Origin of the sequence: Hymenobacter swuensis DY53, from assembly GCF_000576555.1 — a bacterium.
GTDB lineage: Bacteria > Bacteroidota > Bacteroidia > Cytophagales > Hymenobacteraceae > Hymenobacter > Hymenobacter swuensis.
In genome coordinates, this window is record NZ_CP007145.1 from 1892970 (window position 1) to 1950640 (window position 57671).

Consider the following 57671-nt stretch of genomic DNA (forward strand, 5'->3'; position numbering starts at 1 on the left):
CTAGAGGGGAATATATCATTAAAGCCACTAGCTCTAATGAGAGTAACAGTAAGCGGGTAATACTTGAATAAGCGCATGTAGTAGGTGTTACGCAAAAAAGAAGGGCCACCATACTAGCAGTATGGTGGCCCTTCTTTTTTGCGTAACACCTACTACATGAGAAAATTTGCATCTACATGCAGCCGGATTTCTTCGCGGATCTGCTCGGCCGTGAGCCATTCGGTGTTGTTGCTGGAGTTATAATGGAAGCCGGAATCCACGCGGCGGCCGTTGAAGTGGTGGATGAAGTCATCCACATCCCAGCGCGGGGTAAAAGGCAGAATTACGTAATACTTGTCCAGTTCCACCGTGCTTAGCGCGTCGGTTTCAGTAATCATTTCCTCGTGCAGCTTCTCGCCGGGCCGGATGCCCACAATTTCCTGACGGCAGTCGGGACCGATGGCTTTGGCTACTTCGGTAATCACGTAGCTCGGAATCTTAGGCACGAAGATTTCGCCGCCCCAACTGTGCTCCAGCGCGTACAGCACCAGGTCCACGCCCTGCTCCAGGGAAATGTGGAAGCGCGTCATGTCGGGGTGGGTGATAGGCAATATGCCGGTTTCGCGGCGCTGCAGGAAAAACGGCACCACTGAGCCCCGGGAGCCGATTACGTTGCCGTAGCGCACTACCGAGAAACGTAAATCACGCGAGCCTTTCATGTTGTTGGCGGCCACAAACAGCTTGTCGGAGCAAAGCTTGGTAGCGCCGTAGAGGTTAATAGGAGCAGCCGCCTTGTCGGTGCTGAGGGCTACTACATCCTTCACCCCGCAGTCAAGAGCCGCGTTAATCACATTTTCGGCCCCGAAGATGTTGGTCTTGATGCACTCCATCGGATTGTACTCGGCGGCGGGTACCTGCTTGAGAGCGGCGGCGTGTACAATAATATCAATTCCCTCGCAGGCCCGCTTCAATCGTTCTGCATCCCGCACATCGCCAATAAAATAGCGGATGGCTGGATATTTACTGTTAGGGAACTGCTGCGACATTTCAAACTGCTTCAACTCGTCGCGGGAGTAAACAACCAGGCGTTTTACCTGCGGAAACTGCTCAAATACCGTCTGAACGAACTTTTTGCCGAACGAACCGGTACCGCCGGTTACCAGGATGGATTTGTGATTGAGGTCGAGGGCCATTGAGGTAATAAAGGAGGGAGGTAATGAGGTGAAACGTCACCCGTGCCGGACCTCCACAGGTATGGAGGGCAAAAGTAGGCATTCCGGCCGGAGCTTCCGTAGTTTTGTCGTACTGACAGAAAGCAAGCTTCCTGTCCTGTTGAGCGAAGTTGAAGCATCTCTACCGCTTCGTTGCAGCAGTACCCCACCGAAGCGGTAGAGATGCTTCGACTTCGCTCAGCATGACGCCTCTTTCCGCCCCATCTTCTTCCGCTTTTCCCCAACCCATCAAAGTCATCATCTGGGATTTGGATGACACGTTCTGGCGGGGCACGCTCTCGGAAGGCGCGGTGGAGGCATTGGACGCCAACCTGCAGTTGGTGCGCGACACCGCGGCCCGGGGCATCGTGCATACCATCGTGAGCAAGAACGATTTCGCGCCGGCCGAAGCCAAATTGCAGGAGCTAGGTATCCGTGACCTGTTCGTGTTTCCACAGATCAGCTGGCAGCCCAAGGGGCCGATTATTAAGCAACTGCTGGAACAAATGCAGCTGCGCGCGCCCAATGCCCTATTCCTCGACGACAACCCCATCAACCGGGCTGAGGCGCAGTTTTACAACCCCGAGTTACAGGTAGCCGACCCGCAGGAACTGCCTCAACTGGCCCCACTGCTGCGCGCCAGCGGCAAACCCGACCCCACATTTTCGCGCCTGGAACAGTACAAGCTGCTGGAACGGCAGCAGCAGGCCCGCACCCAGTACGATGATAATCTGGAATTCCTGCGTGATGCCCAAGTGCGGGTCACGTTTCAGGAAGGCGAAGCCGTGCGGCCCGATCTTGACCGGTTGGAAGAACTTATCAACCGCTCGAACCAACTTAATTTCACCAAGCACCGCGTCACGAAGGCCGAGCTGGAAGTCGGCCTGCGCGACGAAACCCGCCGCTGGGGCACCGTGCGCGTGCAGGATCGGTTTGGCGACTATGGATTGGTAGGAGTTTACTGCCTGAACCGGGCAGAAAACCGTCTGGAGCAGCTGGTTTTCTCCTGTCGGATTCTGCACCTGGGGGTGGAGCAATTTACGTACGCCCACCTCGGCTTTCCCCGCCTGGAAGTGTCGGGTGAAGTGGCTACCGAACTGAATAGCACCGACAAACCCAGCTGGATAACCCTTCAGCCTGCATCCGTTACGCCGGAGCGGCCACCAGCCCTGGCTACCAACCAGCTGCGGGTGCTGCTAAAAGGTGGCTGCGACCTGGGTCAGCTCACACCTTTCCTGCAGGCCTTTGCGCTGGATGTCACGGAGGAATTCAACTTCAATAACGAGCACCAGATTCCGGTGCACCTGGAGCACACGTTGCTGCTACGGGCCGGCCGGGAGTGGCCTGCCGCCGAGCAGCAGCGCCTAGCCGCCGCGCTGCCCTTCCTGGGCCGCGAAGCCTTCGATACCAACCTCTGGGCCGGTGGGTACGACGTGCTGGTGTATAGCCCCCTCATGGATTACACCCAGGACGTGTACCGGGAGCGGACCACCGGGCTCCGTGTACCCTTCGGGGCATACCAGAACCTCATCGCCCAGGACCCCGCCGCCCAGGCCGCTCGCTACGCTAAACGCCGGTTTCGGGGTCTGGATGAGGATTTCCTGCGCCAGTTTGCCCGGGAGTTTGCGTACGAAGGCCAGTTGTCAGCGGCGGAGTTTCGGGAGAATCTGGTGTGGCTGCGGGCCCAGGTGCCGGCCCAGGTGCCCATTTTCTTCCTCAATGGAGCTGAAATAGAGGTGCCCGGTTCCGGCGAAATCGGCGCCCGACAGCGGCATCAACTGCTGAACCAGACCCTGTCGGAGTTTGTGTCCTCGGCTGAAAATTGCTTTGTGGTGAATGTGCGCGACTTCGTGCAGACGCCCGCCGACGTGACCAACAACCTGCGCCACTACCACCGCCAGCACTACCGCACCCTGGCCCAGCGCCTGGCCCAGGCCATCAGCCAGTGGCACGGCCAGCAACTGGCTCACTCTTCCCTTGCTGACCTGAAAGCCCGCGCCGTTAGCCTAATGCCAGGTAAGCTACGCGGCCTGTTTGGAAAGTAACGTCTGTCATTGCGAGGAGGTACGACGAAGTAATCCGTTCTTCACAAAGCGCAAAACGTCCATGCTATTCTAATCCTCACTAGCTGTGCTGGGGGCTGTACTGTAGAGACGCGACACTTCGCGTCTCGGTGCATGCTGATGCTGTTCAGGTGGCGTGGCCCTGGTCGTTTAACAACGAGACGCGAAGTGTCGCGTCTCTACAACCGTCCGAAGGCTCAAAAACAGGGTTTCGCGTTCTTAACAGGACGGATTGGTTCGTCGTGACCCCCCGCAATGACACGACTTTACTGTTTCAATAACCCGGCTAACTGCTCCGTCAGGCTGCGGCGGGAGTACCGTTCGGGATGGGCGCCGGGCAGGTCGAGGTTGGGGTTGATGCGCCACTGGGCGGCCAGGGCTTCCAGCTCTTCCAGCATTTGGGTGTAGGCGTCGTAGGGGAGGGCGCGGCCGGACCCGCAGGCCTGCAGCAACTCATCAGCATCGGAGCCGGCCGGGCCTACACATAAGATGGGCTTGCCAGCGGCCAGATACTCAAACACCTTGCCGGGCAGAATGCCCCGGTTGTTGGCCACGTCGGGAATGGCCATCAGCAGTACTGTGCTACGCAGCAGATACTCTACCGACTCATCGTGGGGCACAAATGGGATGAACTCCACCGTATCTGCCAAACCAGCCTCGCGGGCCTGGCGCTGAATGCCTTCGGAAACCTTGCCCACGAACCGCAGGCGCAGCGGTACATCGGGGTGACGCCGCTGGCACTCCGCGCAGGCTGCCAGCAGCAGCTCAATGTGGTAGGTTTCAGAAATGGTACCGGTGTGCGTAATGAGCAACTGATCCGAAGGTGATTGGCTGGGACTTTGGAAGTCGTCCTCGTCGTAGCCGTTGGGCAGCACGTGGATGCTGGCCGCCTCAATCTGCCTGGATTTGCCCAGGAACAGCCGCTTGGTGTGCGGACTGGTTACCAGCACGGCATCGGCCTGCTCCAGCACCTGCCGCTCATAGCGCGCATCCAGCCAGCGGGCCGGCGGCAGATGGTTCAGCTCCTTATAGTAATAGATGTCCGTCCACGGGTCGCGCATATCGGCCAGCCAGCGCAGGCCGTAGCGGCGTTGCAACTCCAGCCCAATGAGCTGGGTGGAATGGGGCGGGGAGGAGGTCAGTACAGCGTCAAACTGTTCGCCGGCGGCTATGAGCTGGGCCACGGCCTCCAGCACGTAGCGGTTCCAGCCCCGGCGGGCATCAGGAATGAACAGGTTACCGCGCACGAACTTGAACAGCTGCTGCGCCCGGCTCGTCTTGCTCTCCCCCACAAAGCCGCCGTAGGGCACCTGCTTACGGCCAGTGAGCTTTTTATAGCTGTCGAAGGGTTCAAACGTGTCGGTCCGAATCACGCGCACGCTGGCTGGCACATCGGCCGCCAGGGAATGGTCAAGCACTGGGTAGGCGGCCTGGGCGGGGTCTACGGTGATGACGGTGGGCTCGACGCCGAACTGCGGCAGGTGTTTCACAAATTTGAGGCTGCGCTGCACCCCGGCTCCGCCCGACGGCGGCCAGTAGTAGGTGATAACCAGCAAACGCAACGGGCGGGCAGCAGACTCGGGCACGGGTAGAAAAGGCATCAGTGAAGCCGCGAAGGTACACACCTGCGGCCTTTCGGGGTTTTCTGGTTACTTTTGGAGGCTGAACCCGGTTTCTTGTTTCCCGTCAGACTATGGAATCTGTTGTACCTTCTACTTCTGCGGCCACTGGTCCGGCACAGCAACCGGCCGTAAACAATTCGGCGGCGCTATTACCTCAACAGCTACAGCAGGCAACAGCTTTCCGGGCCGATATGGACCGGCGGCTGCGGGTGTTGGAGGAAATCGTACTGCCAAAGACAGCCTAACCGAAATCAGCGAAATCTGTACCATCTGCACCATCTGTGATTCATGTTCGATAACCTCAGTACCAAGCTCGACCGCGCCTTTAAAACCCTCAAGGGCCAGGGCTCCATCACCGAAATCAACGTAGCGGCCACCGTGAAGGAAATCCGCCGGGCCCTGGTGGACGCCGACGTGAACTACAAGGTTGCCAAGGAAGTAACCGACAAAATTAAGGAGGAGGCCATGGGTCGCGACGTGCTTATCAGCGTGTCGCCGGGCCAGTTGATGACTAAAATCGTCTACGATGAGCTCACCGAGCTCATGGGCGGCGAAAAGCAGGATATCGTTATCAAGGGGGAGCCGGCCGTGATTTTGCTGTCGGGTCTGCAGGGTTCGGGTAAAACCACCTTCGCCGGTAAGCTGGCCGCTTACCTCAAAAAGCAGAACCGCACGGTGTTGCTGGTGGCCTGCGACGTGTACCGCCCTGCTGCTATCGACCAGCTGAAGGTGCTGGGCGAGCAGGTAGGCGTGGAAGTGTACGCCGAGGTAGAGAACAAGAACCCGGTGGACATTTCGCGTAATGCCATCGAGTACGCCAAGAAAAACAACAAAAAAGTTGTCATCATCGACACCGCCGGCCGCCTGGCCGTGGATGAGCAGATGATGAACGAAATTGAGGCCGTGAAGCGGGCCATCAACCCGAGCGAAACGCTGTTCGTGGTAGATTCCATGACCGGTCAGGATGCCGTGAACACGGCCAAAACCTTCAACGACCGCCTGAACTTCGACGGCGTGGTGCTCACCAAGCTCGACGGTGACTCGCGCGGCGGTGCGGCCCTCAGCATTCGGGCCGTGGTGGAAAAACCCATCAAGTTCATCTCCACGGGTGAGAAGATGGAGGCCCTGGACATGTTCTACCCTGACCGGATGGCCCAGCGCATCCTGGGTATGGGTGACGTGATTTCCCTGGTTGAGCGCGCCCAGCAGCAGTTCGACGAGGAGGAAGCCAAACGCATTAACCAGAAAATTCGCAAAAACCAGTTCAACTTCGATGACTTCCTCTCGCAGCTGGAGCAGATCAAGAAGATGGGCAACCTGAAGGACCTGGTGGGTATGATTCCGGGCATGGGTAAAGCCATGAAGGACGTGGAAATCGACGACGACGCCTTCAAGCCGATTGAGGCCATCATCAAGAGCATGACGGCCAAGGAGCGCGCCCAGCCCGAGCTGCTGAACGGCTCCCGCCGTCGCCGCCTCGCCAAGGGTTCCGGTACTGATATTCAACAGGTCAACAACCTGATGAAGCAATTCGAGGACATGCGCAAAGTGATGCGCACAATGAACAAAATGAGCCAGACCAAAGGCGGTATGCAACAAATGGCCCGCATGATGGGCATGAAAGGCCCGCTTCGCTAACGCACCGATATAGCCGGATTGGTTGGATTACACGGATTCGGTATGGCCCTAAACGCCAACGCGCCCGGTAGCTGTAGCTACCGGGCGCGTTGGCGTTTAGGGCCAGTGTGCTACCGGTTACAACGTGCCGGTTGGATAGTGGCTGGCGTTGATGGCGGCGAATTGCTGATCTGAATACGGGGCGGTACGAACCTGGGCATCGGTGTGGAAAGAGCGGAACAGCGCGAAAACGTAGCGCATTCGTTGCTGAATTTGCGTCCAGTCATGGGCGGCAGTACCGGTGGCAGCCGGGGCAGGGGCTACCGAGGAGCCACCTACGGTTTGCAGTAACGCCAAGGCTGGCTTGGGAGTAGTTAAGGGTAAATCGCCCAATGCAGGAACATCCTGCGCTACTGCCAACCGCGTAGGGCCGATATCGAACTGGAGCAGCCGCTGCGTTACGCAGCGGCGAATGATGAGTGGCATAGCTCCCTGGATGTACGGTTCCAGCCGGACGTGCTCGTGCCACACGGCAAAGCAGTTGCCCAAGTAGGTGGCTTCCTGCTTCTGAGCAGCATCAGCCGTTTGGTAAGCCTGATAGTAGTGACTAAATGCCTGCCGGAGCAGGTTGTGGTCAGAGCTTGGGGCCGGTTGCAGCGTATGCAGAAAGGCCGCTACTTCTGCTAGGGCGGCAGGGGTATTGTGCTGAAGCAGCTCAACAAACCGCGCAGACTGCAGCCCGATATCCTCGAGCACCGTGCGGTTGCCAGTCAGAATCAGCCGGGCCGATACTTGGCGGCTCCGCCGGATGATGAACCAGCCGACGGTGGCCCCGCAAGCTGCGCCCAGCAGCGCGGCGGCAGGTTGCCATATTAGCGGAAAACTCAAGAGCCACCCGCACCCCAAGCCTACCAGGCTCCCGACAGTACTCCCTACTGCCGTTCCATCTCGCCGGGCTTGGTCCAGGTCTTCCTGCCGGATAGTGACACCGGCTTTGCGGGAGCCCCACACGGCCCAGGAGTGAAAGTTTGCCCCAGCGCCCGGACCTAGAGCCTGTTCCAGCGCCTGAGCTAGTAAGTAGTGGCAGCGCGTGATTTTCAGGTTCGCCAGCACCGGTTCAGGCTCCTTGAGAGCAGCCTGAATTTCCTGGGCCAAATAGCCGGTGGGAGTAGAAGAACTGAGAGCGGACATAAGCAGTGAGGAACAGATAGGCTCTCCAAGGTAGGAGGAACAGACTAGTGAAAGTAAATTCTGTGTACAAAAAAAGGCCACTGCTCCTGGAACAGTGGCCTTTTGGCTGTGGAAGGTGAAAGACCTTAGTTCTTCACCATCGGTAAGTTGATGTTCACTGATTGCCCGGTAACACGCACGATGTAGGAGCCCATTGGCAGCGTAGGCAGCAACGGGTGTTCCTGACCGCCGCCAAGCTGTGTCTGGTACACGCGGCGACCCGCCAAATCCAGGATATCTACCTGATACGTGCCGGAGGGCAGGGCCTGCAGGTCCAGTGTGAAGCGGCCCTGGTGGGGGTTGGGATACAGCGTAGCGCTACCCTGCACCCGCTCGAAGCGGACGGTGCGCACCATCGAGTACGTACCGGGGCCGTCCAGATCTACCTGGCGCAGGCGGTAGTACAGCACCTTGCTGGTACGGCGGCCGGCTCCGGCATCGAGGAAGCGGTAAGTCGAGGCGGCCGTAGTCGTGCCCTTGCCCTGTACTGTGCCCACTTTCTCGAAATCAACCCCGTTGAGGCTGCGCTCTACTTCAAACCGATCATTGTTCAGCTCCTGTGCCGTGGCCCAGGTCAGCACGGCATCCTGCCCAGCGGCTTTGGCCTCGAAGCTGGTAAGCGTAACGGGCAGAGGACGGCTGATAGTCACATCTTCGTTGGCGGAAGTGGAGGCCGAATAATTGCTGCCCCCGGCCGCGCCCAGGCTCCCGTCGGTGGTGCCGGCGTAGTTAGCGCCGGGCGTTACCGTGGCAACTGCCGTGGTGCGGAAAGGGTCGGCGTACGTTACCGTGGCGTTGGCCTGGTAAGCGAAGTTATCCTGGGCCGATGCTGCCAGCGTGGCCCGGAATGTGAGGGTAAGCGTGGCTCCGCCCGGAACGGTGAGGTTACCAAATTCGGCTTGGCTCACATTGTTGTTCGGCAGAGTGACTCCGGTTACCGAAGTGGTGGTGCCGCTAGCGTCACGCAGGGTGATAACCGGAGTGAAGCCACCATCATACCGAACAATGTTGTTGGCCAGCGCGGCCAGTACACTCACCCCGGTAGCTTGGCCACCCGTGTTGGAAACCGTAATGGTGAACGTAGCAGGCTGCACGCTGCTGCCCGCGCCGCCCGTTCGTTGCACGTTTGGAGTAGAGGTAGCCATGGCCACCGACAAAGAAGGCAGACACGGCCCGGATCCACCAATGATGGTAGAACCAGCATCGGTGACGTTGAGTACGGGCACCCCGTTGCCGCCACTAGTAGCCGCGAAGGCGGTGGTGCCGGTACCGGTGTTGCCCCGGGCTCCGCCAGTATTCACCTCAGTGCCCAGGTCACTGTTGCTGAAGATGAAGCCGCCGCTACCGCCGCCGCCGGGGCCGTAGTTGGTGGCGGAACCCGTAATGGCATTGCCCCCGATACCACCGGTGGCCGTGAGGGTCATGTTAGCCACACCGGTGGTGTTGGTGGCCAGTAGCACTACGGTGCCGCCCGCGCCGCCGCCGCCGCCGCCGTTGGTGTAGTTCGTGGTCAGGCCTGCAGTGGGCGCATTGCCGCCGTTGGCGCGCAACTCACCGGTACCGTTGAGGTAGCCCGTGCGCAGCATCACTACGCCGCCGCCGGTGCCGCCGCTGCTTTGGGTGCCGGCTTCTTCCGTAGAGCCGGCCCCACCGCCGCCGCCCAGAAACCACCGGCTCAGGCTTCCCCCGAAGCCGGCTCCACCGGCCGCCCGGATGGTCATGTCGGCCGAGCCGTTGTTGCGGCCGCCCAAGCCGCCGGCCGCGTCGTTGCTGCCGCCGCCGCCGCCGGCACCGCCTGCATTAGTGGTAGTAGCCAGCAGGTCGGCTGCACCGCCGCCGGCGTTGCCAGGTGCGCCTCGGCCTACGCTGCCGGTGCGGTAGCCTTCCACGCCCGTATCAACCACCGAGGTGCCGTTGAATACGTAGCGCGGAGTACCGGCACGGCCTTCGCCTTTCGAGCCGTGCGCTCCAGAAGTAGAGGTGCTGGCCAAGTTGCGGAAGTCCGCATCGGCGTAGCTGGCGTTACCGGTGTACTGGCGCGCGCCGCCGCCCCGGAATCCTTTACCACTCATATCTAACCGGCTGCCGGCGCCGGCAAACGTAGTTTGCCCGGCTACATCCAATACCAGCACGCCCCCGGCCTCGCCGTTCCAAGCCGTTCCTGTTACCGTGCCCGTCACCGTCAGCGACGAATACTGCGGCACCCGTACCACTTGGAAGCGCCGCTGCCCGGTGGGGTTGGAGGCATCGTTGTAGTCAACCCGCTGGTACACCCGGCCCAGGGCCTTGGCCAGCGTAAGCGTACCACCCGAAAGCGGTACCGAGTTTGTGGCAATGGCGTATTCGTAGTAACCGGCCGTAAACGTGTTACCGCCAATGTTACCGCTTGCGTTACCACCGGCCGTCCCGTTGCCGTACGTATCGGCGTTATCGGTGTTGAGGTCAGCGCCCTGAGTTTGCAGAATCATCACTAGGTCGCCGGCACTGATGGGCGTAGCACCGCCCACGGCCGCGCTCAGCGTCAGGCTGGTGGCATTGGCCGTGGTGGTAGCACTGCCCGGGAAATACGTGTTGGGTACGGAGCTGCTGGTCAAAGCTCCGGGGCCGTCTTTGCCGGGGGTTGCGCAGGCTGTAGCCGCATTCGTCACGCCTTCTATCACGGTCGTGATGCTGGCCGTGTTGTTGGTCGTAACCGGATCGGGAGTAGGAGAGCTTACGCCGGTAGTGGCCGTGATGGAGCCCGAAGCCGGCGCCGTAAACCGAACGGTATTCACTACCGGGGCGGCTCCGCTGGTCAGGCTGGCCGTAGTGGCAAACGTGACCAGGCCGCTGGTGCTGTTGTAGTTGCCGCTGGATACCGTTACGCCGGTCAGACCGGTCGGAAGCTGCACGGTAGGCACCACGTTGGTGGCCGTTTCCGTACCCAGGTTACTGGTATTAACGGTATAGGTAATCTGCGCCCCCGGACTGGCTGAGGTAGGGCCGCTGATGCTGGAAACCAAGTCGGCTCCCTTCACAATGATGGTGATGTTGGCTGGGCTCGACCGGTCACCCAACACAGAGGCTACGGTGTAGGGTATGGTCACAACTCCGGCAAATGTAGGCACAGGTGTAAACGACACTACGCCGTTGGAGCCCATCGTAAACGTACCCTGGCCAGCTACAGTGAAAGTGTTGTCAATTGTGGTAGTGCTGGGGTCGAGGTCAACCGAGCTGGGGTTGAGGTTACTGCCCTGAGCCACGTCGTTGCTCAGAATATTCAGCGAAACGGGTACGTTAAACACAGTGCCCGCTACGTCGTCGTTGGCGAACGGGGCTTTTACGATGGCCAAGTTGCGGATTTCGTGGAAGTTGTTGCTGCCGCCCGTTGAGCCCGAAAAGCCAATCCGTAGGTTGGAAGGCGGCGTTGAAATCGTGACGCGGTTCACGGCCGTGGTGACGGCGTTACCGTGCTGGATGCGTACCGTAATCTGGTAGGTGCCGTTGGTTTGCGGAATTACATCAATGTAGGCCCGCCGGAAATCGGCGCTACCCTGCTGGGCCCGCACCGTGGCCACGTCGAGGCTGAAAGGTAAGGTGCCGCTACCGGCCAGATACGGGTAATCGGTGGTGCTGCGGCCGCTGCCTGCGCCGCGCAGAGACACCGCATCAGGCCGCACGCCCGGCCCACCCACGCGGCCTTCAGTGGGGTTGGCAAAATTGCCGAACTCATCAATGCCGATGCCCACATAGCCGTTGGGTACTCCGTCGCTGATGGGGCTTTCGGTTTTCTGGGCGTAGCCCAGGGAGCCGCCCGAGGCGCCGCTGGTAAACGCAGCAGCCGAGGTTTTGTCGGCATCAATCAGGAATACCGAGAAACCATCGGCCCCGGTGCCCCCGTAGGAAAAGAACTCAAACGAAATACTGAAGCCCGACGGGGCCGGAAACGAGGCGTTATCAATGGCAAAGCCCGCCTGGTTGTCAGCGTTGCTAGTCAGGCGCAGGTATCCGGAACCGTTAGCATCGAGGCCACTGGCAGCCGTCAGGACGGCTGTATTAGGGTTGCCGCCCAGTCGAAAACCGGAGCCGGAAGTAGCGGTGTTTTTAAACGATTCTACCCGGGGAAACTGCGCCAGCGCGGTAGTAGAAAAGGCCAGAACAACACCCCAGCCGGCAAGCAGCCGGCGCCAAGACCGGCCGCGTTGTCGGGGGGGTAACGAGGAGGGGAAATGTGTTAGCATAGCGTTTGGAAGAGGATGGTGAAGCAGTAGAACGAGTTCAGCAAAAGCTGAAGAATGAATCAGGCAGTAGGCCGATTCAGTGCAATGATATAGAACGTTTCAAATAATTTGGATATTTCTTATATAAGTTATATATTCTATATAAATAGTAAAAACGCTTCTGCTTCAAGCTCCTCACTACCTTCAGAAAATATCGGTGTATTAAGTAATTGATTGATTTACAAAGAGAAATTATACTTCGTAGTTTAACTCAGGCTGTTTTCTGCTATTTCATTATCAAATAGGATTGTTCCTTGCAATGGGTCAGCTACAAAAAGGGAAAGATGCGCAATAGTAATAATTAAAGGTAGCTACATACATCTACTATATGCAGCGCCCCGTTGCGTAGAGGAAGCAGGTCACTAAAAGCATAACCTCCGATCTGGAAACCGACTGTCTATAGCCAGTTCCTAAATCGGGGTTCGGACTGCGCGGTGGTAGGTGCCACTGCCTGTACTCTATTGATAAAAGTCGGCCGGGAGCTAGTAGAGTGGAACCGGCTACTCCCGCTCAAAAGGATTGGCGGGTACCACCAGTACTACCTTTTCGCGCTCTACCAGCACTTGCCCAGGTTTTGCTCCCCGAGGCTTGCGAACGAACTTTTTGGGTGTGTAGGTAACGGGACAGAGTGAATCGTTCTGGCGGCGCGAGTACCAGGCAGCCAGTTGGGCAGCCCGTTCTAGTACCGGGGCAGGAATGGTCTGCCCGGCCCGCTGCCGGATGACGACATGGGAGCCGGTTACATCCTTGGCGTGTAGCCACAGGTCGTCCTTGTGAGCGTAGCGTTGCGTGAGCAGGTCGTTGTTTTCGGCATTGCGACCCACCAGAATCGTGAAACCACTGTCCTCGAATACCTTGAAAGGTAGCTCCTGCGGGTTGGCTTTGGCGGCCGAAGTAGGGTCGAGGGCGTGCTGCTTACGCCACTGCCGGAGCGGGCGCAACTCACCGGAGGGCAAAGCGGCAAGCTCCTCCAGACGCTCCATAGCCGTCAGGGCTTCGGTTTCGCGCCGTTCGGCTCGGGCACTGAGCTCCTGCGTTTCGCGCTGCTGGTTTTTGGCCTTACGATATAGGTTCTGGGCGGTGCGCTGCGGGGTTTCGGTAGGTTTAAGCTTAATTAGGCGCGGCTGGTCGTTCTGGTAAAAATCCAGTACTTCCACTTGCGCGGCTCCGGCCGGAATCTGGCTGAGGTGGGCCATAATGAGGTCGGCCGTCTGCCGGTAGCCCACCGTGTGCTCCAGCGCGTGCAAGCGGCGGCGGACGTGCTGGGCAGCAGTGGCAGCTTCCTCGGCCCGTTTTTCCAGCAGCTGCCGCACTTGGTGTAACTCCGCTTCGTAGGCGCGGCGGTTCAGCAGCAGCGGCCCGAAACTGCGCAGTGCCCCAATGGGGTCGGCAATGGGCAGTGTGAGCTCCACTTCACCTACCGGCAGCAAACTCAGGCGGGTACGCCCCGCCAGCCGGACAATGTAAAAAGCGACGGGCTGTTCCAGTTCTCGCACCACTTGGCGTACCAACTGCTGTTTACGTTCGAGCGGAGCCGTGTCGTAGCCTTGGGTGCGCAGGTACGATACTGGTAGGTCGCCGAGGCTGGGGTAGGCTTTGAGCGGGCTGGCGAACTGTTCAGGGGTAGTAGTCGGGGTAGTTGGAGCCAGCTCCGCATCGGGCAGGTAGCGCTGGTGAAATAGCTGGGCCGGAGCGCCGGGGGCCGTCCTGAAAATGGCGTTCGGCCGGGTACTGTACAGCTTCAGTACCAACGTGGCGCCGCTCCGAAAAGTGAGCTGCAGCACCCGATCCTGCGGCCAGGCAGTTACAGCCGCTACCTCCTGCCCCAGCAACTCCGGCAGCAGATCTACTGAATTCTGCCGGGCCCGGTGAAACGATTCGGGCACTGAAATCAGGGTGCCCGCCGCCGCCAGTGTGAGTTTCAGCCAGAACTCGGCGTGGCCGTTTGTCAGGCCAATTACCAGTTCATCTTTTTCTTGCGAAAAGCAGGTAGCTACGCGGTAGCCCTGCAACTGTTGGGTAAGAGCCGGAGCCAGCTGCCGCAGGAAATAGTGGTTGGTATGCACGGGAAGGTGGAAAGAACAAAGAAGAAAAATAAACCGGAATAGCATAGGATGCCGTCAGCTGCGCTACCAACGGCGGTGGGCAGTAAAACTACCACTCCCGGATGCAACTGTAGAGCCCTGCACCGGTATCATCTACCTACACGTATTCTCCTTGATTCACTATCCCGATGAAAAAAGCAGTACTCCCGATACTTGTCGTCTTAAGCCTGACCGGCTGTCAGAAAGCAGCAGTGGAGCCCGAGCCGGCCCCGGCCGACACGCAGGCGGCTTTTGAGGCTGATTTCTCGCTGCAACATCAACAGCAGGCGTTTCTGCCCGGCATGACTCAGCCCGAACTGACGGTGCGGCTGGAAGAGTTGAAGTATACTTTTTGTCCGGAAGGACTAATGTGCTTCGTAGGGCCCTCCGCATGGCCGGAACTCAACGTAACCGATGCCCAGGGCCGGACGCAACGGGTGGTGTTTACCCCATTCAATGCTCAACGGGTACCGAGTACCGCGTGGCTGGATACCACAAGCGTACGGGCCAATAACCGGCGCTACGTATTCACCTACCAACGCTGGCAAATCGTGAAGCCCCTGGGCCGGGGTGTGTATCCAGGCAAGTCGGATTTTACCTTGTGGTTCCGCATTAACCGGATTGGTAAGTAATCGACTGCCGGGCTACACTGTCACCCGTAGCCCATCATAGGCCAGCCGAATAAAGTCCGGGAGAGTGGCTTCTATTTCGCGCTGACGGCCCAGTTGGTGGCTGATGTGGGTGAGGTAAGCCCGGCGCGGGGCCAGATCTTCCAGAATATCCACAGCTTCCTGCAGTGTGAAGTGCGAAATATGCTTCTCGTGGCGCAGCGCGTTGAGCACAATTACCTCCGAGCCGCGCATCTGCTCCAGAGCCTCCGCACCAAGATGATTCGCATCCGTGACGTACGTAAAGTTTTCCACCCGGAAGCCCAATACCGGTAGTTTGTAGTGCAGGGCCCGAATCGGCTGAAATTCCACGCCTTCTACCCGGAAGCTTTCGGTGTCGCTGAGAATCGGGTGCAGCTCTACCTGCGGAATGCCCGGGTATTTGCGCTCAGCAAAAATATACTCGTATTCGCGCTTCAACTGTTCCAGCACGCGCGGCTCGGCATGCACTGGCATATCGCGCTGCTGGCGGAAATTGTAGGCCCGAATGTCGTCGAGGCCGCCGGTATGGTCCTTGTGCTCGTGGGTGAATACCAGCGCATCCAGGTGGTTGATGTGCTCCCGCAGGGCCTGTTGGCGGAAATCGGGTCCCGAGTCAATAATGATGCTTTTGCCCTGCACCTGCAAATGCACCGACACCCGCAGCCGTTTGTCGCGGTAATCCACGGAGCGGCACACGGCACAGCTACAGCCAATCACGGGCACGCCCTGCGACGTGCCCGTACCGAGGAAGGTTATTTCCATATGAGAGAAGTGCGACTATGAGTGCTGAGAAGTGAGACTATGTTTGTACGGCGCGAACGTCAGAACATCGTCTCACTTCTCACCTCTCAACTAGCCTACGTACTGCTTTACCACGCGCACCAGCGCGTCGAAGTCCAGCGGCTTGGGTAGGTAATCGGTTACGCCGGCCTCACGGAACTGCTCCATGGAGTAGTTGTTGGCATTGCCGGTAATGGCAATAACCGGAATCTTGGCGATACGCGGATCAGCGTTGCGGCGAATCTCGCGGGTGCACTCCATGCCATCCTTTACCGGAATATTGATGTCCATTAGTACGCAATCAATGGGTTGGCTCTCAATCTGTTTGATAACCTCGCCGCCATTTTTGGCCGACACGATGCGGTACTTCTGGAGTTCAAGAATCTTCTTGGTCAGGTTCAGGATAACGGAGCTGTCCTCAGCAATCAGAATCGTTTTAGAATCGGCCATGGGGAGGGAGAGTATGAGGGAGGGAGAGGTGAAGGTTGTGGTTAGGTTGAGGGAGGCAATATGCGGGGCTCATGCACTGGTAACGTTAAGGAGCCTGCGTAAGGACGGGATATGCAGCCTTAAATTGTGCAAAAAAACCAAGTAATTGTTGAAATGATTCCGGAGCCGTTTCCGTACGGCCGTTTTTCAACTCATGTTCCAGGTCTTTCGCACTTTCCGCCACGTTCCGAATGCCCAGTGTGAATCCGGTGCCTTTCAACTGGTGCAAATGTGGTAAAATCTGTTCGTACTGCCCAGCGGCCACCAGCGCCGAGGCTTCGGCTAGTACTTCGCCGGCTTCCTGTTCGAAATCGGCGTAGAGCTGGGCCGCAAACTCGCCACCGCCCAGTTGGCGCAACTGCTCCACCACATCAAGATCAATGCAATCGGCGGGGGCGGGGGCTAGGACCGGTTCGGTGGTGGCAGGGGTGGCGGCGGTGCTTTTAAGCGAGTCGGCCAGGGGCGGACCGGCCATCCAGCGGCGCAGAATGGTGTACAGGTCCTGGCTCTTCACGGGCTTCGAAACGTAGTCGTCCATGCCCTGCTGCACAAACCGCTCGGCATCTTCTTTCATGGAGTAGGCCGTCATGGCCACAATGGGTGGACAGGCAGCACCGAGGCGCTGCCGAATTTCCTTCATGGCCGTCACGCCGTCCATTTCCGGCATCTGGATATCCATGAAAATCAGGTCGTAGCGCGCCGTGGGAGCAGTGGCCCGGCTGATAGCTTCAAATCCATCGGAGGCAATAACAATGTCGCAGCCCAGCTTATCGAGCAGGCGGGTGGCCACTTTTTGGTTGATGGGGTTGTCATCAACGAGCAGGATGCGCGGCATTGATTCGAAGCGAACTACTTCCTGTGGCCGCTCCCGGGCAGTGAGGCGCTCCTGCACAATTTCAGCCTCATTGAGGGCGACCCGGCACTGCATTGTAAACCAGAACGTGGAGCCTTCGCCCACGTTGGAATACACCCCGATTTCGCCGCCCAGCAATTCGGCCAGCTGCTTGCTGATGGCTAGGCCCAGCCCGGTACCACCGAAGGCTTTGGTGGGGGTAGTGTCGAGCTGAGTGAAGTTGGTAAAGAGCAGTTTCTCGTTGTCTTCGGAAATGCCAATGCCCGAATCTTGTACAGCAAAACGCAGCAAATGCTCCTCCCCATCCGTCACCGTAGACGAAACCACGATGCTGACGGTGCCCTGGGCGGTGAATTTGATGGCGTTGGAGGTGAGGTTGCTCAGAATCTGCAGCAGCCGGGTTTCATCGGTAATGATGAAGCGCGGCGTGTGGGATGCAATGTGGTAAGTGAAGGTGAGGTGCTTCTGGTTGGCGCGGTTGGCAAACAGGGAGTGAATCTTATCCAGCGTATAGTGCAGGTCGATGCCCGACTCGCTGAGCTGGAGCTTACCGGCCTGAATCTTGGACAGATCCAGAATATCGTTCAGGATGGCCATCAGCGCATCCGACGACTTGCGCAGCGTATCCACGTACTCCTCCTGCTCCTCCGAGGAAACCGTCTGGTGCAGCAGGTCAATCATCCCAATGATGCCGTTCATGGGCGTGCGCAGCTCGTGGCTCATGTTGGCCAGGAACAGCGTTTTGGCCTCCAGGGCCTGCTCGGCGGCTTCCTTGGCCCGGCGCAGGTCGCTTTGCATCTGCTTGAGGCCCGTAATGTCGCGCGCAATGCCCTCGGTGCCGCCTTCTCCGTCGCCGGGTACCTGACGGGCATTCACCAGCACGCTCACCGAGTGGCCTTCCTTGTGGCGCATGGCAATTTCGAAGTTGCGGGCCTCTCCGTTCCGGCGCACTTCTTCCAGCAGCGTAGCTCGTTCCAATGGGTACAGGTAATAGTCGCCGATGTAGTGGCCAATGGCCTCTTCGGGCGTGTAACCGAGCATGTCCAGCACCGAGGGGCTGAGCAGCGTAATAATGCCGCGCCCATCGGTGCGGTAGTATACGTCCTGAAACGATTCGAAAATGGCCCGAAACTTCTCTTCCTGGGCCACCAGCTCCAACTGGCTGCGCTTCTGGTCGGTGATGTCGTGGGCAATACCTGAAATTTCCTCGAACGAACCGTCGTCGAGGTAAATGGGGTTGAGGTAGATTTCGCGCCAGGTATCGAGGCCCCGGGCGTCGCGCAGGCGCACTTCAAACCGCTGCGGATGGCCCTGGAAGGCCTTGCGGTAGTTGTGAATGAAGGCCTCCCGGGCGTCCTGCTCCATTAAAGCCACATCAGCCTGCCAGAGGTTGATGTTCAGGGCCGGGTACACACCATTGCGCCGCAGGAAATAGGCCGCGTAGTTGCGGTTGAACGACGAAAGCCGGGAGTGGGTATCCACCGACCACATGAGGTGGGAGCCGCTCTCGAAGATGGCGTTCAGGCGGGCATTCTGCTTCTGAATCTGGACTTCGTTGCGCTTGCGCTCAATGGCTAGAGCCACCTGGTTGGAAATGAAGTGCAGAATCTCAATGTCGGTGGGCGCGTAGGCGTCGGCCTTCTGGTAGTCCTGCACCGCAATAACCCCGATAATTCGCTCCCCGATACTCAGCGGCGAGCAAAGCATCACCTCCGGCATCAGCCCATAAGCCGTAATGGTGCCGTTGCTGATGAGTTCCTGCAACTCCTCGCGCAGCAGATACTGCGGCCGGCCCGTCCGGATGATGTACTCCGATACACCCGAGGAAAAGGGCCGCGCCATAATACTTTGGTCGCCCTGGGAGTTCTGGTCCACGAAGTAGGCAAACTGGAGCTGGGTACGGGCCTCGTCGCAGAGGGCAATGTAGAAATTGTTGGTTTCGATGATCTTGCTCAGCTCCCGGTGAATGGCCCCGTAGAGGGAGTGCAGATCCTTGGAGCTAATAGCCAGGTTGGCAATGCTATAGTATACCTTCTGCAGCCGCTCGGCCTTAATGCGGTCCGTAATGTCATGTAGAATGGCGCGGGTGCTTACTGGCTCGTTGTCCTGCCAGGAGCACGAAATGGAGCCGATCAAATGAACCGGTTTGCCCGATTTGGTCAGGAACACGGTTTCCAGCTTGTTCACCTTCTCGCCCTTGTACAGGTTGCGCAGCTGGTAGAGTAGCTTGGCCTTGTAATAAGGATGCACCACGTCGGAAAGCGTGAGGTGGGGCAGGTCGGCGTCCTCGTAGCCCAGCTTCTCCTTCCAGGCCTTGTTCACGAACAGGAAGCGGTTGTCCACGCTCAAGTTCTGAATCAGGTCGTGGGCATTGTCGAGGAAGTCCTGGAGGCGGTTGCGGTTATCCGTGAGGGCGCGCACAGCTACCTGCTTATCCGTAATATCCCGTCCCACAAACAGGATACCGTTAATCTGGTCCGTGGCGTCTCGCTCAAATTCAGAGTGCCAGAAGAACGTGCGGCCCTGGCCAGAAACCGTGAGCAGGGAGCGTTCAAAGAAATCCTGTAGCTGTTCTTGCTCAATAGCGCGGTGAAAGGCAAACCGACGTGGCTCCTGCTCGGCCTGGGGCGCGAACAAGGTGAAATAATCGCGCCCAATAAGCGTGGCCGCCGGCCGGCCGGTCACTTCGCTGAAATACTCATTCACATCCTGAATCCGGGCGTCCCGATCCAGCAGCAGATAGCACATGCCGGCCCGACTAAGGACGTCGCGGAACTGTCCACGCGAGAAATTGCTCAGGTTGGCAGAAACTTCAGGGGGGAGCGGAGGGCTGGAAGCCGGAGTGGGGTGAACGTACTGCACAATGTCGCGCAGAGTCAACAGGATCAGTGGGTTTTGTCCGGTGCTGAGCCGGTTGATGGTGGCCCAGGCTTCCAAGCCCAGTCCATCGGAACGGTGCCCGCTCCAGCGCATGGATTTTGCTTCGCCCGTACGGCCACAGTCCATCAGTTGCTCCCGCAGGTGCAGCTCAGAGGTGAGTTGAGTAGGGGAGGCTGGTTCAGGAACAAGGGCAAATGCCATCAGGCCCGTACCCAGCAGCATAGGGCGCGTAGTGCCCAGGTAATGCACCACGCGGTGGTTACAGTCGACGAGCGTGCCGGTAGAATCATAGAGTAACAGGCCATCGAAGGACTCTTCGAACAGGGCCCGGTACACCTCGGGGGCCAGGCTGGAGCCGTGGGAGGGCACGGCGGCCGATGTACTCGGAAAGGTAGACATGGGTATAGCGGGCTGCGCCGGGCCGGCTCTTTTTGAGAGGGGCACCGAATGAAGTTCTTAAATTTGCGACAATTCCTGAAACTACCGCTTTTCCCGCCCTGGGAAGTTCTCCGCTCACTGTGCCGCCACGTCTGGTTTTTACCGTCACCACCGACCTCAACTACGACCAGCGGATGCAGCGCATCTGCGGCTCGCTGGCCCAGGCTGGCTATGAGGTGCTGCTGATTGGCCGGGAGTGGCCCGCCTCGCAGCCACTCACACCCCAGCCATACCGCCAGCAGCGGCTGCGCTGCTGGTGCAATAAGGGTAAGCTGTTTTACCTGGAGTACAACCTGCGGCTGCTACGGTTTCTGCTGGGGCAGCGTGCCGCCGCCTGGTGTGCCATTGACCTAGATACGGCCCTGCCAGTGTGGCTCCGGGCCCTGCTGGCCGGCCAACCGTTCGTGTATGATGCTCATGAGCTGTTCACGGAAGTACCGGAGGTAGTGGCCCGCCCGCAGGTGCAGCGTATCTGGCGCGCCATCGAAGATTTCATTGTGCCCCGGGCTGCCTTGGTGTATACCGTAGGGCCAGCCCTGGCCCGGGTGTTTGAGCAGCGCCACGGCCGGCCGGTAGCGGTGGTACGCAACATCAGTCGGCTAAGTGCCGAGGCGTTACTGCCCGCGCCCCTCGCTACACCCGAAGGCGGCTTTATCTTATACCAAGGCGCGCTGAACGCCGGGCGGGGGCTTGAGCCACTGCTGGAGGCCATGCCGCAGGTGCGCGGCCGGCTGGTTATCTGCGGCGAAGGCGACCTGTCACAGGAGCTGCGGGAGCAGGCTGCCCGGCTGGGGTTGCTGCAAAGCGGGCAGGTTGAGTTCCGGGGCTACGTGCTGCCAGCGGAGCTGCGGGAACTGACGCGCCACGCTACCGTAGGGCTCAACCTGCTCGAAAACCTGGGCTTGAGCTACTATTACTCCCTGGCTAATAAGTTTTTCGATTACCTCCACGCCGGCGTGCCCCAGGTAGTCATCGACTTTCCTGAGTACCGGGCCCTCAACGACCAGTACGATGTAGCCGACCTTGTGCCGGATGTGCAGCCCGCTACCCTGGCGTCGGCCCTCAACCGTTTGCTGCCCGGTGGCGACTCGGCCCGCTACCACCAGCTGGCCGAAAACTGCCGCCAGGCGCGTCCCTTACTGAGCTGGCAGCACGAAGAGCAACAGCTGCTTCGGCTGTACGCCGCTCTGCTGCCGTCGTTTATTCCATCTGTTTCATGAACCTGCTTTCCGAACTTGCCGCCGTTACTGGCCCTACGCTGCTGGTCATTACCGGCCCCACCGCCGTGGGAAAAACCGACCTGTGCGTGCATCTGGCCCAACAGTTGGGTACCGAAATCGTGTCGGCCGACTCGCGGCAGTTTTTCCGGGAGCTGAGTATCGGCACGGCCAAGCCTACGGCGGCGGAAATGCAGGGTGTACAGCACCATTTCATCAACTCCCACAGCATTACGGAGGACTACAACGCCGGCCGCTTCGAGCAGGACGCTCTGGCCGTACTGGCCGACCTGTTTCAGCGCCATCGAGTGGTTATCCTCACGGGCGGCTCCGGGCTGTACCTGCAGGCCGTGACGGAAGGGTTTGACGCGTTGCCTGCGGTGGAGCCGGCCGTGCGCGAGCAAATCAAGGCCGAACTGGAAGCGCACGGACTGGAGCCGCTGGTGGAAGAGTTGGCTCGTCTCGACCCCGTGACCAACGCCCGCATCGACCGGCAAAACCCCCAGCGGGTAGTGCGGGCTCTGGAAATCTGCCGGGGCACGGGGCAGCCGTTCAGCTCCTTCCACGCTGCCAAAGCCGCCAACCGGCCCTTTCATATCATCAAAATTGCCCTGACCCGGGAGCGGGAAGAGCTGTACCAGCGCATTGACGCGCGCATGGACCAGATGCTGGCCCAGGGCCTAGAAGCCGAAGCCCGCGCCCTCTACCCGTACCGCCACCACAATGCCCTTCAGACGGTAGGCTACCAGGAGCTGTTCGCGTACTTCGAGGGCCAGTACGATTATGCTGAGGCCGTCCGTCTGCTCAAGCGCAATTCCCGCCGCTATGCCAAGCGCCAGCTCACTTGGCTCCGCCGCGATGCGGAGTACCAGTGGCTGGCGCATAGTGCGGGAAAGTGGGTAAATGCGTAATGGACTATAGCGCCCGGCTGAGCTGGAGTTGCGCGCCGGGCAAAATGTTGCCGCGCGTATCGTTCTGCAGGGCCAGGCGGCCGCCTAGACGCCAAGTGCGGCTCTGGTCAAGCGCCACATCTAGGCCGGTAGAAACAATATAGCCCACCTGAAACCCTCGCTCGTAGCGCGCCGAGTAGCCAAATTCCCCATCCTGCACCCAAGCCGAGGAAAAGCTCGTGAGTTTGGCGTAGCTGCCTGTTACACCCGCGCCGAGGCTGAACTCCACCGTTTTGTTATTGCCGAACGGGAGCCAGTAAATTTCCTGCTCCAGATTAACAGCCCGATAAGATTGCGGAATAGTGAAGCCGTAGCCAAACTCATACGGCTCGTTACCCCCGATATACGCCAGACGGGAGCCCAGCCGCCAATGCCGGCCCAGCTGCGGCGCGTATTCCAGGTGGGCCTTTAGTACTTTATAGTCACCGGTGCCATTGAGCGACTGGCCCACTCCTACCCGCAGCAGCGCGGGCCGGTGGGTAGGCTGCTTAGAGGGAGCATGTTGCGCCTCCGCCAGAATGGTAGTCAGGGACCAGGCCGCCGACATTACAAGACAAGGATAGATGTTACGCATGATCAGAAAAGAAATAAGTAGAGGGAAAGGAACTTTTTAATAGAATCGGTAAAAGACAAATTCCCTGCCAGATACAGCGTATCCAGCAGGGAATTGAATGGCTGAGCTAATAAGTTTTTACACGCTCAGAATTTCCACCATCCGCATGAAGCTCTGGTTGATGAGCTTCTTCTTATGAATGGTATCGGAGAAAGGGGTGTACACCAGCTTGCGGTCTACAATGCCGGCCATAACGTTGCGCATGCCGTTCATCAGGCCTTCCACGGCGGCAATACCAATCTGCGAAGCCAGCATCCGGTCGGCGGCAGAAGGGGAGCCACCACGCTGAATGTGGCCGATGATAGTTACGCGCGTGTCCAGCTCCGGAATAGCAGCTTTTACGCGCTGGGCTACCTGGTGGGCGTTACCTTCCTCCTCGCCCTCGGCTACCACTACCAGAAAGGAGGTCTTGGAACGCTGCCAGCTGGATTTCAGGCTGTCAATTACCGCTTCCGTCGACATCTGGGTTTCCGGAATCATCACAATTTCGGCCCCGCCGCCAATGGCGCAGGGAATAGCAATGTAGCCCGAGTCGCGGCCCATTACCTCCACGAAAAAGCACCGGTCGTGCGAATCGGCCGTATCCCGGATCTTGTCGATGGCTTCCAAGGCCGTATTTACGGCCGTATCGTAGCCAATGGTATAATCGGTGCCGTACAGGTCGTTATCGATGGTGCCGGGAGCGCCTACCGTCGGAATACCGAACTCCTGCTCAAACAGGGTTGCACCGGTGAAGGTGCCGTTGCCCCCAATGGCTACCAGTCCGTCGATGCCATGGTTTACCAGTTGGTCGAAGGCCTGCTGACGGCCTTCCTTGGTCATGAATTTCTGGCTGCGGGCCGATTTGAGAATGGTGCCGCCTTTCTGAATGGTATTAGAAACGGAAGCTGAATCCAGCTTCACGAACTCACCCTTAATCATGCCGCTGTAGCCGCGCATGATGCCATATACTTCGATGCCGTGGTACACGGCCGTGCGAACCACGGCCCGGATGCAGGCGTTCATGCCGGGCGCGTCGCCCCCACTGGTGAAAACTGCAATACGCTTCATTATACTTCCTCTTGGGTACTCAAACAAATACCCGACGGAGCCGGGCCGGGCAAAGGTGGCAAATCCCGGGGGAATGTTCAGCCTCTGACCCCGTAAAAGATAAAATAGCCTCGGTGGGCGGCTGTTTTTTGCCGGGCTGCGTATGCTTCCTATTGCAGTGTTTCTGCCAAAAAGCTACCTTACTGAATACCACTGCAGCCTCCCATACTCAGTGCTCCTGCCCGGACTGTTCCCCCCATCCGCAACTGCCTAATGCCCGCCCGTATGTTTGGTTTTTTTGAAAATGAGCAAACCAGAAAAGTTAAGAGCCACCTGATGAACCTGGCCGCCCTGGCCAAAGCCGATGGCCACCTCGACGAGCGGGAAATGAGTTTCATTGTGGCCGTAGGCCGCAAAAACGGGATGCGGGCCGATGAGGTGCGTTCCATTGTAGGCAATGCCAGCACCATCCGCCTGATCATTCCCGACAACGATTCGGAGCGGTTCGACCAGATCTTTGACTTGGTGGATATGATGCTGGCTGATGGCGTGGTAGACGACACGGAAATGGATTTCTGCATCGGGATGGCCGAGAAGCTCGGCTTCCGCAAAGACATTGTACAGGTGCTAGTACGCAAAATCTCGCAGGGCGTGAAAGATGGTTTCCCCCGTGACCAGATTAAGGAAGATACCCAGGCGTTTTTAGGGAATTAAGAAATTAGAGTCAAAAAAATTAAGACCTTAGAACTGAGAACCAAGAAGTGAGCCGCTGAGCAGCCCTTTCAAGGGACGGTTCAGCGGCTCACTTCTTGGTTCTCAGTTCTAAGGTTTCAAGTTCTTACTGCTTCTACGGCCCGCAGCAAGGCGGCGCAGGCATCGTCAATCTGCTCCAGCGTGATGGTGAGGGGAGGGGCGATGCGCAATGAGTTGTCGCAGAACAGGAACCAGTCGGTCAGTATATGTTCCTGCCAGAGGGCTTGGTCGATGATGGGCTTGAGCACTTCGAACGACGCGAATTCCACGGCCATCAGCAGTCCGCAGTTGCGTACTTCCCGAATGGCCGGATGCACCAGCCGCTCCCGAAAACGGGCCGCTTTTTCGGGCACGCCGGCTAGCAGGCTCTCTTCCTGAATAACCTGCAGCGTAGCCAAGGAGGCCGCACAGGAAACCGGGTGCCCCCCAAACGTAGTGCAATGACCCAGAATCGGGTCGGTTTTAAAGCCGGCCATGATGTGCTGCGGTGCAATGAATGCTCCGATGGGCATGCCACCACCCATGCCCTTGGCCGTGAGCAGAATATCGGGCTCAATGCCGAACTGCTCAAACGCCCAGAACGTACCTGTGCGCCCAAAACCGCACTGAATCTCATCCAGAATTAGCAAAGCGCCTACCTCCGTGCAGCGCTGGCGCAGGGCCGGCAGGTAGCCGGGGGCCGGCACCCGCACCCCTGCTTCACCTTGTACCGTTTCAATGACTACGGCGGCCGTGTGCTCGTCAATCAGCTCCAAGTCCTCGAAGTGGTTGTGGCGGAAGTGGTGGACGTCAGGCAGCAAGGGACGGAAGGCGTTCTTGAAACCTTCGGAACCCGTGATGCTGAGCGCACCGTGGGTAGAGCCGTGGTAGGCGTTAAAGCTGCTGAGCAGTTTGGTGCGGCCGGTGTAGCGCTTAGCCAGTTTCAGGGCCCCTTCCACGGCCTCGGTGCCGGAATTAGTGAAGTACACATTGTCGAGGTGGGCGGGCAGGGTAGCCGTGAGGGCCTGGGCCAGCCGGGCAGGCGGGGCCTGCACTACCTCGCCGTACACCATTAGGTGCAGGTATTTATCGAGTTGGTTCTGAATGGCCTGCAGAACCCGCGGGTGGCGGTGGCCCACGTTGCTCACGCCAATACCTGCAATCAAATCGAGGTAACGCTGGCCTTCGGGGCCGTACATATATACGCCCTCGGCCCGCTTAATTTCCAGCAGCAGCGGAAAATCGGAGGTTTGGGCCTGGTGGCGCAGGAAAAGCTGGCGGGGAGTGAGCATACGCAGAATGGTTCGGCCGGCACGCGCGTTTCAGGGACAAAGGAAACGGCGGCGGTACCGGAACAACAAAATCGGGCCGCAAAGGTACAGCTACTGCCCGCTTACTGCCCCATCAACAAAAAAACGGCCGCCGAAGCAGCCGTTTTCTACGAATTCAGGAATAAGGAGCCGTTGTTACTCGTCCAGACCATCGGCGGCACCAGCGGGCAGGCCGGGACGGCCGGCCACACGCTTGAGCACCTCTTTGGTAAACTGCCGCTCGGCCAGGGCCAGCCGGCCCACCTGCCGCACGCTGATAACGCGCTGGAACCGCTCGAAATATTCCTTCTCCAGCGTAATTTCCTGCTGCCGCAGCACGAACGACTGGTTGAGGCTCTCCTTTATCTGCTGGTCGCTGAGGCCATCGGTGCTGGCGGGGCGCAACTGGCGCAAACGGCGGTTCAGGTCGCGACGCTTGGCGGTGAATTCGTTGTAAAGCGGCCAGAATTTCTGGGCCTGATCGGTAGTAAGGGCAACTTTCTCGGTGAGGTAGGCAATGCGGGCGTTTTCGAGCTGGCTCAGGCGCTCCTGCCGGCGCAGGCCGCCCTGGGCCAGGGCCTCGAAGGTGGGTAGTGCCGCCAGCAGCCACAGCAGCAGGGCACCACGGAGGACGTATTTCATGGGGAGAGAAGGCAAAACGGGTGGTGAAATTATAGCTTACAGATAGATTTCTTCGGTGGGCTGCGCGTCCAGCAGTTCCTGCAACTCCTCGGGTGAGGCCTGCAGCGTACTGGCGGGCGCATTCTGTACGGCTCCGGGCAGGTCAGCTAAATCGGGGAGGGTAACACGCTGCTCACTAGCCAGCAGGTATTGCATCAGCTCCTCGCGGGGCACCTGGGCCAGCGTAGCGGTAGTAGCGGGCTGCATGGTGGCTGCAGGGCTCAACAGAAACGACGCGGCAAAGCTGCCCAGCACCAACACGGAGGCCAGGGCCGTCCGCATCGGGGCCGACAGTACTGTGAGCCAGCCACTGGCCACCGGGTTCGGGGCCGAAGTCTGCACGCGCTGCATCACGCGCATGGGCAACTGCTCGAAGTAGCGGTCCGGGGGGAGGGCCAGCGGCGGCTGGGGCCGGCGGCGGTGTTCATCCAGACGGAAAGGAGTGTTCATGGCGGTTAGAGGCGGCCGGGGCCGTCGGGTTTAATCGTTCTGGGCGTGGTCGTTGATGTATTGCTCAATTTTCTTGGCGGCGTGGTGGTAGGAGGCTTTCAGGGCCCCTACGCTGGTGCCGGTTACCTCAGCCATCTGCTCGTAGGGCATTTCGTCGTAGTAGCGCAGGTTGAACACCAGCCGTTGCTTATCGGGCAGGCGCAGAATGGCTTTCTGCAGCTTTAACTCTACTTCGTCGCCAGCCAGGCTTTCATCAGCCTCAATTTTGGCGGTCAACTCGGCTCCTACATCGTTGAGAGGTAGAAAAAACTTGCGCCGTTTGCTGCCCAGAAAACTGAGGCACTCATTGGTGGCAATGCGGTAAATCCAGGTGAACAGGGAAGCATCCTGGCGAAAATTCTCCAGGTGGTTCCATACCTTGATGAATACATCCTGGGTCAGGTCGTCGGCATCATCGTGGTCGACCACCATTTTGCGCACATGCCAGTACACCTTGCTCTGGTACTTGCGCACGAGCTGGTTGAAGGCCACGTTGCGGGCGGCGGGGTCACGAAACTTGGCGAGTATCTCCTGGTCTTCCAAGGCGCAGGGGAGCGGGGGTTAGGGCAACGGGTTGTGCGAGGTTAGAGGGGCCGGGTGGGCGAGGGTTTAAGGCCTGTGGCGTTAAATTATTCATCTTTGAACTAGAGCGCTGATTCTCACTTATCTTCTGATTTGCTTTTGTATGATAATCAGCATAATCAATCCAATATTCAGAGTAGCCAGTGCAATGCTTGTCTGCAGTGTAGCTGCCTTGCCGGCTGAAAGTGAGCAGTACCGCCGCCATATCTTGACCAGTGCTGACCTGCTGCCTACGGAACAGATGGCTCGTTATGCGTCCCGGTCATTTGCCAACGTCTGGTTGCATTCGGAGCCCGAAACGGTTTTCGGCTTTATTGGCAACGACTACCAGCGGCTGCGGGTGAAGCTACTGACGATACGTCCCGATGCGCAGCAGCTCGGCCGCTACGTGATAACCGGCAAATCGAAAGTGCGCGCAACTGTAGCGTCTTTTCAGGGGAGCTTTACGGTTGTGCACGTGCGGGAAACCAAGCGGCTACCCCGCGCCCTCGACGATGCCCCCTCCGATGCCGTGAAAGCAGGAGTTGTGCTGGCTGAATACGAGCTACGCGAGCCGGAAGGCCAGCCCAATAACGGTGTGTTTCGAGGTATTGTGTATGCGCAGTGGTACCAGGACAAAGCCAGAAAGGTGCATTACAACGACCTGGAAAACTTCGCAGACGGCTACGCGAACAACCAGTTTGTAGGCATCTGGCAGTCCTATAAAACCGGACTGTCCAAGAGTTGTAATTGGGGTAATAACCGGATTCCGAATAGTAAAGAGTTTGACCAGGGGGTAGGAGAGTTTAGTCCGGCGGATGCTTATCTGGATAATGGCTGGCAATCATACCGCAAAGCCTGGGAGCAGAACGATAAAGCTGCCCAGCAGCAGGAACAGGCAGCTTGGTGGGAATAATCTTGAGTCAAAATAACATTCAAGAAACTCTACTTTTACTCCGTTCTATCACCTCTACCAGCCGTTATGAGCAACATGATTCAGTTCGTCGCCAATCACGACGACCTTAGCACCGACAAAGGCTTTCAGTTCAAGTTTTACTGCGACAAATGCCGTAACGGCCATATGTCGCGCTTTCTGCCCAACAAAATCGGTATTGCTGGGGAACTGATGCGGGCGGCCGGCAGCCTGTTCGGCGGACACTTCTATGATGCCGGCACCGCCGCCTACCACGTACAGCGTGCCATCGGCGGGAAGGCCCACGACGATGCTCTGGAAACGGCCGTGCAGGAAGGCAAAACCTACTTCAAGCAATGTACCCGCTGCGGCCATTGGGTGTGCCCCGATGTGTGCTGGAACCATACGGCCGGCCTCTGCGAAGACTGCGCCCCCGATGAGCACGAGGAACTGGCTGCCCAGCAGCGCCAAGCCGCCCGAGAGCAAATCCAGACCAAAACCCGGACGCAGGATTATACCCAGAATCTCGACTTTCTGGGGCAGGCTCAAATAAGCCAGTGCGGCAGCTGTCAGGCCAAGCTCACCCCCGGTCAGAAGTTTTGCCCCGAATGTGGTAAGCCCAGTGCCGCCGCTGAGCCGAAGGAGAAATTCTGCGGCGACTGTGGAGCGTCCGTGAAACCCGGGCAACGGTTCTGCGCCGAGTGCGGCGGCAAACAGTAAACAGCTGATAAACCAATCTGTTGTTCCAAGCAGCACGTCATTCTGAATGGCACGTTATTCCTCAGCAAGCTCGGAATGACGTGCCATTCAGAATGACGTGCTGCTCGGAACAACGCTCCTGCGGATGATCTTATCTACTTTGTGCTGTAGGCCACCCCAATGGTGACGTTGGTATTGTCGCGCGACTTACCTTCCGGGATGCGGTTTTCGAAGGTGTAGGTATAGGTGCCCGTGACGGCAAAGCGCGGGGTGAAGCGCAGGGCCAGGGTGGAGAGCTGGCTGACGCGGTAATCGGAGAAGTCCTGGAGGTTGGGCTGGTAGAAGGTGGTGGCGCTGAGCGTGAACACGCGGTAGGAGTAGGCCACCTTCAGGCGGGTAGAGTTGCGCGACACGGTGCGGGAGCTGCCATCCTGAAAATATGTGGCCTCCCGGAGCAGCAGGTTGCTCACGGCCACTTCCCGCCCCAGCGAATCCTGGTAAAACGCCCAGCCCGGCCCCGCGCCCAGCTGGTAGCGGCTATCAATGCCGCGCAGATTGCTCCGCTCGTAGCCCCCGATGCCGTAGAAGCGGAAGTGGCCCTTCCAGTAGTAAGGCGTGGTGTTAAGCAGCCATTCCCGCTCCCGCAGCCGCCGCTCCTGCTTGCCAAACGTGAAGCTGCCCGCTACCGGTGCCCCAAAGTGCAGCCCCCGCAGCAGCGTAACCGAGTGGGCGGTGGCAAACAGCGTCCGGTTCACGCCGCCCGACGTGTACTGCCCCGAGAGCTGCCCGCTATAGCGGATGAGGGTGGTATCGGGCTTTTGGGCCAGGGCCGGAAGAGCGAACAGCAGCGGTAACAGCACCAGCAGCCAGCGGAGAGAGGAAACGAACATGCGATATTGGTGGGTCCGGTTTGCGGCTTGTGTGATGCAAGCTTTATCTTTCCGGTCGGTAGTAAGCCCCAAAATTACTTACTGGGTATAGTATAAAACGAAAAATACGAAAATATGTCATCTGCTCATATACCTAGCAAATTCGATGCTGTTAGTGAAAAATATCGGGTATACATAATCAAGTATTGCTCAAATAGTTTTAATAAACCAGTTTTTATGGTCTGGTATGCAGATACTATGCATGAAGCAGAAGATAAGTTGCTGGCTTTTAAAAGCGGGAAGATATTTGCTTTTCACTCACTGATTAATGCTTGTCGTTTACTTACAAACAACCTGGAAGAGCTGGTTGTATTCGAAAATCTTGCACCTTGGCTCTTTGAGTTCAAATATTTGCCAGCAGCCGAAAATACTACTATCAATGTTTCATCAGTTTTGAAAGATCTGGAAAATAATAGTTTGACCGATAATTCGATAGAAGAATTAGTAAATTTTGTAAATATCGTTGGAGATTTCATGTATCAGGATTGCGCCAATAGCTATTTAAAGAGGTATACAGGAGATAAGCTTATCCGCAAGGTGTGGGAATACTTTTACGAAATTATCTTTTGGCCTAGATTCAACGATGCCGAGAGATTTGCAAAATGGAAGCATCCGGCTTTGGTTATAAACCGGGAAAAACTGCTGGTAAAAGTGACTGAAATGATAACTGCCTTTGAAGCAAACATGAATCTTATGGAAGAGTGATTGACACACCTGCCAGACACCATACCGCCCCGGCCGCAACAGGTGCAGCCGGGGCGGTGTGGTGTCTGACGCGGCCGAAAACCTACTTGCGGCGGGCCATTACTTTCTCCACGGCGGCCACAATGGCCTGCTCGTTGAGGCCGTATTTTTCCATCAGCTGATCGGGGGTGCCGGATTCGCCGAAGGAGTCGTTGACGGCTACCATTTCCAGGGGCAGGGGCTCCTCGCGGGCCAGCAGCTGAGCGATGGAGTCGCCGAGGCCACCGTTCATCTGGTGCTCCTCGGCCGTCACCACGCAGCGCGTCTTGCGGGCCGATTCCAGAATCAGCTGGGCATCGAGGGGCTTGATGGTGTGAATGTTGATGATTTCGGCGTCGATGCCCTTCTCGGCCAGCAGCTTGCCGGCCAGGATAGCCTTCCACACCAAGTGGCCGGTGGCGAAGATGCTCACGTCGGCACCCTCGTTCAGCACGATGCCTTTGCCTACTTCAAACTTCTGGTCGGCGGGGGTGAAGTTGGGCACCACCGGCCGGCCGAAGCGCAGGTACACGGGGCCCTCGTAGTCGGCAATGGCAATGGTGGCGGCTTTGGTCTGGTTGTAGTCGCAGGGGTTGATAACCGTCATGTGGGGCAGCATCTTCATCAGCCCGATGTCCTCCAGAATCTGGTGGGTGGCCCCGTCTTCGCCCAGCGTGAGGCCGGCGTGGGAAGCGCAAATCTTCACGTTTTTGCCCGAGTAGGCAATGCTCTGCCGAATCTGGTCGTACACGCGACCGGTGCTGAAGTTGGCGAAGGTGCCCGTAAAGGGAATCTTACCGCCAATGGTGAGGCCGGCAGCCAGGCCCATCATATTGGCCTCGGCAATGCCCACTTGGAAAAACCGCTCGGGATTGTCCTTGATGAAGGCGTCCATCTTGAGCGAGCCGATGAGGTCGGCGCAGAGGGCTACCACGTTGGGGTTAGTGCGGCCCAGCTCCTGCAAGCCAGCGCCAAAGCCGCTGCGGGTATCCTTCGATTCGGTGTAGGGAAAATCTTTCATGAAGTATGGTAGGGAAATGGGTTTACAAAGAAGTAGCACACGCTTCAGCTTGTGCCGTGACTAAACAAAGTGGAAGCGTCTTCAACAGCACAAGCTGAAGCTTGTGCCACTGGCACCTCCCGAAGCTCCCGCCACTGCAGGCCCGCTGGCAACTCCGCCGTGCTGAACTCCAGATGCACCACGCGGCGAGACCAGGAGCTGGTGCTGCGTTGGGAGGCGTGCAGGGTGAGAGGCTGCATCAGCATCAGCCCGCCGGCCGGTACCGCGCAGGTAACAGCCTGGGGCGTGAAAGCCGGATGCTGCTCGTTCGGGATGACACCGTGGCGGTGGGAGCCGGGCACCACGCGCAGCGCTCCATTGGTGGCGTCGCAGGCGTCGAGGTGCAGGCGCAGGGTGACGATGCTTTCCAGGATTTCGCGGGGTGGTAGCACGGTGGTTTCACCGGCTTTCACCGACCAAGGGCCGTAGCCGGGCAGGTCGAGGTGCTGATCCACGGCCACCATCACATCTTGGTGCCAGGCCACCAGCCAGTTGGAGCCGGCCGGCTTATCGAAATAGATGGCCTTCACTAGGTGCGGCATCGGCCCCGGAAACAGCTCCGCCAGTACCGCCCGCAGCCGCGGCGTGAGCAGCTGGGGCCACAGCTGCGGCACTTCACCCAATAGATCTCGAATGGCAAACACGTCCTGATTACGCCGGAAATTGGCTGAGTTAGCCTCAGTCGATTCGATGGTACGCAGCAGCCCGGCCGTTTCCTCCGGGGAGAAAACGTCAGGTAGGATGGCGTAGCCGTCGGTGCGGAGTTGAGTTTTCATAATTCAGTGGAGGGTATCTCTGTCGTCAATTTCTACCTCAGATAGAAACCGGGGTGAAAACTTTATAATCACTGAATCACCCACCGCATATCGTATTCTACTATGTCCTCGCGCATCGTATACGTTTCCTTGATACCTGTATCGTAAATCGACTGTCCAAATGGAACCGTCTACAAAAGTGCTAGTTACATATGCTTTTCGGTGAAGGTTAGATAATTCTATTGCCCCCCTTACGGCCTCAACGTGTTGATACAATAGAAAGCCGCCGATGAGCAAAATTGGCCCGCCCCAAAGCTCGATGTAATAACGGAGCCGGTCATCAATATGCTTCCAATCAATCATCGTCCGAAAATGCTGACTGAGGTGGTCTGACCGGGGCGGATGGTGAACGTGCGCACGTCGGTGAACTGGCTGCCGGTGGCGGTTTTGGTGCGGAACACGAGGCGGTAGGCCCCGGGCTGCATCGGCAGGTTCACTTTACTGCTGGTTTCGGGCAGGTTGTGCACCCACGTCTGCTGCTCGTCCTGGCCGAGGCGGTAGATGCTGCCGTAGCCTTTCAGGTCCGACACGATGTTGAGGATGCCGGGTGCCTCGTAGGTTACGGCCGTTTCCTGGCCCTGCTTCACCGTGATGCGCCGCAGCTGGCGGGGCAGCGTGAGCAGCTCCACCTCGTAGGTGCCGGCCAGCAGCTTCTGCCGCGCCCCGAAGGGCAGGGCTACCACCGTGGCCGGGTTGCCCTGAGCCCGCACCACCGCCTGCACCGTGCCGTAGGGGTTAGGCGAAATGCCCGGCCCCTGCAGCCACAGCGTGCCTTGGGGCGTTTTGTAGGTCAGCACGTTGGCCCGGCCCGGCCGGATGGGCAGGTTCGCCTGCCGCACCGGGGGCACCGTGTTAATCACCAGGTCGTAGCTCTGCAGCGCGTCGATGTCGAGCACATCGGGCTTGCCCTGGGCGTCGCGCCAGTGTACGTAGTTGTACTCGGGCAGCTCCGTCACGTTATTCACGAACGTCATATTCACGTTCGATTCCACGGGGCGGCCCTGCTCATCGGTGAGGTTTACGCTCACGGTGGTTTTGGCCAGCGTCTGGGTCACTACGTCGTTGAGGATGCTGCGAAAGGTCTTCACATCGGCCGCGTTGTAGTACTGCCCCAGGCATTCCAGCTGCTTGCCAAATTCCCGCTCGGCCCCGATGCCAATCACAAACGGCTTCAGAAACACCCGCTTGCGCTGCAGCGCCAAGGCCGTAGCGCACGGGTCGCCCTTGCAGGATTCCAATCCGTCGGTAATCAGAATGAGCACGTTACGGGCCGACTTATCCACCGGGAAATCCTGGGCCGACTGTAGCAAAGAGTAGGTGATAGGCGTGTTGCCCTTGGGCTCAATCGTCTTCAACCGCGCCTTGATGGCCCCCGCGTTTTTGGGCGCAAAGGCCACTTCCAGTTTCGAATCCTCGCAGTTATTCTCCTTGTTCTCGTGCTGATGCCCGTAGGCCCGCAGCGCCAACTCCAGGTTGGGGTAGGCGTTAAGCGAGTCCACCATCTTCGATAGCAGCCGCTTGGCCACGTCCCAGCGCTGTTCGCCTTCCCAGGGCGCCCGCATCGACCCGGACGCATCCAGCACGAACAGAATACGGGTGGTTTTGGGTTGGGCAGGCACTGCGTTCTGGGCATATGACGGTTTGCTGGTGATTATTAAAACCACCAACAGACCCCAAACCATATGCCAAGCACTACTACTCATTCTACTCCGTAGCTTCTGTTTGCTGAGGATCTGTTACAACCTCTCTCTTGACAAAAATCACCACAAGAGTGCCGATTATGACTACAGAGGCGACTATAGTAACAGCCTTGACCTGCCTTGACTTATTTGCTGTGGCTTTGATTAGCAGCATTGCTATTGCCGCAGCTACTACCGAAGCAAGCAGACGAAGTATAAATCCATAGTCTCCGGCAATCATCGGAAGAGACACAAACCAAAGAGGAGCTATTACAAAAGGATAGTACTCCTCAAGTACCTTATTCATTGTATAGAATAGGTTGGCAATTAGTAGTCGCCGGCTTCTTCTACGGCCAGCTGCTGGAGGGCAATTTCCAGCTGCTCGTTGTTCGGGGCCACGCCGTGCCACTTGTGCGAGCCCATCATGAAGTCTACGCCGAAGCCCATCTGGGTGTCCATCAGCACCATGATAGGCTGGCCCTGGCCGAGTAGGCTCTGGGCTTCCTCGATGGTGGGGAGGAGGGTTTCGAACTGGTTGCCGTCGGTTTCCAGTACGCGCCAGTTGAAGGCTTCGAACTTGGCGCGTAGGTCGCCGAGGCCGCCAATTTTCTCGGTGGGGCCGTCAATCTGCTGGCCGTTGCGGTCCACAAAGGCAATGAGGTTGTCCACTTTGTGGTGGGGGGCGTAGAGGGCCGCTTCCCACACCTGGCCTTCCTGCAACTCGCCGTCGCCCATCAGCACAAACACGGTGCTGGAGTCGTTGTTGAGCTTCTTGGCCTGGGCGGCGCCCACGGCCACGCTCAGGCCCTGGCCCAAGGAGCCCGAGGCCACCCGGATGCCGGGCAAATGCTCATGGGTGGCGGGGTGGCCCTGGAGGCGGGAGTTCAGCTTGCGGAATGTGGCTAGCTCGCTTACCGGGAAATAGCCCGAACGGGCCAGCACCGAGTAAAAAACCGGCGAGATGTGGCCGTTGGAGAGGAAAAACAAATCCTGCCCGATGCCGTCCATATCGAAGGGCTGGGGCGTGTGCTTCATCACCTTGAAGTACAGGGCCACCAGCAGATCGGTGCAGCCCAGCGAGCCGCCGGGGTGACCCGAATTGACGGCGTGCACCATGCGCACGATGTCGCGCCGCACTTGGGCGGCAATCTGTTTCAGCTCGGCTACCGACTTGGTGGCTGCGGGCGTGTGGGTTTCGGATGAGGCGGCGAATGACGTGTCCTGCGACATGGGTTCGGGTTGAGAATGGAATTGGTGAGGCAAAGGTAATGACCCTACCCCAACCCCTCCCCACAAGGGAGGGGCTCTAGCTCTAGCATTTTCTAACCGCTAATTTTTAGAGGTAGAGCCCAGCCCGCTTAATGCGTGGCATCTTTTGGGGAGGGGGTTGGGGTGGGGTACAAAAAAGCCCCGCCGGAGGGGCGAGGCTTTCGAAGGAAAACTACAGCAGCTGAGCTGCATGGTTTTTGGTGTCGACTTTGGTAATGACTTTCTCGATCAGGCCTTTTTCGTCGATGAGGAAGGTGTAGCGCATGGTGCCCATGTACTTGCGGCCGTACATCGACTTCTCCTGCCATACGCCGTAGTCCTGCACCAGCTTCTTGTCCTCATCCACGAGCAGCGGGAAGGGCAACTCGTGCTTGGTGGCAAACTTCTGATGTGACTTCTCCGAGTCGATGCTCACGCCCAGCACCTGCACACCAGCGGCCTGAAGCTGCGCGTAGTTGTCGCGCAGGTTGCAGGCCTGCGCCGTGCAGCCCGAGGTGTCGTCTTTGGGGTAGAAGTAGAGGGCTACTTTGCGGCCCGCGTAGTCCTGGAGGCGGTGGATGGTGCCATTCTGGTCGGGAGCTTCGAAGGCCGGAGCCTGCTCGCCTGCTTGAGGTACTGCCATGCCGCGAAGATAGAAGGGTTTTTTGGGGATTCAGCAACGAAATAATGCACGTCATTGCAAGGCCGGAGGCCGAAGCAATGACATTCTCATCCCTACGGTTTACCGTCGATGGGTTGCGGGGTGTAGATCAAATTATCCACCGGGAAGCCCAGCTCGCGGCCTTTGGCTACCAGCATGTCGCGGAGGTTGCGTTCCATATGGGGGTGGCGGCTCAGAATCCAGAGGTTTTTGCGCTCCGGCTCACCCACCAGCGCATATTGGTAGTCGGAATGGTCCACATCCAGAATCCAGTAGTCGCCTTCGAAGGGCCAGAAGAACTGCACTTTGAGGCGGGCATTGGTGGCATCCACGGCGCGGGCTATGGCTGTAGCGGTTTCGGCGGGGCCGTTGAGGCCTTCTTTGTGACATGTGTTGCGCACGTTTACCTTGCCATCGGGCCGCAGCTTGTAGTGGGCCGTTACGTGCTGGCACCCCTTCTCGAAGCGGGTGGGTAGCCGGGCCACCTCATACCAGAGGCCAGCGTACTTGTGCAGATCCACATGGGCGACGGTGGGCAGAACCGGGTAGGCTTTGCGGCGCGTGTAAGCATAGGCAGCTACGCCGGTAGCAATGGCGGCAGCAGCGGCCCCAAGCAGCACGGGTTGGCGACGTTTGAGTAGGTTCTTGGGCATCGGGTTGAGATTAAGAGTCGCCGCCGTATACGCAAAGCCAACGGTTGCGGCCCAGGAAATTGCAGAGGCGCGCAGAGAACGGAGAATATAGTATTTTCAGGGATTCGAACCTTTTTCTCAATCGAAGATTTGCTACTTCCAGCCCAAGCAAGCTTCCTCGTATTCCCACAATTTTTGGCTCTCTCCGTTAGCCAAAACGTGTTTAATGGGCGGATATTCCACGTTTGGGGGGATGTCGAAGGCGACAAGAAGCGAATCGGCATATTGAAACCCAACTCCGCCCAACTTCTCCACCACAGCGGTGCAGGTCTGGCGTGTGGATTCGGTCCCGAACAGCACTCTTACAACACTGTGGCCCGATTTCACGAGTATGTGCTCAAAATAATGAACCCCTTCGTCGGTTTCGACCGAAACCACATCGTATAAGGCGATGTGCTTCGCAAAAAAAGGAATGGAACTCAGGCTGTACCCCAGCCCCACCTGAACTGTGTCTACCATTTCCACTTAGTAAGCTTGTTCAGTCTCTTCCAAGTATACCAAGGCCACCGGATGATTAGGGAGGGCGGAAAGCGGCTCAAGTGCAGGCATTAGGTTCAGGCGAATGGGATTTTCTTCAAGACTAAAGTGTATAATACACCGCTGCCAGCGGTTGACGAAAACGTTCGGATTTCTGAGTGCACTAGATTTCTCGTTTTCTGAAAGGATACTCTTTGGTGGAGACGCAATAATTGTAGTCTCGCCGTTGCTGAAGTTGAGCAGCACCTTAACCGCTTAGCCTCAGCAACGACGAAACTCTATACAGTTCAGAAATCAGCTTTACAACACCAGATTAATCACTTTCTCATTCCCGGCCTGGTCGGTGAGGCGCAGGGTGGCGGGGCCGCGCAGAGGCGGGCCCAACGTGTCGTCACGCTCCGAGTAGATGATGGCGTTCTTATGCTCGAAGCGCAGCAGGCGGAACTGCCCGTTCACTTCCAGCTTGTAGCTGGCCAGGCCCGAGAGGTCGTCGCCGACCTTGAACACCACGCCGCCGGGGCCGCGGCTGATGAGACGGGCTGAGGGCGGAATGGTATCGGTGAGTAGCTTAAACTGGCCGAAGGCTTTGATGGAAGCCGTGATGCTGCGGCCGTCGGGGCTCCACTTGCCGCCCACGTAGGCCCTGCCGCCCTTGGCTGTAACGCCGTAGATGGCCGTGCGGCGCGGGTCAGCGGCCGGGGTTTCGGGCTTGAGGGTGAGGGCCAGGGTTTCGTAGAGCGGCGTGCGGGGCAGATGTACCGTCCAGAGGCCCTGCTTGTAGCTGGTCTGCACGTACAGCGTGTCGAAAAGCGTTTTTGGTCCAAAACCCAGCGCTAAGTTGGCCGTGCTGAAGCCAAACTCCCGGCCCGAGGGAATCAGGGCCTGCCGGTCAAACCGCTTGGTGATGCGCCCGAACTGCAAGGAGTCGGGGCGGCCGGCGCGCAGGTCGTAGAGGTACACGTTCTGGCTTTGCTCAGTGTAGCTGGGCTTGAGCGTGAGGCGGCGGTTGCCTTTGAACAGCGTCAGATTCCCGCCTACGGCCGCCGTATCGGGGTCGGCGGCGGTGGCTACCAACAGGTTGCGGCTGATATCGTAACGCAGGGCCGGGGTTTTCACGGCCGCCGAGCGGGTTTTGCGGTAGCCGGCCTCGGTGCCGCGCAGCACGAAACGTAGCGGCGTGAGGTTGCCGTAGGAGTCGCTCAGGCGCACTTCTACGGCGTAGAGCTGGCCCGGTTCCACGCGCAGCTTGCCCTTACCGGGGCCGGTGGTGTACATGCTCAGGTCGTTGCCGTCGTCCACGAAAAGCCGCTCCAGCTGCCGCCCCTGGGTGGCGCGCCACTCATAATCCAGGTGGCGGTTGATCTGGCGGGAGCCTTCCGGAAACGGAATGTCATCAATAACATGCTGGTAGTGCGGCTGCCCATTCACCAGTACCTCCACTTTCTGAATGCCGTTCTTGTTCCACACCTGATCGAACCTATCGAAGCCCTGCATGAGCAGGCCCACGGTGCCGTTGGCCGCAATGGTATCGGCCCACACGTAGCCGCCGCCGTTAGGTAGGGGCGGAGCTTTCGGCAGGAAAATCGACTTGCCGAACTTGCCCTGTACCCGGGCGTCAATGCTCAGGGCTTCCACTCCAAAAGCCAGCAAGGTGGGCGCTACGTGGTCCTGGATTTCGGAGAAGCCGCCCCATTGCAGCGGGTTAAGCTGCGCGTCCTGGGCCGTGCGCACCTCCCAGTGCAGGTGGGGCCCCGCCGAGCCGCCGGTATTGCCTGAAAGCGCCACCACTTCGCCGCGCTTCACCGGAAATTGGTCGGGCTTAAAGAACAGCTCCAGGTCGTAGGTCTGCTTTTCATACTGGCGGCGGCGCAGCTCCTCGGCCACGGGGCCTTTGAAGCGGTTCAGGTGGCCGTACACCGTGGTCAGGCCGTTGGGGTGGGTGATGTAGAGCACGTTGCCGTAGCCGTAGCTGCTCTGCTTCATGCGCGAGATGTAGCCGTCGGCCGAGGCGTATACGGGCAGGTCTACCCGGCCGTCGGTTTTGATGTCGAGGCCGCCGTGGAAGTGGTTGGGGCGCAGCTCGCCCATACTGCCGGCCAGAAAATTCTGCTGGCCGGGCTTAATCGGGAACAGAAAATAGCCCTGGGGTACTTCAGGGCGGCGGGATGTGGTGGCAGGAGTAGGCTTAGGCTTGGCAGCCGAATCGGGCTCCTGCCCACCGCAGGCTGCGGGCTGCAACCCCAGCAGCAGCAAAAACGGCCACGCCACGCTCAGCAGACGCGGCGGCCGGGTAAACAAAGAATCGGGCATTCAGAAAAGGAAATCGGCAGCAGAAGGAAAGGAAAACGGTGCCGCAGCAACGCCGCAACCCGGCACAATCGTGCCTTGGCGGATGGGAAATGGTGAACGGATTTGTAAACGCAGCACGTCACTCCGGGCTTGCCGGGGAATCTCGCGGGCTGACGTTGTGGTGATAACCGCTCCATAGCCCAGGGTTTAAACCCTGGGCTAGTGAATCGTTCAGCCGGAACAGTGGAAATCGGACGCCCGATGAAGCTTGGTGGTTAGCCTGGCAACGTCAGCACGCGAGATTAGTCGCGGGGCTCGGAATGACGTTCAACAGACCTACTTCAATGACGTTCCGTAGGCCTACTTCACGGCTAAGTTAAACATCTTGTCCTCACCGATGAAGCCCACCAGTTGGTCGTTGATTTTGACGGGGCCGACGCCGCTGGGGGTGCCGGTGAAGATCAGGTCGCCCATTTTCAGGGTGATGAATTGGGAGATGTAGCTGATGATTTTCGAGAAATCGTGGAGCATGAGGCTGGAGTTGCCCTGTTGGCGCACCTCGCCGTTTACTTCCAGCCGGAAATCAATGTTCTTCAGGTCGGGAAATTCGGCTACGGGCTTGAACTCCTGGGAAATTGGGGCCGAGCCGTCGAAGCCCTTGGCCAGTTCCCAGGGCAGGCCTTTGCTTTTGAGCTGGCTTTGCAGGTCGCGGGCCGTGAAATCAATGCCCAGCCCGATGGCGTCGAAATAAGTGGGCGCAAACTTCTCCTCGATGTTCTTGCCATTCTTGCAGATACGCAGCACCAGCTCTACTTCGTAGTGAATATCCTGGGAGAAATCGGGCAGGAAGAAGGGCTGGTTGCGCTGGAGCAAAGCCGTGTCGGGCTTGGCGAAGATGACGGGCGCGGCGGGCGTTTCGTTCTGGAGTTCGGCAATATGGTCGGCGTAATTGCGGCCGATGCAGAGGATTTTCATGCTCAGGGAGTTGGAAGTGTAACGGCCGCCCGAAGACGGCCAAAGGGCATGCGACCGGTAATAAAGGCGGGCAGGCGGTCAAAAATAGCGTTTAATTCGTGGGCCGGAAACCTCAACCGGGCTCCTTTTTACGGCTGTAGGCCGCCGCGCAAACATTTTGCCCACCGCCGCACGTATAGTACCCCGGGCCAGCAAGTGTCTGCTTGCGGACCGGTTCCGTTCCCGCTTTCCTTTCTCTCAATTGCCTACTCTCATGCTCAAGAAAATTGCCCTCGCCAGCTGCCTGCTCGTAGCCGCGGGCTGCGCCACGGTTCCCATCACCGGCCGGCGGCAGCTCAGCCTCGTTTCCGACACCGAAATGAATACGATGGCAGCCACGGAGTATCAGAAAGTGCTTTCCAGTAGCCGGGTAGTGACCAGCGGGGAACAGGCGGCTATGGTAAAGCGGGTGGGCCTGCGCATTCAGCAGGCCGTGGAGCAGTATTTCAGCCAGCGCGGCGAGCAGGCGCAACTGGAAGGCTACCAGTGGGAGTTCAACCTCCTCGATGACAAACAGGAAAATGCCTGGTGCATGCCCGGCGGCAAGGTGGCCGTGTACACCGGCATTCTGCCCATCACCCAGGATGAAACCGGCCTGGCCGTGGTAATGGGCCACGAAATTGCCCACGCCGTAGCCCGCCACAGTTCGGAGCGGATGAGCCAGCAGATGGCGGCCCAGAACCTGGGCAGTATTGCTTCAGCGGCCGTAGGGCAAACGCCCACGCTTACCCAGAATGTGTTTCTGCAGGCGGTGGGCGTAGGTTCTTCGCTGGGGTTGCTGAAATACGGCCGCAGCCAGGAGTCGGAAGCCGACCACCTGGGGCTGATTTTTATGGCTATGGCCGGCTACAACCCTGATACGGCCGTGCAGTTCTGGCAGCGCATGGATGCCCGCGAGAATGCTGCCTCACCCCCCGAGTTCCTTTCTACGCACCCTTCCAACGGCACCCGTATTGCGGGTATTCAAAAGGAGTTGCCGGAAGCCCGTACTTACTACAAAGCCCGCTAAACTTGGCTGGTTGAACCTATCCTGATGAATCGTATTCTGCGTATTGCGCTGGCCTCTGTACCGGTAACGGTGCTGCTGGCGGGCTTGAGTGCCTGTGAAACCTCCAAGCGGGGCTTTCCGGAAATGAGCACCCCCACCACCGATACCGACGAAATGCGCCGCAAGCGCGAAGTAGTCAGCAAACAGATAGCGGAAGTAGCCGAGGGGAAAATTCGCTATATCATGCCCCGCGAGCAGCTTTCCGCCGCTTTTACCCGGCAGTTCGGCGACGGTACGGCCATCGACAAAACCGTTATCCGCAAAGTGCAGGAAACGCCCAAGGATAAGGCGGTGTACTACCTAGTGGGTATGGGGCTGCGCAACGGCATGTACCGGGCTATGGCCCTGCCGCTGCAAACGTCGTCGGACAACAGCCTGTATCTGCCTTCTAACTCGGCCCGCTACATTATTACGGGCGTAGGTTGCACGTTCTGTTTCTTCAACTTCGAGAAAAATGAAATTGTGGGCACCACCTGCGAGGAAAACTCCGGTGGCAGCCGTTGCGACCTGCGTGTGGAATCCAACAACACCTTTTTCGTACGCAAATAGCCATGCTTAGCCGCAAATGGATTATGCGCCTTTCACTCACGGCTTTGGCCCTACTGCTTACTACGGATAAGCGGCGTCCAAAGCCGGCTGCGGATAAACCGGAAAATCCGCAGTAGCCGGGGATTTTTAGGGTAAAGAACTTGGTCTAGAACAGTTGATGTGCGTATACACTGGGCTACTTACTTTCCTTTCCCAGCCATGCACAACAATTCCACCGTCAATAGCACTCAGCTGGTTCGCTACCATTTGCAACTGTCGCCGGCAGTAGAGGAGCCGCAACTGATAAAAGCCCGCGCGCTGCTCACCGAACAAGGATTCCTAGTAGATCAGCTTACTTCCGACGAAGCTGTGGTGGCCTCTATACAAGGCGCCGACCCCGATTGGCAACCCACTCGAGAAGGGTTTCGGCGATTAGGAAGCGGCGTCGTCCATATCACCACCGCTGAATAAGCGCACTATATTACACAACAGGCCCCGTCAATTTGGCGGGGCCTGTTGTGCTTATAGCGGATAAAAGGCAAGCGGTTGAGCAAACCAATACTACGTGCTACACCATGCCTTCCTCCACCAACTCCACAAACCGTGCGATGCGGTTCACCAGCAAATCGGGGTTGACTTTTTCCAGCGGGTGGGGCGTGTTCATGATAATTTCGAAAGTGGCACGGGGCATGTGGTCGACGTAGGAGCGGGAGGCATCCACGCCGGCCGTTGTGTCCAGCTCGCCCACCAGCACCTGTACAGGTACTTCCAGTTCGGCCAAGTTAGCTGCCGTGAGCAGCGGCGCATCCCCGAGGCCGCGCAATAGGCCCGTGGTAGCAGCCAGCAGCTCGGGTAGCGGGGTAGGGGCGTGCAGTTGCTCCAGTTGGCTGGCAAACTGCGGCACTTTCTCCCGCATACCGGCCGCGTCCAGAAAGCGGGTTTCCAGCGCCGCAGTACCCGGCGTCCAGTCAAATTTAGTACCCAGCGTGGTGATGCTGCTGAATAGTTCCGGCCATGCCACAGCGGCCGTCAGGGTTGCGTAGCCACCCATGCTGTACCCGAATACGTGTACCGGCGGCAGGTTGTGGGCGAGAATAAACTGTCGGATTTCCTGCGCCAGCTCCTTCATCGAGAAACCAGTAGTCGCCAGCGGCCGGCCACCGTGGCCAGTGAAAGAAAAGGAATGCACATCATAGAACGGAGGCAGTTCCCGCTTCAGAAACTTCAGCTGCGCTTCCGAGCCCAGAGCCCCATGCAGGAGCAGAATGGTATGTTTCATGCGTTGACGGCTCAACTGCCAACCGGCACTTCACGGAAAAGCCGGCCGACAGACAAGCGTAAGTTATTGGGTCACTTCGGCCGCCAGCTGGTTCAGGTCCAGTCCGTCGAAGGTACCTGAAGTCATCATCAGCAGGTTGGCGTGCTGCCAGTTCTGCTCATGCAGGAAGGCAGCCAGCTCCCGGCTATCGGTAAATACGCGCAGGTCGGGACGCTGGAAGGCTTGCTGCACGGCCTCGGGCGGCAAAGCAGGCAGGCGCTTGTGGGCCAGCACCTGCGGGTTGAAGTACACCACCGCCACGTCGGGCGCGTCGAAGGTGTGGGCGTACTGGGGTAGAAAGGCCGGGTTGAGGGAGCTGAAGGTGTGCAGCTCCAGGCAGGCCACCAGCCGGCGCTGTGGAAACTGCTTCTTGAAGGCCGTGGCGGTGGCCTTAAGCTTGCTGGGGGCATGGGCGAAATCCTTGTATACCACCGAATTCGGGCCCTCCTTTACCAGCTCCAGCCGCCGCGCCGCGCCTTTGAAGGTGCCTAATGCTTCATAAAACTCTTTGCCCTTGATACCCAGCTGCTTGCACACTTCCTTGGCCGCCGAAATATTGCGCAGGTTATGCTCGCCGAACACCTGCACGGGCACTTCCTCTTCTTTCTTGTTGAGCAGGAAGGTTTTGCCGTTGCGGATGACGTGCTCGTGGGGGCCGTAGCCGATGTACTTCACGGCGGGCGAGCTGGGCACCGTTACCAGTTGCACCTGCTCATCGTCCTGGTCATAGATGAGCACACCTGCTTTAGGTGTCATCTCAGCGAAGATGCGGAACTGCTCCCGGTAGATTTCCTCCGTCGGGAACACGTTGATATGGTCCCAACTGATACCGGAAATTACCCCGATGTGGTGCTGATACAAATGGAACTTCGGCCGCCGGTCAATGGGGGAGGACAGGTACTCGTCGCCCTCAATGATGATGATGGGCGCGTCGTCGGTCAGCTGCACCATTAGCTCGAAGCCTTCCAGCTGCGCGCCTACCGCATAGTCGAACTTGCGGCCGTGGTAGCGCAGTACATGCAGGATGAGGGAGGTGATGCTGGTTTTGCCGTGCGAGCCGCCGATAACAATGCGTTGCTTGTCGCGGGAGGCTTCGTAGATGAACTCGGGGAAGGAGTACACGCGCAGGCCCAGCTCCTGGGCGCGCAAAAGCTCGGGGTTGTCGGGGCGGGCGTGCATGCCCACAATTACCGCGTCGAGGTCAGCTGTAATCTTCTCCGGAAACCAGCCTTCCTGGGCCGGCAGCAGACCGGCGCTAGCCAGTCGGCTTTTGGCCGGCTCAAATATTTCGTCGTCGGAACCAGTTACCTGAGCGCCGCGCTGGTGCAGGGCTAGGGCCAGGTTGTGCATAATGCTGCCCCCGGTTGCAATCAGGTGCAGGCGTTGGAGGGAAGAAGGAGTAGCAGCCATTCGGTAATAAAGAGGAATAGGGCTGCAAAGGTACGGGGTGTTTTTTTGCGGCAGGGAGAATGAGGGAGGAACGCCACGTCTCTACGAAAAAGAAACCTTTTGTGCCACTCCGGGATTGTAGAGCCCAGCCGTTAGCTTTGTAGCCCCTTGGGCAAAAATCAGGGGTAGCTGGAAGAAATTCCGGCCGGAACCGGCCCAACCTGCTTACCTTGTAGTGCTTACCCAAGTGATGAACGACTCGATGGATGACCGTCTGAAACAAGCTGGGACCCGCGCCAAAGCGGCCTGGAACAGCCGCCCCGCGCAGCTGCCTATGGGCGGCGCGTCGGGCAAGCTGCCGCCCCAGGCGCCCGAGCTGGAGGCCGCCGTGCTGGGGGCGCTCATGCTGGAAAAGGATGCCCTTACTACGGTTATCGACATCCTCAAGCCCCAGAGCTTTTACAAAGACGGCCACCAGCGCATCTTCAAGGCCATCCTGAACCTGTTCGATAAGTCGGAACCCATTGATATTCTGACCGTCACGCATGAGCTGCGGGAAATGGGCGAGCTGGAAGTAGCCGGTGGCGCGCATTACGTGGCCAACCTCACGTTCAAGGTCAACTCGGCGGCCAACATCGAGTACCACGCCCGCATCATCACCGAAAACGCCATCAAGCGGGAGCTGATCCGCATTGCCTCCGACATTCAGCGCGACGCCTTCGAGGACACCACCGACGTATTCAACCTGCTCGATACCACCGAGCAGTCGTTGTTTGAAGTGTCCGAATCCAACATCCGCAAGAACTTCGATGACATGCGCAGCCTGATGGGCAAGGCCATCAAGGAGCTGGAAGAAAAGAAGGATCAGAAAGACGGCCTCACCGGCGTGCCCTCCGGCTTCTCCGCCCTAGACCGCGTAACCTCCGGCTGGCAACCATCTGACCTGGTGATTATTGCTGCGCGCCCTGGTATGGGTAAAACTGCTTTCGTGGTGTCGGCCATGCGCAATGCGGCGGTGGAGTTCAAGAAGCCGGTGGCCATTTTCTCGCTGGAAATGTCCTCGCTGCAGCTCGTGAATCGTCTGATTTCAGCGGAGGCGGAGCTGGATTCCGAGAAGATCAAGAAGGGCAACCTGGCCGACTACGAGTGGGCCCAGCTCAACCACAAGATTTCCAGCCTGTCATCGGCCCCCATCTATATCGATGATACGCCGGGCTTGAGCATCCGGGAGCTGCGCACCAAGTGCCGCCGCCTCAAGGCCCACCACGATATCCAGATGATCATCATCGACTATCTGCAGTTGATGACCGGCAACACCGACGGCAAGGGCGGCGGTAACCGTGAACAGGAAATTGCCTCGATTTCGCGGGCCCTCAAGGGCATTGCCAAGGAGCTGAACGTGCCGGTGCTGGCCCTGTCGCAGCTGAGCCGCTCGGTGGAAACGCGCGGTGGCGACAAAAAGCCCCAACTCAGTGACCTTCGCGAATCGGGGTCCATCGAGCAGGACGCCGACATGGTAATCTTCCTCTACCGCCCCGAGTACTATAAGATTACGGAGGATGAGATGGGCAACCCGACCCAAGGCACCGGCGAGGTCATCATTGCCAAGCACCGGAACGGCTCTTTGGAAAGCGTGCAGCTCAAGTTCATCGGTAAGTTCACCAAGTTTGCCGACCTCGACGGGGCCGGCGGCGGCTTCGGCGACGCGGGCTTCAACCCCGGCGCTTTCCCCACCAGCACCTTCGACGACGACCAGTCCGGTTTCGCCCCGAACACCATCCGCCTCGGCTCCCGTATCAACAACGACGGCCCGCCACCCGCGCAGCCCTTCCCCCGCAGCAACTTCGATGACGGCCCACCGCCGTTTTAATCTGGCAAGAAACACAAACCGCCCGCTGGTATCAGCGGGCGGTTTGTGTTTAACACCTGTCATCCTGAGCATGTCGCGCATCAAGCGAGGACGAAGGACCTTATCACGTCAGAACAGTGCCGTAACAACGACTGGTTCTGGCGCAATAAGGTCCTTCGTCCTCGCTTGATGCGCGACATGCTCAGGATGATAGACAGCCTTATCCAAACATGCCTACGGTGTCTTTGCTGGGTAGGGCAGTTTTGCCCATTAGGAACAAGTCCACCTGCCGGGCGGCTTCGCGGCCTTCGGAAATGGCCCATACGACGAGCGACTGGCCCCGGCGCATGTCGCCGGCCACGAAGACGTTGGGCTGGGAGGTGAGGAAGTCAGAATCGGACGGGGTACGCACGTTGCCCCGGTCGTCGAGGGCCACGCCGAGCTGCTGTAGCAGCCCTTCGTAGCGGGGGGAGGCGAATCCCAGGGCCAGCAGGGCCAGCTGGCAGGGGATTTCGCGCTCCGAGCCTTCGATTTCGGTGAAGGCGAGGCGGCGGCCCAGTACGTCGGTTTCCCAGGTTACGTCGGTGACCAGCAGGGCCCGCAGGCGGCCTTGGTCGTCGCTGAGAAAGGCTTTGGTGTTGATGCCCCAGTAGCGCTGGCAGCCTTCCTCGTGGGAGGTGCTGGTGCGGAACACGGCCGTGGGGTAGTGGGGCCAGGGCTCGAAGTGGGGCCGCTCGGGGGTGGGCTGGTGCATGAGGGCAAACTGCATGACGGAGCGGGCCTGCTGGCGGTTGGCCGTGCCCACGCAGTCGGAGCCGGTGTCGCCGCTGCCGATTACCACTACGTCGAGGCCGGTGGCCTGAATTTCGGTTTCCGACAGCGGCAGCCCACTTACGCGGCGGTTGTGCTGGGTGAGGTAGTCCATGGCGAAGTGGATGCCGGGCAGCTCGCGGCCGGGCAGGGGCAGGTCTTTGGGCACCAGGGCCCCGCCAGCCAGCACTACGGCATCAAACTGCGCCGTAAGGTCCTGGGCTGTCAGGTCGCGGCCCACTTCGGTGTTGCAGCGAAACTGTACGCCGTCTTCTTCCAGCAGGCGCAGGCGGCGGTCAATCACCCACTTATCCAGCTTGAAATCGGGGATGCCGTAGCGCAGCAGGCCGCCGGGCCGGTCGTCGCGCTCGAACACCGTTACGGCGTGGCCGGCCCGCACCAGCTGGGCCGCCGCCGCCAGCCCGGCCGGCCCCGAGCCCACCACGGCCACCGATTTGCCGGTTTTGAGCACTGGCGCGGTGGGCCGCACGTAGCCCCGGGCAAAGGCCGTTTCGATGATGTGCTTCTCGATTTCCTCAATGGCCACCGGTGCGGCATGGATGCCCAGCACGCAGGCCGATTCGCAGGGCGCGGGGCAGATACGGCCGGTAAATTCGGGGAAGTTGTTGGTGGAGCTCAGAATCTGATAGGCCAGCTCCCAGTCCTGGCGGTACACAGCGTCGTTGAACTCGGGGATGATATTGCCAAGCGGACAGCCCGCGTGGCAGAATGGAATGCCGCACTCCATGCACCGCCCCGACTGCTGCCGGAGCTGCGTGTCGGCGTATTGGCCCACAAACTCGCGGTTGTGCGCCACGCGCTCCTGCGGGGCGGCTTTGGCGGGCAGTTCCCGCTGAAATTCCTTGAAACCGATGCTATTGCCCATGTGCGTGGTGCCTCACCCCCCGGCCCCCTCTCCAGGGGGAGAGGGGGAGCCAGACGACGTTGGCGGTTGTAGAGACGCAACATCTTGCGTCTCGTCGTTGCTGATGTTGTTTTTGGTGCGTGGTGCTGGTGGCCCGGGCCTGCTGGTGTGCGTTCTGGCGGCTCGTTCTGACGGGAGACGCGAAGTGTCGCGTCTCTACAGCCATTGGCGTTACCCCACCGCTACCCGGGCCTTCTGCAGCACCTTTTTGTATTCACTCGGGAACACCTTCACGAACTTGCCGGCTTCCTCGGGCCAGTTGGCGAGCAGGAAGGCGGCCAACTGGCTGCCGGTGAGCTCGTGGTGCTGGCGGAGCAGGTGCTGGATGTGGGTTTCGTCATCGGCGTCGAGTGGGTCGAGCTCCACCATTTCGGGGTTGCAATTTTGGGGGAAGGAGCCGTCGGCGTCGTACACCCAGGCAATGCCCCCGCTCATGCCGGCGGCGAAGTTGCGGCCGGTGCGGCCCAGGATGAGGGCCCGGCCGCCCGTCATGTACTCGCAGCCATGGTCGCCCACGCCCTCCACTACGGCCGTGGCCCCGGAGTTGCGCACCGCAAACCGCTCCCCGGCCTGCCCGCGCACAAACAGCTCGCCAGAAGTAGCCCCGTACAGCGCCACGTTGCCGATGATGATGTTCTGCTCGGGCGCAAACCGGGCGTCGGGGGCGGGGTGGATGATGAGGCGAGCCCCGCTCAGGCCCTTGCCCACGTAATCGTTGGCCTCGCCTTCGAGTCGGAAGCTCAGCCCCCGCACGCTGAAGGCCCCGAAGCTCTGCCCCGCCGACCCGCGGAAGGTGTACTCGATGGTGCCCTCGGGCAGCCCGGCGGCGTGGTAGCGCTTGGTGATTTCGTTGGAAAGTAGCGTGCCGATGGTGCGGTTGGTGTTGCACACGGCAAAATCGGCCCGCACGGGCTGCTGGAAGTCCAGGGCCGGACGGGCGTGCTCCAGCAGCTGCCAGTCGAGGATGTGCTGGAGGCCGTGGTCCTGGGCCTCGCTCTGGTGCAGGGTGCTGCCGGCCGCGGGGGAGGTCAGGTACAGCAGGTCGCGCAGGTCGAGGTGGCGGGCTTTCCAGTGCGTGATGTCGGGGCGAGGCTTCAGGAACTGGGCCCGGCCCACCATCTCGTTCACGGTGCGGAAGCCCAGCTCAGCCATGATTTCGCGCAGCTCCTCGGCCAGGAAGCGGAACAGGTTCACGATGTGCTCGGGCTGCCCGCTGAACAGGCGGCGCAGCTCGGGGTCCTGGGTGGCCACGCCCACGGGACAGGTGTTGAGGTGGCATTTGCGCATCATCACGCAGCCCCCGGCCACCAGCGCGGCAGTGGCCACGCCCCATTCCTCGGCCCCCAGCAGGGTGGCAATGGCCAGGTCGCGGCCGGTTTTCAGCTGGCCGTCGGCCTGCAATACCACGCGGCTGCGGAGCTGGTTGCGCACCAGCGTCTGGTGGGCTTCGGCCAGGCCTAGCTCCCAGGGCAGCCCGGCGTGGCGGATGCTGCTCAGGGGCGAAGCGCCGGTGCCACCATCAAAGCCCGCAATCAGAATCACGTCGGCGTGGGCCTTGGCAACGCCGGCCGCAATGGTGCCCACGCCCGCCTTGCTCACCAGCTTCACGTTGATGCGGGCGGCGCGGTTGGCATTCTTGAGGTCGAAAATCAGCTGGGCCAGATCCTCGATGGAGTAGATGTCGTGGTGGGGCGGGGGCGAGATGAGGCCGACGCCGGGCGTGGCGTGGCGCACTTTCGCAATCCACTCGTCTACCTTGTGGCCGGGCAGCTGGCCGCCTTCGCCGGGCTTGGCACCCTGGGCCATCTTGATCTGCAGCTCGTCGGCGTTGGTGAGGTAGTGGGCCGTGACGCCAAAGCGGGCCGAGGCCACCTGCTTGATGGCCGAGCGCATGGAGTCGCCGTTGGGCATCTGCTCGTAGCGCATGGGGTCCTCGCCGCCCTCGCCGGTGTTGCTCTTGCCCCCGATGCGGTTCATGGCAATGGCCAGGGTGCTGTGGGCCTCGTGCGAAATCGAGCCAAACGACATGGCCCCGGTGGCAAAGCGCCGCATAATGCTTTCGGCCGGCTCCACCTCCGTTAGCGGCACGGCCGGGCGGTGGTGGGCAAAATCCAGCAGGCCGCGCAGGGTGAAGGTCCCTTTGCCAGGCTCGTTCACCAGCCGGGCGTAGCGTTGGTAGGTGGCGTAGGAGTTGGTGCGGGTGGCGTGCTGCAGCAGGTGCACGGTTTCGGGGTTGAACTGGTGGGCCTCGCCCCGCCGCCGCCACTGGTACACGCCGCCCTCGGGCAGCAGGTTTTGCTCTTCGAGCGTGCTGCTCCTGAAGCCCTGGAAGTGCTTGAACAGCGTTTCGCGGGCAATTTCATCGAGCCCCAGCCCGCCAATGCGCGTCACGGCCCCGGTGAAGTACTGGTCCACCACCTCGCGGTTCAGCCCCAGAATCTCGAACACCTGCGCGCCGTGGTAACTCTGCAGGGTGCTGATGCCCATTTTGGAGAAGATTTTCAGCAGCCCGTCGCACACCGCCTTCTGGTAGTTGGCTTCCAGCTTGGGCACGCTCAGACCCGCGCCCAGCCGGCCCTCGTAGTGCAGGGTGCGAATGGTGCTGAGCGCCAGGTACGGGTTGATGGCCGTGGCCCCGAAAGCCAGCAGACAGGCAAAATGGTGCACCTCCCAGGCGTCGCCGGCTTCCACCACCAGCCCCACCGAGCCCCGGTAACCCTTCCGAATCAGGTGGTGATGCACCGCCGATACCGCCAGCAGCGAGGGAACGGCGGCGTGCTCCGAGTCCAGGGCTCGGTCCGACAGAATCAGCACCTCAAACCCGTCGTCCACCGCATCCTCGGCGTAGCGGCAGAGGCGGGCCAGGCCGGCGGCCAGCGCCCCCGGCTTGCCATCGGCCCGGAAGTAGGTGTTGATGGTTTTGGCGTTGAACAGGCCCGTATCGATGCTGCGCAGCTTTTCCAGCTCGTGGTTGGTGAGGATGGGCTGGCGCAGGGCCACGCAGTGGCAATGCATCTTGTCCTCGTCGAGGATGTTGCCGTTGTTGCCGATGAAGGTGGCCAGGCTCATCACCAGCCGCTCCCGGATGGGGTCAATGGGCGGGTTGGTGACCTGGGCGAAGAACTGCTTGAAGTAGCTGCTCAGGTGCTGGGGCTGGTCAGACAGCACCGCCAGCGGCGAATCGACACCCATGGAGCCGATGGGCTCCTTGCCCTCCACGGCCATGGGCGTGAGAATGGTGTCGATGTCCTCGCGAGTGTAGCCGAACACCTGGTGGTACTTGAACACCGACTCGGCCGACAAATCGGTAAACACCAGTCGGGGCTCGGGCAGCTCCTCCAGCCGAATCTGGTACTCGCTCAGCCACTGGCCGTAGGGCTGACAACTGGCGGCCTGGGTTTTCAGCTCCTCGTCGGTGATAATCTGGCCCGCCACGGTATCAATCAGCAGCATTTTGCCGGGCTGCAGGCGGCCCTTGCGCACCACCCGGGCCTCGGGCAGGCCCGCGCCCAGCACCCCGGCCTCGGAGGCCACCAGCACCCGGCCGTCGTCGGTGACGGCATAGCGCAGGGGGCGTAGGCCGTTGCGGTCCAGCATGGCCCCTACCATGCGGCCATCGGTGAACAGCAGCGCCGCGGGGCCGTCCCAGGGCGCCATAAACGTGGCATGGAACTCGTAGAAGGCCTTTTTGAGCGGGTCCATCTGCTCGTTGCCGTCCCAGGCTTCGGGCACCAGCATCATCATCACCTGCGGCAGGCTGCGGCCGCAGTGCAGCAGCAGCTCCACAATGTTGTCGAGGCAGGCTGAGTCCGACTGGCCGGAGTCGATGACGGGCAGCAGAATCTCCATTTCCTCGGCCGAGAAGTAGGGCGAGAGGTAGGAGGGCAGGCCGGCGTAAAACCAGTTGAGGTTGCCGCGCAGGGTGTTGATTTCGCCGTTGTGAGCCAGCAGCCGGAAAGGTTGGGCCAGCCGCCAGCTGGGGAAGGTGTTGGTGGAAAACCGGCTGTGCACCAGCCCCAACCCCGACGTTACGCGCTGGTCTGACAGCTCGGGGAAGTAGCCGCGCACCTGGTAGGTCGTCAGCTGGCCCTTGTAGATGATAACCCGACAGGAAAACGACGTGAAGTAGACTTCCTCCTGGGGCAGCTGGGCGGCGGTTTCGTGGCTGATGAGGCGGCGCAGCACGTAGAGCTTGCGCTCAAACTCCTCGGGCGTGTGCACGCCGGCGGGTCGGCCCACAAACACCTGCTCCACGGCCGGCTCGGCGGCCAGGGCCGTGGGGCCGATGCCGGCGGGGTTCACCGGCACCGGCCGGTAGCCCAGCACCGGGAAGCCCAGCCGGGCGGCGGCCTGGTTAATAAGGTCGCGGCTGATGTGGCGCAGGGCCTCGTTTTTGGGCAGAAAGGCCATGCCCACGCCGTACTCGCCGGGCTCGGGCAGGCGGATGCCCAGCGTGGTGCACTCCTCCAGCAGAAACCAGTGGGGCAGCTGCAGCAGCAGGCCGGCCCCGTCGCCGGAGTCGGCGTCGCAGCCGCAGGCCCCGCGGTGCTCCATGTTTTCCAGAATCGTCAGCGCATCGGCCACAATCTGGTGCGAGCGGCGGCCGTCCACGTAAGCAATAAAGCCAGTGCCGCAGGCGTCGTGTTCAAATTCGGGGCGGTATAGTCCTTGCGGGGCAGTTTGCTCCATCGGAAAGGGTCGGTTGATCAAAGCGAGGAAATGACCCCGGCGGTAGGTCAAAAACCCAGTATACCGCTGCCACTACCTTTCAACCATGCCGGATGGCGCTGCTCTCCGGTTTCAAACCCCGGCCTCCGCTCGGAGTAGCGTCATCTTAAATTGGCGTTAAGCGGGTTGCAAACACTGTTTTGGTACGGATGAGCTAAACTCTGCTCTACGATTTCCAACCCTCGCCCAAACCCCGATATTTGCCCGTATGAAAGACCTGCTGCGCCCCGACCTGACCTTCCGCCTCACCGGCCGCCTGTGGGTGGAATCTGCGGACGACCGGTTCATGGGCATCGGGCGGCTGGAATTGCTGCGCCAGATTCAGCAGCACGGCTCCATCTCGAAAGCTGCGCAGGAAATGGGCATGTCGTACAAGCGGGCCTGGGATTTGGTGTCGTCCCTGAACGCCCAGGGTTCGCGGCCTTTGGTGCTCACCCAAACCGGCGGCAAGCGCGGCGGCGGCACCGTGGTAACGCCCGAGGGGGAAGCCCTGATTGCGGAGTTTGAGGCCCTGCAGACTCGTTTTCAGGCGTTTATGGCGGCGGAGGCGGCGCGGCTGTTTTAGCGTTGGTTTTCGCGCAGTGGCTCGCGGTGGTTGGCATAGTGTCTCGCAGTGAGCGGCCTCCGCAAACTACTGCGAGCCACTGCGTGAAAACCTCCCGCCCAGTTATTCGTTATGTTTGGGAAAATATAACGCATGAAACACGTTACGCCTGCTCTGTTGTTGCTTCCGATACTGGCCCACGCCCAGACCCCCGCCGACACCACGCGGCTGGGGGAGGTGGTGGTGACGGCCTCGAAGGTGGAGGAAAGCATCCTGCAGTCGCCCGTAACAGTGGAGAAGCTCAACGCCCGGCAGCTGCGGCTTACGCCCGCGGCCTCGTTTTTCGACGCCATTGAGCACCTGAAGGGCGTGCAGATGATTACGCCCAGCCTGGGGTTTCGGGTGCTGAACGCCCGGGGCTTCAGCAACACCACCAACGTGCGCTTCGCTCAGCTCGTGGACGGCATCGACAACCAGGCCCCGCACATTGGCGGGCCCATCGGGAACGTGCTGGGGCCTAGCGACCTGGATATTCAGGCGGTGGAGTTGGTGCCGGGCACGGCCGCGGCGCTGTACGGGCTCAACGCCATCAACGGGCTGGTCAACTTCAGCACCCGCAACCCGTTCCGCAGCCCCGGCCTGAGCGTGCAGCAGAAGGTGGGCATCAACCACCTCAACGACCCGGCCACCGGCGCGCACACCTTTTCCGAAACGAGTGTGCGCTACGCCCGGGTGCTGGGCCCGAAGTGGGCGGTGAAGGTGAACGGCACCTACCTGCGCGGCTACGACTGGATTGCCCGCGACCCGACCGACATCAACCCCAACGGCAACGCCACCACGGGTCTGCTGGGGGCCGATAACCCGGCCCGCGACCCGGTGAGCAGCTACGGCAACGAATCGTCGAACCGCTCGACGCTGACGCTGGGGGGTAAAAGCTACCAGGTAGCCCGCACCGGTTACCGGGAGCAGGACGTGACCGACTACCAGCTGCAAACCCTGAAGTACGACGCGGCCCTGCACTACAAGCTTTCGGGCAAAACAGAGCTGGCCTACACCTACCGCGGGGCCAACTTCGACAACGTGTACCAGCGCAGCAACCGGTTCCGGCTAGAGAACTACCACCTGCAGCAGCACGCGTTGCAGCTCACCAGCCCCGTGGTGCAGGCCCGCGCCTACTTCACGCAGGAAAATACCGGCCGCAGCTACAACCTGCGCAGCATGGCCGAAAACCTGGACCGCAGCTTCAAGCCCGATGCCCGCTGGAACCAGGACTACACCGCCGCCTGGAACGCCGCCGCGCAGGCCGGCCAGTCGGTTGCGCAGGCCCACGCCGCGGCCCGCGTCGCCGCCGATGCTGGTCGTCTGCAGCCCGGCACGCCGGAGTTCCAGCAGCGCCTGCGCGAGCTGGCCGACATCAACAACTGGGACCAGGGCGCGGCCCTGCGTGTGCAGGCCGATTTGCTGCACCTGGAAGGCCAGTTGAACCTCGGCGAAGCCCTGCGCCGGCGCGGTGGCAAAAGCCTGCCTGCTTGGGCTGACGTGCTGCTGGGCCTCGACCACCGCACCTACTTCATTCAGCCCGACGGCAACTACTTCATCAACCCCGAAAAAGGGGAGGACCCCTACAGCACGCTCACGTATGGCAAAACCGGCGGCTTCGTGCAGGCCGGGGCGCGGCTGTGGCAGGAGAAAGTGCGCCTGACGGCCACGCTGCGGGCCGATAAGAACGACTATTTCAGCACCCGTTTCAACCCCCGCCTCACGGCCGTGTACTCGCCCACCCAGCGCCACAACTTCCGGGTAAGCTATCAGAGCGGCTACCGGTTTCCGAGCCTGTTTGAAGGGTTTTCCAACGTGAACAGCGGGCAGGTGAAGCGCATTGGGGGGCTCCGGGTGATGTCGGACGGGGTGTTTGAGAACAGCTACCTGCGCAGCTCCATTGATGCCTTTAATGCGGCCGTGACGCGGGGCGTGAACACCGGCGGCCTCTCGCGCAGCCAGGCCATCAGCCAGAACCAGGGCCTGCTAGTGAAGAACCCCTACACCTACCTGCGGCCCGAGCACATCAACTCCATCGAGCTGGGCTACAAAGCGGCGCTGCTGCCCGGCGGCCGCCTGCTGGCCGACGTGGATTTCTACTCCAACACCTACCGCGACTTTATTGCCCAGGTGGAAGCCTACGTGCCTTTGGATGCCACCGGCCAGCCCCTGCCCCCCGGCTCCGACCTCAACCCCATAGCCACTGCCCTAAGCGCCCGCGCCGGTCAGGCCCGCTACCGCCTCTGGACGAACTCCCGCAGCCGGGTGTACAACTACGGCGGCTCATTAGGACTGCGCTACGAGGTGGCGGGAGGTTACCTGGCCGGGGCCAGTGCCACCTACGCCCGCCTGCGCCGCACCGAGTCGGGCGACGGGCTGGAGGACAGCTTCAACACGCCGCGCTGGGCCGCCAACGTGAGCCTGGGCAACGAAAACGTGGCCCACAACTTCGGTTTTGGCCTCAACTACCACTGGCAGCAGTGCTACTACTCCCAAACCTTCCTGGTAACCGGCTACGTGCCCGCCTACGGCACCCTCGACGCCCAGCTCAGTTACCGCCTGCCCGAACCCAACCTGCGCTTCAAGCTAGGAGCCAGCAACGTACTTAACCACTACTACGTGAGCTACCTCGGTGGCCCCAGCGTGGGCGGTCTATATTATCTGCAGCTCACGTACGGCTTATAAGAAGCTAGAAAACTAGTTTCCCTCCTTGGAAAGGAGGGGCTAGGGGTGGTTGACCTGCGTTAGAATATCAACTAGAAATTAACTCTAGTAACCGTTCAACGAATTAACCACCCCTAGCCCCTCCTTTCCAAGGAGGGAAACTAGCTTTTATTCTTAGCTCTAATTTTAGCCTCATGCTTGACGCCCTCCGCACGTATTTCCACGGCAAGCTCCCGCTTACCGAAACCCAGTTTACCACTTTGGCTAGCCTTCTGACGCCGCGGCGGCTGGCGAAGGGAGAGGTGCTGGGGCGGCAGGGCGAGCTGGCCCGCTTCGGGGTGTTTGTGGTGCGGGGCTGTTTGCGCAGCTACGTGACGGATACGCGGCACAAGGAACACATCCTGCAGTTTGCCCCCGAGAACTGGTGGATTGCCGATCAGCACAGCCTGCGCCACCACGAGCCCGCCCTGTTTGCCATTGATGCGCTGGAAGACTCGGAGGTGCTGCTGTTTGGGGCCGGATTTTACGCGCAGCTCTCAGCATTTGGACCGGAGTTTCAGGCTCTTTTTTACGAGTTGCTGCAGCGGAGCCTAGTGGCTATGCAGCGCCGGCTGATTGGGGTACTAAGCGCCCCGGCCGAGGTACGATATCGGGAGTTTCAACAGCTCTATCCCACGCTGGCCCGGCGGCTGCCGCAGCGACATATTGCCGCCTATCTGGGCATTACACCCGAGTCGCTGAGCCGGCTGCGGGCGGGCCGGAACCGGGGGTAAAAGGTGGGAGTTTGCTGGCGTTGTATTTCAATAAATATGACGAAATATAGAACAAATGCAGGATGTTGACTTGCGAATAGGGAAGATATTTAGACTAAATCTGGATACGGGGCTAATGAG

The 57671-nt window shown here is 59.7% G+C and carries 47 protein-coding genes (1 of these 47 only partly in view); 18 read left to right on the top strand and 29 right to left on the bottom strand.

Annotated elements, in window-relative coordinates; translation table 11 throughout:
* Positions 1 to 71, top strand: the final stretch of a protein-coding gene (locus tag HSW_RS23790; RefSeq protein WP_081768344.1) for a T9SS type A sorting domain-containing protein. The gene continues 1384 nt to the left of window position 1, outside the view; only the last 71 of its 1455 coding nucleotides appear in the window; its start codon lies off the left edge, out of view; its stop codon occupies positions 69 to 71.
* A gap of 81 nt (positions 72 to 152) precedes the next feature.
* On the opposite strand, the gene pseB is transcribed toward HSW_RS23790, so the two are convergent.
* Entirely contained in the window at positions 153 to 1172 is a 1020-nt protein-coding gene (gene pseB / locus HSW_RS09490; protein ID WP_044001742.1) for a UDP-N-acetylglucosamine 4,6-dehydratase (inverting), read from the bottom strand.
* 221 nt (positions 1173 to 1393) lie between these two features.
* Here pseB and HSW_RS22740 point away from each other — a divergent pair, with 221 nt between their 5' ends.
* A complete protein-coding gene (locus tag HSW_RS22740; RefSeq protein ID WP_155832898.1) occupies positions 1394 to 3235 on the top strand; it encodes a hypothetical protein in 1842 nt (613 codons plus the stop codon).
* Positions 3236 to 3519: 284 nt separating this feature from the next.
* Here the strand turns inward: HSW_RS22740 and HSW_RS09500 are convergent, their stop codons facing one another.
* Complete coding sequence (locus HSW_RS09500; RefSeq protein WP_231501381.1) at positions 3520 to 4854, bottom strand: glycosyltransferase family 4 protein; 1335 nt, start codon at positions 4852 to 4854, stop codon at positions 3520 to 3522.
* A gap of 92 nt (positions 4855 to 4946) precedes the next feature.
* Here HSW_RS09500 and HSW_RS24220 point away from each other — a divergent pair, with 92 nt between their 5' ends.
* A complete protein-coding gene (locus HSW_RS24220) occupies positions 4947 to 5120 on the top strand; it encodes a hypothetical protein (RefSeq protein WP_155832899.1) in 174 nt (57 codons plus the stop codon).
* Between the two features lie 43 nt (positions 5121 to 5163).
* The gene (gene ffh / locus HSW_RS09505) at positions 5164 to 6513 is read left to right on the top strand and encodes a signal recognition particle protein (protein ID WP_044001743.1); all 1350 of its coding nucleotides are present in this window, start codon (positions 5164 to 5166) and stop codon (positions 6511 to 6513) included.
* A 117-nt stretch (positions 6514 to 6630) separates the two neighbouring features.
* Here ffh and HSW_RS09510 read toward each other — a convergent pair whose 3' ends face one another.
* From HSW_RS09510 to HSW_RS09520, 3 genes are all read right to left on the bottom strand, one after another.
* Positions 6631 to 7683 (bottom strand): hypothetical protein, encoded by a 1053-nt coding sequence (locus HSW_RS09510; RefSeq protein WP_155832900.1) that lies wholly within the window; start codon positions 7681 to 7683, stop codon positions 6631 to 6633.
* A 125-nt stretch (positions 7684 to 7808) separates the two neighbouring features.
* Positions 7809 to 11942, bottom strand: a complete 4134-nt coding sequence (locus HSW_RS22745; protein WP_052346296.1) for a T9SS type A sorting domain-containing protein — start codon at positions 11940 to 11942, stop codon at positions 7809 to 7811.
* A gap of 539 nt (positions 11943 to 12481) precedes the next feature.
* Entirely contained in the window at positions 12482 to 14047 is a 1566-nt protein-coding gene (locus tag HSW_RS09520) for an NFACT RNA binding domain-containing protein (protein WP_044001745.1), read from the bottom strand.
* A 167-nt stretch (positions 14048 to 14214) separates the two neighbouring features.
* On the opposite strand from HSW_RS09520, the gene HSW_RS09525 reads away from it, so the two are divergent.
* Positions 14215 to 14697: a hypothetical protein gene (locus tag HSW_RS09525; protein ID WP_155832901.1), complete on the top strand. Its 483-nt coding sequence runs from the start codon at positions 14215 to 14217 to the stop codon at positions 14695 to 14697.
* Between the two features lie 12 nt (positions 14698 to 14709).
* On the opposite strand, the gene HSW_RS09530 is transcribed toward HSW_RS09525, so the two are convergent.
* The 3 genes from HSW_RS09530 to HSW_RS09540 all read right to left on the bottom strand — a co-directional run bounded on the left by HSW_RS09530 (position 14710) and on the right by HSW_RS09540 (position 20116).
* On the bottom strand, positions 14710 to 15477 hold the full coding sequence (locus tag HSW_RS09530) for an MBL fold metallo-hydrolase (protein WP_044001747.1): 768 nt from the start codon (positions 15475 to 15477) through the stop codon (positions 14710 to 14712).
* Between the two features lie 90 nt (positions 15478 to 15567).
* Entirely contained in the window at positions 15568 to 15945 is a 378-nt protein-coding gene (locus HSW_RS09535; protein WP_044001748.1) for a response regulator, read from the bottom strand.
* Positions 15946 to 16030: 85 nt separating this feature from the next.
* Positions 16031 to 20116 carry a PAS domain S-box protein gene (locus HSW_RS09540; protein WP_044001749.1) on the bottom strand — a complete coding sequence of 1362 codons (4086 nt, stop codon included), beginning with the start codon at positions 20114 to 20116 and terminating at the stop codon, positions 16031 to 16033.
* Between the two features lie 119 nt (positions 20117 to 20235).
* Here HSW_RS09540 and HSW_RS09545 point away from each other — a divergent pair, with 119 nt between their 5' ends.
* Together HSW_RS09545 and miaA are read left to right on the top strand one after the other, a co-directional pair.
* Positions 20236 to 21375 carry a glycosyltransferase gene (locus HSW_RS09545; protein ID WP_052346297.1) on the top strand — a complete coding sequence of 380 codons (1140 nt, stop codon included), beginning with the start codon at positions 20236 to 20238 and terminating at the stop codon, positions 21373 to 21375.
* Complete coding sequence (gene miaA, locus HSW_RS09550) at positions 21372 to 22283, top strand: tRNA (adenosine(37)-N6)-dimethylallyltransferase MiaA (RefSeq protein WP_052346298.1); 912 nt, start codon at positions 21372 to 21374, stop codon at positions 22281 to 22283. The genes HSW_RS09545 and miaA overlap by 4 nt, the downstream gene beginning before the upstream one ends.
* A 4-nt stretch (positions 22284 to 22287) precedes the next feature.
* Here miaA and HSW_RS09555 read toward each other — a convergent pair whose 3' ends face one another.
* Together HSW_RS09555 and pfkA are read right to left on the bottom strand one after the other, a co-directional pair.
* Entirely contained in the window at positions 22288 to 22896 is a 609-nt protein-coding gene (locus tag HSW_RS09555) for a hypothetical protein (RefSeq protein WP_155832902.1), read from the bottom strand.
* 117 nt (positions 22897 to 23013) lie between these two features.
* Positions 23014 to 23985, bottom strand: a complete 972-nt coding sequence (gene pfkA, locus HSW_RS09560; protein WP_044001751.1) for a 6-phosphofructokinase — start codon at positions 23983 to 23985, stop codon at positions 23014 to 23016.
* A gap of 264 nt (positions 23986 to 24249) precedes the next feature.
* On the opposite strand from pfkA, the gene HSW_RS09565 reads away from it, so the two are divergent.
* On the top strand, positions 24250 to 24678 hold the full coding sequence (locus tag HSW_RS09565) for a tellurite resistance TerB family protein (RefSeq protein ID WP_044004431.1): 429 nt from the start codon (positions 24250 to 24252) through the stop codon (positions 24676 to 24678).
* A gap of 116 nt (positions 24679 to 24794) precedes the next feature.
* Here the strand turns inward: HSW_RS09565 and HSW_RS09570 are convergent, their stop codons facing one another.
* The 4 genes from HSW_RS09570 to HSW_RS09585 all read right to left on the bottom strand — a co-directional run bounded on the left by HSW_RS09570 (position 24795) and on the right by HSW_RS09585 (position 27719).
* Positions 24795 to 25988, bottom strand: coding sequence for an aspartate aminotransferase family protein (locus tag HSW_RS09570; protein WP_044001752.1), 1194 nt, complete (start codon positions 25986 to 25988; stop codon positions 24795 to 24797).
* Positions 25989 to 26162: 174 nt separating this feature from the next.
* Positions 26163 to 26648 carry a hypothetical protein gene (locus HSW_RS09575; RefSeq protein WP_052346299.1) on the bottom strand — a complete coding sequence of 162 codons (486 nt, stop codon included), beginning with the start codon at positions 26646 to 26648 and terminating at the stop codon, positions 26163 to 26165.
* Positions 26649 to 26684: 36 nt separating this feature from the next.
* Complete coding sequence (locus tag HSW_RS09580; RefSeq protein WP_044001753.1) at positions 26685 to 27137, bottom strand: hypothetical protein; 453 nt, start codon at positions 27135 to 27137, stop codon at positions 26685 to 26687.
* Between the two features lie 30 nt (positions 27138 to 27167).
* Complete coding sequence (locus HSW_RS09585; RefSeq protein WP_044001754.1) at positions 27168 to 27719, bottom strand: RNA polymerase sigma factor; 552 nt, start codon at positions 27717 to 27719, stop codon at positions 27168 to 27170.
* Positions 27720 to 27999: 280 nt separating this feature from the next.
* Between HSW_RS09585 and HSW_RS22750 the strand changes: the two genes are divergently transcribed.
* Together HSW_RS22750 and HSW_RS09595 are read left to right on the top strand one after the other, a co-directional pair.
* Positions 28000 to 28653: a hypothetical protein gene (locus tag HSW_RS22750; protein WP_155832903.1), complete on the top strand. Its 654-nt coding sequence runs from the start codon at positions 28000 to 28002 to the stop codon at positions 28651 to 28653.
* A gap of 66 nt (positions 28654 to 28719) precedes the next feature.
* Positions 28720 to 29370, top strand: a complete 651-nt coding sequence (locus HSW_RS09595; RefSeq protein WP_197031984.1) for a zinc ribbon domain-containing protein — start codon at positions 28720 to 28722, stop codon at positions 29368 to 29370.
* A gap of 134 nt (positions 29371 to 29504) precedes the next feature.
* Here the strand turns inward: HSW_RS09595 and HSW_RS09600 are convergent, their stop codons facing one another.
* Positions 29505 to 30239, bottom strand: coding sequence for a DUF481 domain-containing protein (locus HSW_RS09600; protein ID WP_044001755.1), 735 nt, complete (start codon positions 30237 to 30239; stop codon positions 29505 to 29507).
* Positions 30240 to 30353: 114 nt separating this feature from the next.
* Here HSW_RS09600 and HSW_RS09605 point away from each other — a divergent pair, with 114 nt between their 5' ends.
* The gene (locus HSW_RS09605; RefSeq protein WP_155832904.1) at positions 30354 to 30983 is read left to right on the top strand and encodes a hypothetical protein; all 630 of its coding nucleotides are present in this window, start codon (positions 30354 to 30356) and stop codon (positions 30981 to 30983) included.
* An 82-nt stretch (positions 30984 to 31065) separates the two neighbouring features.
* On the opposite strand, the gene HSW_RS09610 is transcribed toward HSW_RS09605, so the two are convergent.
* The 10 genes from HSW_RS09610 to HSW_RS09655 all read right to left on the bottom strand — a co-directional run bounded on the left by HSW_RS09610 (position 31066) and on the right by HSW_RS09655 (position 40897).
* Positions 31066 to 32022: a transketolase family protein gene (locus HSW_RS09610; protein ID WP_044001757.1), complete on the bottom strand. Its 957-nt coding sequence runs from the start codon at positions 32020 to 32022 to the stop codon at positions 31066 to 31068.
* A gap of 44 nt (positions 32023 to 32066) precedes the next feature.
* Positions 32067 to 32837, bottom strand: a complete 771-nt coding sequence (locus tag HSW_RS09615; RefSeq protein WP_052346301.1) for a phytanoyl-CoA dioxygenase family protein — start codon at positions 32835 to 32837, stop codon at positions 32067 to 32069.
* Positions 32838 to 33175: 338 nt separating this feature from the next.
* The gene (locus HSW_RS09620) at positions 33176 to 34495 is read right to left on the bottom strand and encodes a vWA domain-containing protein (protein ID WP_231501382.1); all 1320 of its coding nucleotides are present in this window, start codon (positions 34493 to 34495) and stop codon (positions 33176 to 33178) included.
* An 85-nt stretch (positions 34496 to 34580) separates the two neighbouring features.
* Entirely contained in the window at positions 34581 to 34862 is a 282-nt protein-coding gene (locus tag HSW_RS09625; RefSeq protein ID WP_044001759.1) for a hypothetical protein, read from the bottom strand.
* A gap of 20 nt (positions 34863 to 34882) precedes the next feature.
* A complete protein-coding gene (locus HSW_RS09630) occupies positions 34883 to 35785 on the bottom strand; it encodes a transketolase (protein WP_081768346.1) in 903 nt (300 codons plus the stop codon).
* 211 nt (positions 35786 to 35996) lie between these two features.
* Positions 35997 to 36446, bottom strand: coding sequence for a thioredoxin-dependent thiol peroxidase (bcp, locus tag HSW_RS09635; protein ID WP_044001760.1), 450 nt, complete (start codon positions 36444 to 36446; stop codon positions 35997 to 35999).
* 92 nt (positions 36447 to 36538) lie between these two features.
* Entirely contained in the window at positions 36539 to 37117 is a 579-nt protein-coding gene (locus HSW_RS09640; RefSeq protein ID WP_044001761.1) for a lipocalin family protein, read from the bottom strand.
* 132 nt (positions 37118 to 37249) lie between these two features.
* Positions 37250 to 37615: a DUF4265 domain-containing protein gene (locus HSW_RS09645; RefSeq protein WP_044001762.1), complete on the bottom strand. Its 366-nt coding sequence runs from the start codon at positions 37613 to 37615 to the stop codon at positions 37250 to 37252.
* A 318-nt stretch (positions 37616 to 37933) separates the two neighbouring features.
* Positions 37934 to 39943, bottom strand: coding sequence for a M23 family metallopeptidase (locus HSW_RS09650; protein WP_052346303.1), 2010 nt, complete (start codon positions 39941 to 39943; stop codon positions 37934 to 37936).
* A gap of 339 nt (positions 39944 to 40282) precedes the next feature.
* Positions 40283 to 40897, bottom strand: a complete 615-nt coding sequence (locus HSW_RS09655; RefSeq protein WP_044001763.1) for a fumarylacetoacetate hydrolase family protein — start codon at positions 40895 to 40897, stop codon at positions 40283 to 40285.
* Positions 40898 to 41150: 253 nt separating this feature from the next.
* Here HSW_RS09655 and HSW_RS09660 point away from each other — a divergent pair, with 253 nt between their 5' ends.
* The 3 genes from HSW_RS09660 to HSW_RS09670 all read left to right on the top strand — a co-directional run bounded on the left by HSW_RS09660 (position 41151) and on the right by HSW_RS09670 (position 42983).
* Positions 41151 to 41945: a M48 family metallopeptidase gene (locus HSW_RS09660; RefSeq protein ID WP_044001764.1), complete on the top strand. Its 795-nt coding sequence runs from the start codon at positions 41151 to 41153 to the stop codon at positions 41943 to 41945.
* 24 nt (positions 41946 to 41969) lie between these two features.
* Positions 41970 to 42533 carry a hypothetical protein gene (locus tag HSW_RS09665; RefSeq protein WP_044001765.1) on the top strand — a complete coding sequence of 188 codons (564 nt, stop codon included), beginning with the start codon at positions 41970 to 41972 and terminating at the stop codon, positions 42531 to 42533.
* A 198-nt stretch (positions 42534 to 42731) separates the two neighbouring features.
* Positions 42732 to 42983 (top strand): hypothetical protein, encoded by a 252-nt coding sequence (locus HSW_RS09670; protein ID WP_044001766.1) that lies wholly within the window; start codon positions 42732 to 42734, stop codon positions 42981 to 42983.
* A 97-nt stretch (positions 42984 to 43080) separates the two neighbouring features.
* Here HSW_RS09670 and HSW_RS09675 read toward each other — a convergent pair whose 3' ends face one another.
* Both HSW_RS09675 and HSW_RS09680 read right to left on the bottom strand, forming a co-directional pair.
* Positions 43081 to 43791, bottom strand: coding sequence for an alpha/beta fold hydrolase (locus HSW_RS09675; protein ID WP_044001767.1), 711 nt, complete (start codon positions 43789 to 43791; stop codon positions 43081 to 43083).
* A 63-nt stretch (positions 43792 to 43854) separates the two neighbouring features.
* Positions 43855 to 45240: a UDP-N-acetylmuramate--L-alanine ligase gene (locus HSW_RS09680; RefSeq protein ID WP_044001768.1), complete on the bottom strand. Its 1386-nt coding sequence runs from the start codon at positions 45238 to 45240 to the stop codon at positions 43855 to 43857.
* Positions 45241 to 45553: 313 nt separating this feature from the next.
* On the opposite strand from HSW_RS09680, the gene dnaB reads away from it, so the two are divergent.
* Complete coding sequence (gene dnaB, locus HSW_RS09685) at positions 45554 to 47089, top strand: replicative DNA helicase (RefSeq protein ID WP_231501398.1); 1536 nt, start codon at positions 45554 to 45556, stop codon at positions 47087 to 47089.
* Between the two features lie 199 nt (positions 47090 to 47288).
* On the opposite strand, the gene HSW_RS09690 is transcribed toward dnaB, so the two are convergent.
* Positions 47289 to 48764: a glutamate synthase subunit beta gene (locus tag HSW_RS09690; protein WP_044001770.1), complete on the bottom strand. Its 1476-nt coding sequence runs from the start codon at positions 48762 to 48764 to the stop codon at positions 47289 to 47291.
* A gap of 210 nt (positions 48765 to 48974) precedes the next feature.
* Positions 48975 to 53492: a glutamate synthase large subunit gene (gene gltB, locus HSW_RS09695; protein WP_044001771.1), complete on the bottom strand. Its 4518-nt coding sequence runs from the start codon at positions 53490 to 53492 to the stop codon at positions 48975 to 48977.
* 247 nt (positions 53493 to 53739) lie between these two features.
* Between gltB and HSW_RS09700 the strand changes: the two genes are divergently transcribed.
* The 3 genes from HSW_RS09700 (at position 53740) to HSW_RS09710 (ending at position 57551) form a co-directional block, all read left to right on the top strand.
* Positions 53740 to 54096 (top strand): winged helix-turn-helix domain-containing protein, encoded by a 357-nt coding sequence (locus tag HSW_RS09700; protein ID WP_044001772.1) that lies wholly within the window; start codon positions 53740 to 53742, stop codon positions 54094 to 54096.
* Positions 54097 to 54228: 132 nt separating this feature from the next.
* The gene (locus tag HSW_RS09705) at positions 54229 to 56799 is read left to right on the top strand and encodes a TonB-dependent receptor (protein WP_044001773.1); all 2571 of its coding nucleotides are present in this window, start codon (positions 54229 to 54231) and stop codon (positions 56797 to 56799) included.
* Positions 56800 to 56972: 173 nt separating this feature from the next.
* On the top strand, positions 56973 to 57551 hold the full coding sequence (locus HSW_RS09710; RefSeq protein ID WP_044001774.1) for a Crp/Fnr family transcriptional regulator: 579 nt from the start codon (positions 56973 to 56975) through the stop codon (positions 57549 to 57551).
* The last annotated feature ends 120 nt before the right edge of the window (positions 57552 to 57671 follow it).

Bases quoted from the DNA above. Each gene is read 5' to 3' on its own strand.
- HSW_RS09680 (WP_044001768.1), bottom strand. From the start codon at position 45,240: ATGGCTGCTACTCCTTCTTCCCTCCAACGCCTGCACCTGATTGCAACC.
- HSW_RS09535 (WP_044001748.1), bottom strand. From the start codon at position 15,945: ATGGCCGATTCTAAAACGATTCTGATTGCTGAGGACAGCTCCGTTATC.
- HSW_RS09650 (WP_052346303.1), bottom strand. From the start codon at position 39,943: ATGCCCGATTCTTTGTTTACCCGGCCGCCGCGTCTGCTGAGCGTGGCG.
- HSW_RS09690 (WP_044001770.1), bottom strand. From the start codon at position 48,764: ATGGGCAATAGCATCGGTTTCAAGGAATTTCAGCGGGAACTGCCCGCC.
- HSW_RS09570 (WP_044001752.1), bottom strand. From the start codon at position 25,988: ATGCTCACTCCCCGCCAGCTTTTCCTGCGCCACCAGGCCCAAACCTCC.
- dnaB (WP_231501398.1), top strand. From the start codon at position 45,554: ATGGGCGGCGCGTCGGGCAAGCTGCCGCCCCAGGCGCCCGAGCTGGAG.
- HSW_RS09510 (WP_155832900.1), bottom strand. From the start codon at position 7,683: ATGTCCGCTCTCAGTTCTTCTACTCCCACCGGCTATTTGGCCCAGGAA.
- gltB (WP_044001771.1), bottom strand. From the start codon at position 53,492: ATGGAGCAAACTGCCCCGCAAGGACTATACCGCCCCGAATTTGAACAC.
- HSW_RS09500 (WP_231501381.1), bottom strand. From the start codon at position 4,854: ATGCCTTTTCTACCCGTGCCCGAGTCTGCTGCCCGCCCGTTGCGTTTG.
- HSW_RS09565 (WP_044004431.1), top strand. From the start codon at position 24,250: ATGTTTGGTTTTTTTGAAAATGAGCAAACCAGAAAAGTTAAGAGCCAC.
- HSW_RS09530 (WP_044001747.1), bottom strand. From the start codon at position 15,477: ATGGAAATAACCTTCCTCGGTACGGGCACGTCGCAGGGCGTGCCCGTG.
- HSW_RS09700 (WP_044001772.1), top strand. From the start codon at position 53,740: ATGAAAGACCTGCTGCGCCCCGACCTGACCTTCCGCCTCACCGGCCGC.
- HSW_RS09555 (WP_155832902.1), bottom strand. From the start codon at position 22,896: ATGCGTAACATCTATCCTTGTCTTGTAATGTCGGCGGCCTGGTCCCTG.
- HSW_RS09540 (WP_044001749.1), bottom strand. From the start codon at position 20,116: ATGTCTACCTTTCCGAGTACATCGGCCGCCGTGCCCTCCCACGGCTCC.
- HSW_RS09645 (WP_044001762.1), bottom strand. From the start codon at position 37,615: ATGGTAGACACAGTTCAGGTGGGGCTGGGGTACAGCCTGAGTTCCATT.
- HSW_RS22750 (WP_155832903.1), top strand. From the start codon at position 28,000: ATGGCTCGTTATGCGTCCCGGTCATTTGCCAACGTCTGGTTGCATTCG.
- pfkA (WP_044001751.1), bottom strand. From the start codon at position 23,985: ATGAAGCGTATTGCAGTTTTCACCAGTGGGGGCGACGCGCCCGGCATG.
- HSW_RS24220 (WP_155832899.1), top strand. From the start codon at position 4,947: ATGGAATCTGTTGTACCTTCTACTTCTGCGGCCACTGGTCCGGCACAG.
- HSW_RS09625 (WP_044001759.1), bottom strand. From the start codon at position 34,862: ATGAATAAGGTACTTGAGGAGTACTATCCTTTTGTAATAGCTCCTCTT.
- HSW_RS09705 (WP_044001773.1), top strand. From the start codon at position 54,229: ATGAAACACGTTACGCCTGCTCTGTTGTTGCTTCCGATACTGGCCCAC.
- HSW_RS09630 (WP_081768346.1), bottom strand. From the start codon at position 35,785: ATGTCGCAGGACACGTCATTCGCCGCCTCATCCGAAACCCACACGCCC.
- HSW_RS22740 (WP_155832898.1), top strand. From the start codon at position 1,394: ATGACGCCTCTTTCCGCCCCATCTTCTTCCGCTTTTCCCCAACCCATC.
- HSW_RS09580 (WP_044001753.1), bottom strand. From the start codon at position 27,137: ATGAACACTCCTTTCCGTCTGGATGAACACCGCCGCCGGCCCCAGCCG.
- HSW_RS09655 (WP_044001763.1), bottom strand. From the start codon at position 40,897: ATGAAAATCCTCTGCATCGGCCGCAATTACGCCGACCATATTGCCGAA.
- HSW_RS09675 (WP_044001767.1), bottom strand. From the start codon at position 43,791: ATGAAACATACCATTCTGCTCCTGCATGGGGCTCTGGGCTCGGAAGCG.
- pseB (WP_044001742.1), bottom strand. From the start codon at position 1,172: ATGGCCCTCGACCTCAATCACAAATCCATCCTGGTAACCGGCGGTACC.
- ffh (WP_044001743.1), top strand. From the start codon at position 5,164: ATGTTCGATAACCTCAGTACCAAGCTCGACCGCGCCTTTAAAACCCTC.
- HSW_RS09615 (WP_052346301.1), bottom strand. From the start codon at position 32,837: ATGAAAACTCAACTCCGCACCGACGGCTACGCCATCCTACCTGACGTT.
- HSW_RS09595 (WP_197031984.1), top strand. From the start codon at position 28,720: ATGAGCAACATGATTCAGTTCGTCGCCAATCACGACGACCTTAGCACC.
- HSW_RS09575 (WP_052346299.1), bottom strand. From the start codon at position 26,648: ATGAAATACGTCCTCCGTGGTGCCCTGCTGCTGTGGCTGCTGGCGGCA.
- HSW_RS09640 (WP_044001761.1), bottom strand. From the start codon at position 37,117: ATGCCCAAGAACCTACTCAAACGTCGCCAACCCGTGCTGCTTGGGGCC.
- HSW_RS09610 (WP_044001757.1), bottom strand. From the start codon at position 32,022: ATGAAAGATTTTCCCTACACCGAATCGAAGGATACCCGCAGCGGCTTT.
- HSW_RS09605 (WP_155832904.1), top strand. From the start codon at position 30,354: ATGTCATCTGCTCATATACCTAGCAAATTCGATGCTGTTAGTGAAAAA.
- HSW_RS09525 (WP_155832901.1), top strand. From the start codon at position 14,215: ATGAAAAAAGCAGTACTCCCGATACTTGTCGTCTTAAGCCTGACCGGC.
- HSW_RS22745 (WP_052346296.1), bottom strand. From the start codon at position 11,942: ATGCTAACACATTTCCCCTCCTCGTTACCCCCCCGACAACGCGGCCGG.
- miaA (WP_052346298.1), top strand. From the start codon at position 21,372: ATGAACCTGCTTTCCGAACTTGCCGCCGTTACTGGCCCTACGCTGCTG.
- HSW_RS09670 (WP_044001766.1), top strand. From the start codon at position 42,732: ATGCACAACAATTCCACCGTCAATAGCACTCAGCTGGTTCGCTACCAT.
- HSW_RS09665 (WP_044001765.1), top strand. From the start codon at position 41,970: ATGAATCGTATTCTGCGTATTGCGCTGGCCTCTGTACCGGTAACGGTG.
- HSW_RS09710 (WP_044001774.1), top strand. From the start codon at position 56,973: ATGCTTGACGCCCTCCGCACGTATTTCCACGGCAAGCTCCCGCTTACC.
- HSW_RS09660 (WP_044001764.1), top strand. From the start codon at position 41,151: ATGCTCAAGAAAATTGCCCTCGCCAGCTGCCTGCTCGTAGCCGCGGGC.
- bcp (WP_044001760.1), bottom strand. From the start codon at position 36,446: ATGGCAGTACCTCAAGCAGGCGAGCAGGCTCCGGCCTTCGAAGCTCCC.
- HSW_RS09600 (WP_044001755.1), bottom strand. From the start codon at position 30,239: ATGTTCGTTTCCTCTCTCCGCTGGCTGCTGGTGCTGTTACCGCTGCTG.